Annotated in this window: 47 protein-coding genes and 1 pseudogene; 19 read left to right on the forward strand and 29 right to left on the reverse strand. The window is 70.1% G+C overall.

What is annotated here, in order from left to right; translation table 11 throughout:
* The 8 genes from EPN98_RS22830 to murJ form a co-directional block, all read right to left on the reverse strand.
* On the reverse strand, positions 1–864 hold an 864-nt coding region (locus EPN98_RS22830; RefSeq protein ID WP_293365245.1), incomplete at its 3' end, for a MiaB/RimO family radical SAM methylthiotransferase.
* A 54-nt stretch (positions 865–918) separates the two neighbouring features.
* A complete protein-coding gene (locus EPN98_RS22835) occupies positions 919–1,290 on the reverse strand; it encodes a Fur family transcriptional regulator (RefSeq protein WP_293365288.1) in 372 nt (123 codons plus the stop codon).
* Between the two features lie 71 nt (positions 1,291–1,361).
* Entirely contained in the window at positions 1,362–1,817 is a 456-nt protein-coding gene (locus tag EPN98_RS22840; RefSeq protein ID WP_293365246.1) for a GNAT family N-acetyltransferase, read from the reverse strand.
* Positions 1,814–2,455, reverse strand: coding sequence for a tRNA (adenosine(37)-N6)-threonylcarbamoyltransferase complex dimerization subunit type 1 TsaB (gene tsaB, locus EPN98_RS22845; RefSeq protein WP_293365247.1), 642 nt, complete (start codon positions 2,453–2,455; stop codon positions 1,814–1,816). Before tsaB ends, EPN98_RS22840 begins: the two co-directional genes overlap by 4 nt.
* Positions 2,456–2,485: 30 nt before the next feature.
* A complete protein-coding gene (locus EPN98_RS22850) occupies positions 2,486–3,055 on the reverse strand; it encodes a NifU family protein (RefSeq protein WP_293365248.1) in 570 nt (189 codons plus the stop codon).
* 59 nt (positions 3,056–3,114) lie between these two features.
* Complete coding sequence (locus EPN98_RS22855; protein WP_293365249.1) at positions 3,115–3,591, reverse strand: universal stress protein; 477 nt, start codon at positions 3,589–3,591, stop codon at positions 3,115–3,117.
* 15 nt (positions 3,592–3,606) lie between these two features.
* Entirely contained in the window at positions 3,607–4,641 is a 1,035-nt protein-coding gene (trpS, locus tag EPN98_RS22860) for a tryptophan--tRNA ligase (RefSeq protein WP_293365250.1), read from the reverse strand.
* A gap of 123 nt (positions 4,642–4,764) precedes the next feature.
* Complete coding sequence (gene murJ, locus EPN98_RS22865) at positions 4,765–6,393, reverse strand: murein biosynthesis integral membrane protein MurJ (protein WP_293365251.1); 1,629 nt, start codon at positions 6,391–6,393, stop codon at positions 4,765–4,767.
* Between the two features lie 122 nt (positions 6,394–6,515).
* Here murJ and EPN98_RS22870 point away from each other — a divergent pair, with 122 nt between their 5' ends.
* Together EPN98_RS22870 and EPN98_RS22875 are read left to right on the forward strand one after the other, a co-directional pair.
* Entirely contained in the window at positions 6,516–7,931 is a 1,416-nt protein-coding gene (locus EPN98_RS22870) for a class I adenylate-forming enzyme family protein (RefSeq protein WP_293365252.1), read from the forward strand.
* A 31-nt stretch (positions 7,932–7,962) separates the two neighbouring features.
* Positions 7,963–8,616, forward strand: a complete 654-nt coding sequence (locus EPN98_RS22875; RefSeq protein WP_193975123.1) for a sulfotransferase family protein — start codon at positions 7,963–7,965, stop codon at positions 8,614–8,616.
* Here EPN98_RS22875 and EPN98_RS22880 read toward each other — a convergent pair.
* Entirely contained in the window at positions 8,613–11,432 is a 2,820-nt protein-coding gene (locus tag EPN98_RS22880; protein WP_293365253.1) for a [protein-PII] uridylyltransferase, read from the reverse strand. The two genes, EPN98_RS22875 and EPN98_RS22880, sit on opposite strands and share 4 nt — an antisense overlap.
* A 129-nt stretch (positions 11,433–11,561) precedes the next feature.
* On the opposite strand from EPN98_RS22880, the gene EPN98_RS22885 reads away from it, so the two are divergent.
* Entirely contained in the window at positions 11,562–11,912 is a 351-nt protein-coding gene (locus tag EPN98_RS22885) for a hypothetical protein (protein ID WP_293365254.1), read from the forward strand.
* A gap of 6 nt (positions 11,913–11,918) precedes the next feature.
* Here EPN98_RS22885 and EPN98_RS22890 read toward each other — a convergent pair whose 3' ends face one another.
* From EPN98_RS22890 to mutS, 3 genes are all read right to left on the reverse strand, one after another.
* Positions 11,919–12,467, reverse strand: a complete 549-nt coding sequence (locus EPN98_RS22890; protein WP_293365255.1) for a hypothetical protein — start codon at positions 12,465–12,467, stop codon at positions 11,919–11,921.
* A 28-nt stretch (positions 12,468–12,495) separates the two neighbouring features.
* Complete coding sequence (locus EPN98_RS22895) at positions 12,496–13,092, reverse strand: HAD-IA family hydrolase (protein ID WP_293365256.1); 597 nt, start codon at positions 13,090–13,092, stop codon at positions 12,496–12,498.
* A 318-nt stretch (positions 13,093–13,410) separates the two neighbouring features.
* Positions 13,411–16,101, reverse strand: a complete 2,691-nt coding sequence (gene mutS, locus EPN98_RS22900; RefSeq protein ID WP_293365289.1) for a DNA mismatch repair protein MutS — start codon at positions 16,099–16,101, stop codon at positions 13,411–13,413.
* Positions 16,102–16,295: 194 nt separating this feature from the next.
* Between mutS and EPN98_RS22905 the strand changes: the two genes are divergently transcribed.
* On the forward strand, positions 16,296–16,841 hold the full coding sequence (locus tag EPN98_RS22905; protein ID WP_293365257.1) for a GNAT family N-acetyltransferase: 546 nt from the start codon (positions 16,296–16,298) through the stop codon (positions 16,839–16,841).
* A gap of 47 nt (positions 16,842–16,888) precedes the next feature.
* On the opposite strand, the gene EPN98_RS22910 is transcribed toward EPN98_RS22905, so the two are convergent.
* Positions 16,889–17,839, reverse strand: coding sequence for an ABC transporter ATP-binding protein (locus EPN98_RS22910; protein WP_293365258.1), 951 nt, complete (start codon positions 17,837–17,839; stop codon positions 16,889–16,891).
* A gap of 93 nt (positions 17,840–17,932) precedes the next feature.
* Here EPN98_RS22910 and EPN98_RS22915 point away from each other — a divergent pair, with 93 nt between their 5' ends.
* Positions 17,933–18,223, forward strand: a complete 291-nt coding sequence (locus EPN98_RS22915; RefSeq protein WP_293365259.1) for a zinc-finger domain-containing protein — start codon at positions 17,933–17,935, stop codon at positions 18,221–18,223.
* A 180-nt stretch (positions 18,224–18,403) separates the two neighbouring features.
* Here the strand turns inward: EPN98_RS22915 and EPN98_RS22920 are convergent, their stop codons facing one another.
* From EPN98_RS22920 to hrcA, 4 genes are all read right to left on the reverse strand, one after another.
* Positions 18,404–19,573 carry a PEPxxWA-CTERM sorting domain-containing protein gene (locus EPN98_RS22920; protein ID WP_293365260.1) on the reverse strand — a complete coding sequence of 390 codons (1,170 nt, stop codon included), beginning with the start codon at positions 19,571–19,573 and terminating at the stop codon, positions 18,404–18,406.
* A gap of 199 nt (positions 19,574–19,772) precedes the next feature.
* Positions 19,773–20,891 carry a DNA polymerase III subunit beta gene (gene dnaN, locus EPN98_RS22925; RefSeq protein WP_293365261.1) on the reverse strand — a complete coding sequence of 373 codons (1,119 nt, stop codon included), beginning with the start codon at positions 20,889–20,891 and terminating at the stop codon, positions 19,773–19,775.
* A gap of 278 nt (positions 20,892–21,169) precedes the next feature.
* The gene (gene grpE, locus EPN98_RS22930) at positions 21,170–21,769 is read right to left on the reverse strand and encodes a nucleotide exchange factor GrpE (protein WP_293365262.1); all 600 of its coding nucleotides are present in this window, start codon (positions 21,767–21,769) and stop codon (positions 21,170–21,172) included.
* A 7-nt stretch (positions 21,770–21,776) separates the two neighbouring features.
* Positions 21,777–22,802, reverse strand: coding sequence for a heat-inducible transcriptional repressor HrcA (gene hrcA / locus EPN98_RS22935; RefSeq protein WP_293365263.1), 1,026 nt, complete (start codon positions 22,800–22,802; stop codon positions 21,777–21,779).
* 151 nt (positions 22,803–22,953) lie between these two features.
* Here hrcA and rph point away from each other — a divergent pair, with 151 nt between their 5' ends.
* Complete coding sequence (gene rph, locus EPN98_RS22940; RefSeq protein ID WP_293365264.1) at positions 22,954–23,670, forward strand: ribonuclease PH; 717 nt, start codon at positions 22,954–22,956, stop codon at positions 23,668–23,670.
* A 522-nt stretch (positions 23,671–24,192) separates the two neighbouring features.
* Here the strand turns inward: rph and EPN98_RS22945 are convergent.
* The 3 genes from EPN98_RS22945 to EPN98_RS22955 all read right to left on the reverse strand — a co-directional run bounded on the left by EPN98_RS22945 (position 24,193) and on the right by EPN98_RS22955 (position 25,351).
* Entirely contained in the window at positions 24,193–24,429 is a 237-nt protein-coding gene (locus EPN98_RS22945) for a helix-turn-helix transcriptional regulator (protein WP_293365265.1), read from the reverse strand.
* Positions 24,430–24,441: 12 nt separating this feature from the next.
* Positions 24,442–24,969: a DUF2975 domain-containing protein gene (locus EPN98_RS22950; RefSeq protein WP_293365266.1), complete on the reverse strand. Its 528-nt coding sequence runs from the start codon at positions 24,967–24,969 to the stop codon at positions 24,442–24,444.
* A 124-nt stretch (positions 24,970–25,093) separates the two neighbouring features.
* Positions 25,094–25,351, reverse strand: a complete 258-nt coding sequence (locus tag EPN98_RS22955) for a hypothetical protein (RefSeq protein WP_293365267.1) — start codon at positions 25,349–25,351, stop codon at positions 25,094–25,096.
* A 38-nt stretch (positions 25,352–25,389) separates the two neighbouring features.
* Between EPN98_RS22955 and rdgB the strand changes: the two genes are divergently transcribed.
* From rdgB to EPN98_RS22990, 7 genes are all read left to right on the forward strand, one after another.
* Positions 25,390–25,989, forward strand: coding sequence for an RdgB/HAM1 family non-canonical purine NTP pyrophosphatase (gene rdgB / locus EPN98_RS22960; RefSeq protein WP_293365268.1), 600 nt, complete (start codon positions 25,390–25,392; stop codon positions 25,987–25,989).
* A complete protein-coding gene (hemW, locus tag EPN98_RS22965; protein WP_293365269.1) occupies positions 25,986–27,173 on the forward strand; it encodes a radical SAM family heme chaperone HemW in 1,188 nt (395 codons plus the stop codon). Before rdgB ends, hemW begins: the two co-directional genes overlap by 4 nt.
* An 88-nt stretch (positions 27,174–27,261) precedes the next feature.
* A complete protein-coding gene (gene rsmI, locus EPN98_RS22970; protein ID WP_293365270.1) occupies positions 27,262–28,146 on the forward strand; it encodes a 16S rRNA (cytidine(1402)-2'-O)-methyltransferase in 885 nt (294 codons plus the stop codon).
* Positions 28,143–28,514 (forward strand): YraN family protein, encoded by a 372-nt coding sequence (locus EPN98_RS22975; protein ID WP_293365271.1) that lies wholly within the window; start codon positions 28,143–28,145, stop codon positions 28,512–28,514. Before rsmI ends, EPN98_RS22975 begins: the two co-directional genes overlap by 4 nt.
* Before the next feature lie 21 nt (positions 28,515–28,535).
* Positions 28,536–29,351: a transglutaminase family protein gene (locus EPN98_RS22980; RefSeq protein WP_293365272.1), complete on the forward strand. Its 816-nt coding sequence runs from the start codon at positions 28,536–28,538 to the stop codon at positions 29,349–29,351.
* 72 nt (positions 29,352–29,423) lie between these two features.
* Positions 29,424–30,371 carry a glutathione synthase gene (gshB, locus tag EPN98_RS22985; protein WP_293365273.1) on the forward strand — a complete coding sequence of 316 codons (948 nt, stop codon included), beginning with the start codon at positions 29,424–29,426 and terminating at the stop codon, positions 30,369–30,371.
* A 134-nt stretch (positions 30,372–30,505) separates the two neighbouring features.
* Entirely contained in the window at positions 30,506–32,050 is a 1,545-nt protein-coding gene (locus EPN98_RS22990; protein WP_293365274.1) for a YifB family Mg chelatase-like AAA ATPase, read from the forward strand.
* Here the strand turns inward: EPN98_RS22990 and EPN98_RS22995 are convergent.
* The 4 genes and pseudogenes from EPN98_RS22995 to EPN98_RS24590 form a co-directional block, all read right to left on the reverse strand.
* Positions 31,993–32,439: a hypothetical protein gene (locus tag EPN98_RS22995; RefSeq protein ID WP_293365275.1), complete on the reverse strand. Its 447-nt coding sequence runs from the start codon at positions 32,437–32,439 to the stop codon at positions 31,993–31,995. The two genes, EPN98_RS22990 and EPN98_RS22995, sit on opposite strands and share 58 nt — an antisense overlap.
* 78 nt (positions 32,440–32,517) lie before the next feature.
* On the reverse strand, positions 32,518–32,880 hold the full coding sequence (locus tag EPN98_RS23000; RefSeq protein WP_293365276.1) for a hypothetical protein: 363 nt from the start codon (positions 32,878–32,880) through the stop codon (positions 32,518–32,520).
* Positions 32,881–33,101: 221 nt separating this feature from the next.
* Complete coding sequence (locus EPN98_RS23005; RefSeq protein WP_293365277.1) at positions 33,102–33,470, reverse strand: hypothetical protein; 369 nt, start codon at positions 33,468–33,470, stop codon at positions 33,102–33,104.
* Positions 33,471–33,567: 97 nt separating this feature from the next.
* Positions 33,568–33,747 (reverse strand): annotated as a pseudogene (locus tag EPN98_RS24590) (helix-turn-helix transcriptional regulator); the annotation flags it as partial.
* 150 nt (positions 33,748–33,897) lie between these two features.
* On the opposite strand from EPN98_RS24590, the gene EPN98_RS23010 reads away from it, so the two are divergent.
* Together EPN98_RS23010 and EPN98_RS23015 are read left to right on the forward strand one after the other, a co-directional pair.
* On the forward strand, positions 33,898–35,463 hold the full coding sequence (locus EPN98_RS23010) for a response regulator (RefSeq protein WP_293365278.1): 1,566 nt from the start codon (positions 33,898–33,900) through the stop codon (positions 35,461–35,463).
* A 76-nt stretch (positions 35,464–35,539) separates the two neighbouring features.
* Complete coding sequence (locus tag EPN98_RS23015) at positions 35,540–37,228, forward strand: MFS transporter (RefSeq protein WP_293365279.1); 1,689 nt, start codon at positions 35,540–35,542, stop codon at positions 37,226–37,228.
* Positions 37,229–37,443: 215 nt separating this feature from the next.
* Here the strand turns inward: EPN98_RS23015 and EPN98_RS23020 are convergent, their stop codons facing one another.
* Genes EPN98_RS23020 through rlmN form a run of 3 tightly spaced genes read right to left on the reverse strand, consistent with a single transcriptional unit; the run spans position 37,444 to position 39,917 of the window.
* A complete protein-coding gene (locus EPN98_RS23020; RefSeq protein WP_293365280.1) occupies positions 37,444–38,274 on the reverse strand; it encodes a serine protease in 831 nt (276 codons plus the stop codon).
* A gap of 3 nt (positions 38,275–38,277) precedes the next feature.
* Complete coding sequence (locus tag EPN98_RS23025) at positions 38,278–38,697, reverse strand: DUF350 domain-containing protein (protein ID WP_293365281.1); 420 nt, start codon at positions 38,695–38,697, stop codon at positions 38,278–38,280.
* 50 nt (positions 38,698–38,747) lie between these two features.
* A complete protein-coding gene (gene rlmN, locus EPN98_RS23030) occupies positions 38,748–39,917 on the reverse strand; it encodes a 23S rRNA (adenine(2503)-C(2))-methyltransferase RlmN (RefSeq protein WP_293365282.1) in 1,170 nt (389 codons plus the stop codon).
* 269 nt (positions 39,918–40,186) lie between these two features.
* On the opposite strand from rlmN, the gene EPN98_RS23035 reads away from it, so the two are divergent.
* The 3 genes from EPN98_RS23035 (at position 40,187) to EPN98_RS23045 (ending at position 43,110) form a co-directional block, all read left to right on the forward strand.
* A complete protein-coding gene (locus tag EPN98_RS23035; protein WP_293365283.1) occupies positions 40,187–41,188 on the forward strand; it encodes an NADPH:quinone oxidoreductase family protein in 1,002 nt (333 codons plus the stop codon).
* A 129-nt stretch (positions 41,189–41,317) separates the two neighbouring features.
* Positions 41,318–42,175, forward strand: coding sequence for an SDR family NAD(P)-dependent oxidoreductase (locus tag EPN98_RS23040; RefSeq protein WP_293365284.1), 858 nt, complete (start codon positions 41,318–41,320; stop codon positions 42,173–42,175).
* A gap of 68 nt (positions 42,176–42,243) precedes the next feature.
* Positions 42,244–43,110: a DMT family transporter gene (locus EPN98_RS23045; RefSeq protein WP_293365290.1), complete on the forward strand. Its 867-nt coding sequence runs from the start codon at positions 42,244–42,246 to the stop codon at positions 43,108–43,110.
* On the opposite strand, the gene EPN98_RS23050 is transcribed toward EPN98_RS23045, so the two are convergent.
* On the reverse strand, positions 43,111–43,524 hold the full coding sequence (locus EPN98_RS23050) for a YkvA family protein (RefSeq protein WP_293365285.1): 414 nt from the start codon (positions 43,522–43,524) through the stop codon (positions 43,111–43,113).
* Positions 43,525–43,578: 54 nt separating this feature from the next.
* On the opposite strand from EPN98_RS23050, the gene EPN98_RS23055 reads away from it, so the two are divergent.
* Positions 43,579–44,358 carry an SDR family NAD(P)-dependent oxidoreductase gene (locus tag EPN98_RS23055; protein WP_293365286.1) on the forward strand — a complete coding sequence of 260 codons (780 nt, stop codon included), beginning with the start codon at positions 43,579–43,581 and terminating at the stop codon, positions 44,356–44,358.
* 200 nt (positions 44,359–44,558) lie between these two features.
* On the opposite strand, the gene EPN98_RS23060 is transcribed toward EPN98_RS23055, so the two are convergent.
* A partial coding sequence (locus EPN98_RS23060; protein WP_293365287.1) for a helicase HerA-like domain-containing protein occupies positions 44,559–45,990 on the reverse strand: 1,432 nt, incomplete at its 5' end.

The following is a 45,990-nucleotide window of genomic DNA, read 5'->3' on the forward strand; positions in this document are numbered from 1 at the left end:
CGCGCGGTTCATCGCCTTCAGGATCTTGTCCGATCCAGCCTGCACCGGCAGGTGCAGGTAGGGCATCAGCTCGGGCACCTCTCCGTGGGCGGCGATCAGGGCGTCGTCCATGTCGCGCGGGTGACTGGTGGTGTAGCGGATGCGGTCCAGGCCGGGGATCGCGGCCAAGCGCTTCACCAGCGACGCCAGGCCGCCCTCGCTCCCCTGGTCCTTGCCATAGGCGTTGACGTTCTGCCCCAGCAGGGTGACCTCGCGCACGCCTTTATCGGCCAGGCTGCGAGCCTCGGCTTCGATATCGGCGGCCGGGCGCGACCACTCTCCGCCGCGGGTGTAGGGCACGACGCAGAACGTGCAGAACTTGTCGCAGCCTTCCTGCACGGTGAGGAAGGCGGAGACACCGGTTGGCCGACGCTCGGCGGTCAGGGCATCGAACTTCTCATCCGGCGCGAAGTCGGCCGACAGCCGCTCGCCGCGGGCCCGATGGGTGCGCGCGATCAGTTCGGGCAGCTGGTGATAGGCCTGCGGGCCCACGACCAGGTCCACAGCGGGCTGGCGGCGCATAATCTCCTCGCCCTCGGCCTGGGCCACGCAGCCGGCCACAGCGATGGTCATCCGGGAACCGCCCCCGGCTACGCGCTCGTCGCGCATCTCACGAATCTTGCCGAGTTCGGAATAGACCTTCTCGGTGGCCTTCTCGCGGATGTGGCAGGTGTTGAGCACCACCAGATCGGCCGTCGTGGGATCGTCCGTCATCCCATAACCCAGCGGCGCAAGGACATCGGCCATGCGCTCGCTGTCGTAGACGTTCATCTGACAGCCGTACGTCTTGATATAGAGGCGCTTCTCGGGCGCGGTCTGGGACATTGCGGGGTTATGGGGACGCGGAGCCCCTCGCGCAAGTTTCCCGCCCGCCCAGGGCTACTCCTCGATCGGCACGCCGTAGAGCTCGAGCCGGTGGTCCACCAGCTTGTAGCCCAGCTTGCGGGCGATCTCGACCTGCAGGGCCTCGATCTCCTCGTCGACAAACTCGACGACCTTGCCCGTCTTCATGTCGATCAGGTGATCGTGGTGTTCGTCGGTGTGCTCTTCGTACCGTGAGCGGCCGTCACGGAAGTCCAGGCGATCGATGATGCCCGCTTCCTCGAACAGGCGGACCGTACGGTAGACCGTCGCGATCGAGATGTGGGGGTCGATGGCGTGCGCCCGGCGGTGCAGTTCCTCGACGTCCGGATGGTCGGCGGCCAGCGACAGCACACGCGCGATCACGCGGCGCTGCTCGGTCATGCGCATGTTCTTCTCGAGGCAAAGCTTCTCGATGCGGTCCGACACGGGGGCCTCTCTCGTCTTCCGTAGCGATAGGTCTAGTCAGGTCTGGTTGTCAGGTCGAGCCGCATCACGAGCGCGTCCGCACGTCCGTTGGCGCCGCGGTCATAGTAGGCTTTGCGCAGACCCGCACGCGCGAAACCCAGGCGTTCGTAGAGGGCCACAGCGCCGGCGTTGGCGACATCGACCTCCAGGAACATCTCGCCCGCCCCCGCCTCGCGCGCCACGCCGATAGCGGCGACCATCAGGGCCAGCCCCACGCCACGTCGCCGGGCCCAGGGCGCCACGCCGACGGTGAGGATCTCGGCCTCGCCGGCCACGGTGCGGCAGACCAGGACGCCGGCCGGGTCTTCGTCGCGGGCCACGAACCCGAAGATGCCGGCGCCCTCCAGCAGGTCTTCGAAGTCCATCTCGTCCCAGGGCGTGTCGAAGGCCTGGGCGTGAGCCGAGGCCATGGCGGGGGCGTCGGCGGGGGTGGCAAGCTCCAGCTTCACGGGTCGCGGCCGCCCGGCAGCTTGGCGTCGGGCGCGCGCAGGTAGAGCGGGCGGATGGGGGCTGCGACCTTCCGCGCCGCGAGCCGCGCCACGTGGCGGGCGTCGCAGCCCTCGGGCGTCAGCATGCGCGCGCCGGGCGCGGTCTCGGCCAGCAGCGGCGCGCCCGACCCCACCAGCGTCAGCGCCCGCCCCATGCCCAGCTCGGCCAGCCGCGCCGCGGCCGTCCCGATCGGCAGGACATCGGGCGCCATCAGCGGCTCACCGTCCTCGAAGACCTGCAGGTAGAGCTGGTCGCGGCGCGCATCGATGGCGGCGGCGACCAGGCCCGTGGCCTCGGCCGCGAGCGCTTCCAGGCTGCCGACGCCCACGACCGGAATCGACAGGGCCGATCCGAGGCCCTTGGCGAACGCCACGCCCACGCGCAGACCAGTGAAAGACCCCGGCCCGACCGTCGCGCCGATGCGCTGCAGGCGGCCGAAGGCCACGCCTGCGTCCGCCATCGCGGCCTCAGCCATCGGCGCCAGCCGTTCCTGGTGGCCGCGCGTCATCGCCTCGGACCGATGCGCCAGCACGCGCTCGCCATCCAGGATGGCGACCGAGCAGGCGTTCAGGCAGGTGTCGAGGCCCAGCACGAGCATGTGTGCGGCGTAGCCGGTTCGGTCGCGGGCTTAAAGGGCCTGTTCGACCGCCGTCACTTCGGGGACGTAGTGCTTCAACATGTTCTCGACCCCGGCCTTCAGGGTGGCTGAGGAGGACGGGCAGCCCGAACAGGCGCCGCGCATGTTCAGCCACACGACGCCGGTGTTCACGTCGAAGCGGTTGAAGAGGATGTCGCCGCCGTCCTGGGCCACGGCCGGCCGGATGCGGGTGTCCAGCAGCTCCTTGATCTCGGCCACGATCTGGGCGGTCTCGCCCTCATAGGCCGTGTCGTCGTGGCCGGCGTCTTCGCTGTCGCCCACCAGCAGCGGACGGCCCGATGTGTAGTGGTCCATGATCGCCGCCAGGATCGGCGCCTTGATCAACGGCCAGTCGACCGAGGCGTGCTTGCCGACGGTGATGAAGTCGGGGCCGAAGAAGACGCGGGTCACGCCAGTGATCTCGAACAGTTCTGCCGCCAGCGGCGAGGCGGCGGCTTCCTCGGGCTCGCGGAAGTCGCGCGTGCCTTCGCCGAGGACAGTCTGGCCCGGCAGGAACTTGAGGACTTCCGGATTCGGCGTGGCTTCGGTCTGGATGAACATGGGGCAGATGTGGCGCTGAGAAGGGCAGAGCGCAAGTTCTCCCTCCCCCTCGGGAGGGATTACGCCAGCTCGGCGATCTCGTCGTCCGTCAGGTCGCCGGGAACGATGGTCACCGGCACCTTTCGGCTGCCGAAGCGCGTGCCGTCCTTGCCGATGGCGCTGACCAGCGGACCCGGCCCGCCTCGCCCGGTCGAGGCCGCCAGCACCAGGATCTTGATGTCCGGGTCCTCGCTCAGCACGCGCTTCAGGGCCGCCCGCGTGGAGTCGGCCTCGAGGATCAGGAATTCCGGCGGCAGGCCGGTCTCGGCCTGGACATACTCGGCCGACAGCTGCAGCGCCGTCTCGGCCTCCTGCCGCTGTTGGCGGGCGATCTCCTCGCGGACGCCCGACCAGTGCTCGAAGACCGCCGGCTGGATCACGTGCAGCAGGGCCACGTAACCGCCCGTCGACTTCGCGCGGCGGCACGCGAAACGCAGCGCCGCCTGGTATTCGGGCGTGTCGTCGGCGACCACCAGGAACTTGCGGCGCGTGCTCATGGCGCGGAATCTAGCCTAGCCCGCCCAGTAGCCTACCAGTTTCTTCACCTCGGCCACGGTTGGCGCAGCCAGAGCCCGGGCGCGCCCGGCGCCGTCGGCCAGGACGCGGTCGATCTCGGCCGGATCGGCCAACAGCCGGCGCATCTCGCCGCCGATCGGGCCCATCACCGACACCGCCAGGTCCGCCAGCTTCGGCTTGAACACGCCGAAGCCCTGTCCGGCGTACTCCGCCAGCACGGCGGCTTCGGTCGCGCCGGACAGCGCCGCGTAGATCGCCACCAGGTTCCGGGCCTCGGCGCGGCCTTCCAGCCCCTCGGCCGTCTCCGGCAACGGATCCGGGTCGGTGCGCGCCTTGCGGATCTTCTGCGCGATGGCGTCGGCGTCATCGGTCAGGTTGATCCGCGAGTTGTCCGACGGATCGGACTTGCTCATCTTGGCCGTCCCGTCGCGCAGGCTCATCACCCGGGCTCCGGGGCCCTGGGTCAGAGCCTCGGGCAGCGGGAAGAAGCCCGGCGCGCCGAAGTCGTTGTTGAACTTCTGGGCGATGTCGCGGGTCAGCTCCAGATGCTGCTTCTGGTCGTCGCCAACCGGCACCTTGGTGGCCTTGTAGACCAGGATGTCGGCCGCTTGGAGCACGGGATAGGTGTAGAGCCCGATGCTCTCGCGCTCCTTGTGCTTGCCCGCCTTGTCCTTGAACTGGGTCATCCGGTCCAGCCAGCCCAGCCGGGCGACGCAGTTGAACACCCAGGCCAGCTCGGCGTGCTCGGGCACGGCTGACTGCGCGAAGATGGTGGCGACCTTGGGATCGAGGCCGGTGGCCAGGTAGGCGGCGGCGATCTCCCGAACCTGCTGCTTCAGCTTCGCCGGTTCCTGCCACACCGTGATGGCGTGCATGTCGGCGACGAAGATGAAGGTCGGGATCTCGTGCTGCAGCCGGGCGAACTTCACCAGGGCGCCGAGATAGTTGCCCAGATGCAGGTCGCCGGTGGGCTGGACGCCCGACAGCACGCGTTCAGGGCCCGCGTAGGCGGCAGGAGCTTGTTCGGTCATGGGATGGCTTCTCTAGGGAACAGGCACGTGGGCGCAAGGCCCGGTTTTCACGGGTGCGCGATCAGCGCCATCGCCAAGTGGTGCGTTCGAAAGCCATGGCGGGGAAATAACCCGCCGGGTCGCCTACGACAAGTCGGCCGCTGTCGGCGCCGGGTCGCCGCGACGCCGCCTGAGCGCGGCCTTGAATTCGGCGACGGTGACGCCGCCCGAGGCGAACAGCAGCACCGGATAGAGACCCAGCCCGATCGTGCAGATCAGGACAATCGAGATCTCCTTCACGCCGTGCGACATCACCGTTCCGATCGCGCCCTCGATCTCGGCGCGGAACAGGTTGGCGGCGAACATCACCGCGCCCAGCAGGGCGCTGGCGATGGCCACGCGGGTGATCTTGAAGGCGGCGCGGGCGGACGGCTTCCAGACCCCGGTCCGCGCCAGCGAGAACCACATCTGCAGCACGCTGATCCAGGCAGCCACCGAGGTGGCGATGGCCACGCCCTGGAAGCCGATGGCGAAGAACAGGGCGACGCCGAGGGCGATGTTCACCGCCACCGAGATCAGCGAGAATCGCATCGGCGTCTTAGTGTCCTGTCGCGCGAAGAAGGCGGGCTGGAGGATCCGCAGCAACACGAAGGCCGGCACGCCCCAGCCGTAGTGGAACAACAGCTGGCCGGTCGCCAGCGCATCGGCCGGCGTGAACTGGTCGCGCGTGAACAGGGCGTCGATCAGGTAGACCGGAAGCGCCATCAGGGCCGCCGCCGCCGGCAGGCTGAGCGCCAGAGCGAAGACGATCCCCTGGTCCATGGCGGCCTGGGCGTCGTCGTGATCGTCCTTCTGCAGCGCCTGGCTCAGACGGGGCAGCAGGGCCACGCCGATGGCCACGCCGACCAGGCTCATGGGCAGCTGGTAGAGGCGGTCGGCCACGTTCATCCAGACGCGCATCCCGGCGATCTGCGAGGCGAGGATGCCCGAGATGAAGATGTTGATCTGGGTGGCGCTGTTGGCGATGGCGGCGGGGATGGCCAGGGTGACCAGGGCCTTCATCTCGGGCGTCCACCGGGGCCGGACCGCACCGATGCGCGCGCCGCTCTTGCGGGCGCCCCACCAGCAGATCCAGGCCTGGCCCAGGCCGGCGATCGCCACGCCGCCCGAGGCCCACCAGGCCGCCTGGACCGGGTCCTTCTGCGGCAGGACGATCAGCAGCATCACGATGTTGAGGATCGTGGGATAGGCCGCCGAGATGATGAACTTGCCCCGCGCGTTGAGAACGCCGGAGAACAGGGCCGCCAGCGCCATGCACGGCAGGTAGGGCATGGTCAGCTGGGTCAGCATCCAGGCGAGGCGGAACTTCTCCGGTTCGTCCGCGTAGCCGGGATTGATCAGGTACATCAGCCACGGCATCGCCAGCTGCGCGGCCAGCATCACCCCGACCGTCGCCGCGGCCACGGTCGCCGCCGCATCGGCCGCGAAATGGTCGGCGCCGGCTTCGTCATCGGCCAGCTTGCGCGAATAGGTGGGCACGAAGGCCGCCGCGAAGGCGCCCTCGGCGAAGATGCGCCGGAACAGGTTCGGGAACGCCAGGGCGGTATAGTAGGCGTCGGCGGCGATGGTCTGGCTGGCCCCCAGGCGCGCGGTCACCACCAGGTCGCGCGCAAAGCCCATGAACCGGCTGACCAGGGTCAGGCCCGAGAAGATGGCGCTGGAGCGCAGCAGTCCGCCCGATGTCTTGGCGGGAGTCTTGGCGGTCTCGGTCACAGGGGCCCTTGGAGGCTGCGTCGAAAGCGGCGTCAACCTAGCGACTGGGCGCACCCGGCGCGTGTGGATTCTTGGCGCAGGCGCGGTAGGCTTCCGGAACTCCTCCCGAGGACCCACTCCGGATGTTCGACGCCTACGTCGCGTTCCAGGCCAGGCTGCGGCCCACGGCCTATGCTCTGATCACACCGCAGCGCTGGGCGACCTACGCCGAGCTGGACGCGGACGTCGATCGCTTCGCCGCAGGACTCGCGGATTTGGGGGTCCGACGCGAGCGGGGCGTGGTCTCGATCCGCATCGCCAACGACTACCTGACCCACGTGGTCTTTTTGGCCCTCGCTCGGCTGGGCGTCGTCTCCTCGCCGTTCGACGACCCCTCGCCCGACCTGCAGCTGGTCGTCGGCGAAGCCGGCGAGGCGCGCCAGCTTCCTCTCTCGCCGGCCTGGATAGAAGCGACCTTCCGCGCCGAGCCTCGTCCTGTGACGCCGGTCCGCTGCGATCCGAACGCGCTGGGCCGTGTCATGCTGTCGTCAGGCACTACCCGCACCGCACGGCGTGTGCCGCGCACCTGGCGGATGCTGGAGGACAACACCCGGACCTGTGCGCTGACCTATTGCGCGGGCAAGCCAGGCCGCTGGGTCTGCCTGACCGGCATGGACACCGGGCTCGGACAGGCCATGACGCTGGCCGCGTGGAGCCAGGGCTCCGCCCTGGTCGCCGACTACACCGCCGCCGAGCTGGCGCTCAGCCTCGAGGCGCTGCGGCCATCGATCGTAGGCCTGACGCCGATTTTCCTGCGCCACCTGCTGTCCAGTCTGCCGCCGGGACTGGGCGTGCAGCCCGGCCTGCGGATCGTCAGCACCGGCGGCGTCCTGCCGGCGGCCGTGGCGCGCGAGACCCGGCTGCGGCTCGCGTCCGAGATTCTGATCAGCTATGGCGCGGCCGAGACCGGCAGCGCCACGATGGCCGACGGCGCCTGGCTGGAGGAGCACCCCGGATGCGCCGGCTATGCCGTTCCGGGCGTGCGGGTGGAGGTGGTGGACGACGCAGGCCAACCCGCGCCACCAGGCCAGCAGGGCGAGGTGCGGATCATCAGCGACCGCGAGGCCGTGGGCTACCTCGACGACCCCAAGGCCACCGCAGCCGCGTTCCGTGACGGGGCGTTCTATCCCGGCGACGTCGGCCGTCTGTCCGCCGACGGTCTGCTGATGGTCGATGGCCGTATGGACGACCGGATGGACCTGGGCGGCATGAAATTCCTGCCCGACCTGCTGGAGGAGGTGGCGCTGGCCTACCCCGGTGTCCGCGACGCGGCGGCCTATGCCGCGCCGGACGCCCAGGGCATGGACACGTGCTGGCTGGCTATCGTGGCGGATTCCGGCCTCGATCGACAGGGACTGGCCGAGCATGTCGCCGCCCACCCGGCCATGCCGACGCCTCGCTTCGCGTGGACGGAATCGATCCCGCGCAACGCCATGGGCAAGATCCAGCGGCGGCGGCTGCGCGAAGAGACCGTGGCCGCGCTGGGGATCCACCGCTAGGGTTCAGAACAACAAGGGCGGGGGAAGCGGCATGGCGTTGAAGGTGATCGGATCGGGGCTGGGCCGCACGGGCACGCTCTCGACCAAGCTGGCGCTGGAACAGCTGGGCTTCGCGCCCTGCCACCACATGGTCGAGGTGTTCATGAACCCGGCCCAGGTGCAGCTCTTCGTCGATGCGGGGAACGGCAGGCCCGACTGGGACGCCATCTTCGGCGGCTATGACGCGATGGTCGACCATCCGGGCTGCGCCTACTGGCGGGAGCTGGCGGCGCACTATCCCGACGCCAAGGTGCTGCACACCGTCCGCGACCCGGACAAGTGGTTCGACTCCACCCAGGCCACGATCTTCAACCCGGACCGCCCCGCCCCGCCCGAGGGCACGCCGATGCGGGCCTTCTTCGATCAGATCTATGCCTGGTACGGCGGCGACATGCACGACCGGGGCTTCATGACCGACTTCTTCCGACGCCATACCGAGCGCGTCGTCGCCTCGGTCCCGCCCGAGCGCCTTCTGATCTTCGATGTGAAGGAAGGCTGGGCGCCGCTGTGCGCCTTCCTGGGCGTCGACGTCCCCGCCACCCCCTATCCTCGCGAGAACTCCACCCAGGAGTTCCAGGCGCGGGTGGCGTCGGGCGGATCGGCGATCGACACGGAAAAGGTCCGCGCGAACCTTGAGCGCCGCTAGCGCGCCACGCTGGCGCGGGCGCGCTGCAGGTTGCCGCGCCGGCCGCCGGTGGAATCGGCGTCGCTGTCGCTGAGGGTGGCCAGCAGCGCGGCCTTGAGGGCGTTGCCCTTGCGCGCGTCGGTGACCTTCTGGCCCTCGGCGTCGACCACGTAGAAGCAGTCGACCGCGCGCTCGCCGTAGCCGTCGATGTGGGCCGAGGTGATGAGCAGACCGGCGTCCGACAGGGTGCGGGCCAGGCCCGCCAGCAGGCCGGGGCGGTCGCGCCCCGAGGCCTCGACCACCGTCGACATTTCCGAGGCCTCGTTGTCCAGCATCACCGCAGGGGTGATGGCGAAGGCGGCGGCCCGGCCCAGATCCTGGCGGCGGCGCTCCCGGATCACCGGCTCGCCGCGGGCGGCGCTGGCCAGGGCCTTGGCCAGCCGGTCCAGGGCGCGGTCGTCGTTGGCGCCGAACGGCGCGCCCGTCACGTCCTGCACATAGAACACGTCCAGCGCCTGGCCGCCCCGCGAGGTGAACACCCGGGCGCCCACCACATTGGCGCCGGCGCCGGTGATGGCCTCGGCCAGGTCCACGAACAGGCGCGGGCGGTCGGCGGCGGCGACGACGACTTCGGAGGCGTTGAGGTCGCGCCGCACGCGCCCTTCGGCGGCGCTGCCGGGACCGCCGGACGCGGCCAGGGCCAGGCGGGCGTGGGTCAGCACCTCGTCGTCGGTGAAGGCCGTGAAGTAGGCGTCCTCCATCGCGTCGCCCCAGGGCTCGGCGCCGGCGTCGGCCTTCGCCAGGCGCACGCGGGCGTCGTAGGCGGCGTTCTCCTGGTAGCGGCGTAGCGCCGCCGCGGCGTCCGAGCCCCGGCCGCCGCGGAACACGGCCTCGGTGGCGCTGTACAGCTCGCGCAGCAGCTGTCCCTTCCAGCCGTTCCAGACCCCCGGGCCCACGGCGCGGATGTCGGCCACGGTCAGCACCAGCAGCAGGCGCAGGCGCTCGGGGCTCTGCACGATGCGGGCGAAGTCGGCGACGGTGCGCGGATCCGAGACGTCGCGCTTCTGGGCGTAGTCGCTCATCACCAGGTGGTGCTCGACCAGCCAGGCGACCAGTTCGATCTTCGAGCGCTCGAGGCCCAGGCGCTCGCAGGCCTGCCGCGCCGCGCGCGCGCCGGCCACCTCCTGGCCGCCGGCCCCGCCCTTGCCGGTGTCGTGCAGCAGCATAGCCAGGAACAGCGCCTCGCGATCGGCGATCAGCGGCATGATCTGGGTGGCCAGCGGATGGTCGTCGGGCAGGCGCCCGGCGGCGATGTCGGCGATCACGCCCACGGCCCGCAGCGTGTGCTCGTCCACGGTGTACGAGTGGTACATGTTGAACTGCATCTGGGCCACGATCCGCCCGAACTCGGGCAGGTAGCGGCCCAGGACGCCGGCCTCGGTCATCAGGGTCAGCGTCGTGCGCGGATCGCGCCCGCGGGCCAGGATATCCAGGAACACCTTGGCCGCGTGGCGGTCGCGCCGCACCGCCGAGGTGATCAGGTTCATCGAGCGCGACGCGGCGGTGAAGGCGTCGGGGTGCAGATCCAGGTTCCGCTGGTCTGCGATCCGGAACAGCCGCAGCAGGTTGACCGGGTCGCTCTCGAAGATGTCGGCGTCGACGTCGAGGCGGCCGCCGATCTCGTGGAAGCCCGGCTCGGCCAGCGGCTTGCGCTTCACGCTGCGGCCCGGGATGAACCGGCTGATGCCCTTGGGCGCGATCTTGACGCGGTCGGCTTCCAGCTTGGCGGCGAACACGCGTGTCAGCGCGCCCACGTCCTTGGCGATGAGGAAGTAGCGCCGCATGAACCGCTCGACGGCCGGCGCGTCGCCGCGGTCGCCGTAGCCCATGCGCCGGGCGATCTCAGGCTGCAGGTCGAACGACAGGCGCTCCTCAGGCCGGCCCGTAGCGAAGTGCAGCTGGCAGCGGGTGGCCCACAGGAAGTCGAAGGCCACGATGAACGAGCGGATTTCGCGCCGGTCGAACATCTCGAGCTGCATGACGCGCTCGAGGCTCTCTCCGGGGTGCAGGTACTGGGCGATCCAGAAGAGGGTGTTGAGGTCGCGGAGACCGCCTTTCCCCTCTTTCACGTTCGGCTCGACCATGTAGCGGCTGGCGCCGGCGCGGGCGTGGCGCTCGTCACGCTCCTTGAGCTTGGCGGCCACGAACTCGGCGCCCGTGCCCTTCACCACTTCGCCGCGGAAACGCTTGATCAGCTCGTCCGCCAGCTTCTCGTCGCCGGTCAGGCGCCGGGCCTCGAGGATCGAGGTGCGGATCGTGAAGTCCTCGCGAGAGAGCTTGATGCACTCCTCGATGGTCCGCGAGGCGTGGCCCACTTTGAAGCCCAGGTCCCACAGGGCGTAGAGCATGTACTCGATCACGCTCTCGGCGTGGGCGGTCTGCTTGTAGGGACGCAGGAACAGGAGATCGAGGTCGGAATAGGGGGCAAGCGTGCCGCGGCCGTAGCCGCCCACCGCCATCAGCGCCAGACGCTCGCCCTCGGTGGGGTTGCGGGCGCGGAACACGTGCACGGTGGTGAAATCGTAGAGCGCCGAGACCACCTCGTCGGTGACGCCCGAGAGCAGGCGGGCCGTTTCGATGCCGCCCGCGCCGTTCTCCAGGCGCTCCTTGGCGATCATCCGGCCGCGGAACAGGGCCGCCTTGAGCACATCCAGCGCCGCCTTCCGCTGGGCGGCCTCGTCGCCCAGATTCTCCAACGCGGCGGCCGACAGCTGCGAGCGCAGCTTCACGCCGTCGACGACGTATTCCAGGCGGGTGGGCTTGAGGCGGGCGGACATCGGGCCACGCATATAGGACGGATCGTTAACGGACGCAGGTGGTTCGCGCTTTTCCGGCGCGGATCGTACCGCTAAGGGCTCCGGCCCCGGTAAGTGTTTTGGCCCGGTGTGCGTTCGAGTGGCGTGGTCATGAGCAGAGGATCGTATCGCGGCGGCTCGACCTCTGTCGGCTGGAACGCCAACCGCTATGTCTCGCCCTCGCTCACCGGGCGCACGCGCAAGGGCAAGGCGCTGATCAAGGATCTCACCGCCCGCACCGCCCAGAGCCGCGCCGAGCTGGCCGAGCAGGATGAGCGGGCCAGGAAGCGCCACGGCCTGGCGCCGGCGAAGGCGAAGGCGCCGGTGACCACCGCCACGGCGGCGAGCACGGGACGATCGGGCGTGGCGGATCAGGCCCGCAAGCGGCTCAAGGCCGGCGGGCGTCAGGCGTTCTCGGTGACCGTGGTGAAGCGCAGGCGGCGCAAGGGCCGCCAGCCTTAGGCAGAGCTAGGAGGAGTCGGTCGGCTGGGCCTCTGCCTCGTCCTCGGTCTCGTCGGAATCCGGCGAGCCCCCAGACGGCGGCAGATCGACGAACATCTCGCGCATGCGGACGATGTGCGCCTCGATGGGCTCGTCGAGGAAGCCGTGATCCTGGCTCTCGTCCTCAAGCGTGGCGAGGAGGAAGGTGCGCATGTCGTCGACCTCTTCATCGTCCAGCGCCTCGGCGTGCTCGGCGATCACGCGATCGACGGCGGCATAGACCTCGCGAATGCGCTGATTGATCTGCGATTGCTCGTGGACGGTCCGACCCCCCGGGGCGGCGGCGGCCTCGCGGGCGCCGGCGTCGCGGTCGCGCTTCAGGCGCGACTTGAGCAGGAGCGATTGGCGGTAGCCCCGGGCGACGCGCTCGGACGCGCGGGCGAGATGGCAGGCGGCGTCGACGTCGGGCTCGTCCAGGGCGCGCTCGGACAGGCGGGTGGCGAGGCGCAGCTGCGCCTGCGCGAGGCGCGCGAGGCCCTCGGCTTCCTCATCGGTGATGGCGAGCGGATCGATCATTCGCCCGCGAGGGAAACACGGACCTACGTCAAAAGCGGTCGGAAGAGGCCGAGCGTGACAGCACGTCGGCCAACTGCTGCGTCCCGTCCCACAGCACCCCGCCCCAACCGGCGGCGCGCGCGGCCTCGACGTTGGACGGCTTGTCGTCGATCAGGGTGAGGTCCACGGCGTGGAAGCCGGTGCGGGCTTCAACGGCGGCGAAGAACGCCGGGTCGGGCTTTCCGCAGCCCACGTCGGCGGAATAGTGGATAGCGTCGAACCGGTCGCGCAGGCCCAGGGTGTTCCAGAGGTAGGCGGCGCGCCGGTGCTCCTGGACGGTGGCGAGGTGGAGCTGGACGCCGGTGGCGCGCAGGGCGGCGAGGTCGGCCAGCAGCGTGTCGTCGAGCTGGGCGTCCTTGGCGAACCAGTAGTCCGCGAGGGCCTGGCTGGTCAGGTGCGGCGCGATCTCGGCCAGGACCGGGGCGAGGCGGTCATGCAGGGCGGCGCGGCCGTTGGAGATGTCGTCCCAATGCGGCGCGAAGAAGCGGGCCTGGAGGGTGGCGACGGAGAGGCCGAGGTCGCGCTCCATGTCGACGGCCCAGCCGCCGGGGCGCGGAATCACCACGACGCCGTCGACGTCGACCATGAGGGCTTTCAAGCGAGCACCGTCAGGTGAGGGGCGTCCATGGATCTCATGGGGGGATGCGAGCCTGCCTCTCAAAGTCAGTCAAGGACCGGCCCCCTGCCTTTCCCACGCAGTGGGAGAGGGGGACCGCACGCCGAGGCCGAAGGCCGTAGAGCGGGTGGTGGAGAGGGCGAGCCTCATCCCCTGAATTCAGAGCAGCCCGGTCAAACCACAGAGCTTGTAGCCTGCCCTCTCCACCATCGGCTCTACCCCCGGCTTTCGCCGGGGTCGGCCGACGGTCCCCCTCTCCCACTGCGTGGGAAAGGAAGGGTGCGAACTCTACGCCCCGCCCATCAGCCCCTTGAGCCGATACAGCGCGTCCATCGCCTCGCGGGGGCTCATGCCGTCGACGTCGAGGACCTGCAGCGCCTCCTCGACCTTGCTGGGCCCGAACTTGGCTTCCGGCTCGGCGACGGCGGCGAAGAGGGGGAGGTCGTCGAGGTTGGCGGGGCCGGCGGATTCCTTCTCGAGGCGTTCGAGGACCTGTTTCGCGCGGGCCACCACCGGCATCGGCACGCCGGCCAGCTTGGCCACCTGCACGCCGTAGCTGCGGTCGGCGGGGCCCGGCCCGGCTTCGTGCAGGAAGATCAGCTCGCCGTTCCACTCCTTGGCCTTGAGGCTGAGGTTGGAGACGTAGGGCAGGCGGCCCTCAAGGACCGCGAGCTCATGGTAGTGGGTCGCGAACAGCGCCCGGCAGCGGTTGGTCTCGTGCAGGGCCTCGGCGCAGGCCCAGGCGATGGCGAGGCCGTCGTAGGTGGCGGTGCCGCGGCCGATTTCGTCCAGGATCACCAGGCTGCGGGGCGTAGCCTGGCTGAGGATTGCGGCGGTCTCGACCATCTCCATCATGAAGGTGGAGCGGCCGCGGGCCAGGTCGTCGCCGGCGCCGACGCGGCTGAACAGGCGGTCGACGACGCCGAGGCGCAGGCGTTTCGCCGGCACGAAGCAGCCGGACTGCGCCAGCACGGCCAGCAGCGCGTTCTGGCGCAGGAAGGTGGACTTACCGGCCATGTTCGGGCCGGTCACGAGGCTGAGGCGCGGGCCCCCGACGCCCGCGCCGTCCAGGCGGCAGTCGTTGGGCGTGAAGGCGTCGCCCGCCCGGCGCACGGCGTTCTCGACCACCGGATGTCGCGCGGCCTCGGCCTCGAAGGCGGTGGAGCGGTCGAGGATCGGGCGGGTCGCGCCGACGTCGTCGGCCCATTCGGCGAGGGCCGCGGCGACGTCCAGGGTGGCGGCGGCGTGGGCGGCGGCCTGGATCAGCGGGGCCACCCGGGTCGCGGCCTCGCGCCAGGCTTCGAAGGTGTCGAGCTCGATGGCCAGCGCCCGCTCGGCCGCCTGGGCGATCTTCGCGTCCAGCTCGGCCAGTTCCACGGTGGTGAAGCGCACCTGGTTGGCCATGGTCTGGCGGTGGATGAACGCAGCGTTGAGAGGCGGCTTCAGGAGCGGCTCGGCGGCCTTGGCCGTAGCCTCGACGAAGTAGCCCAGCACGGCGTTGTGGCGGACCTTGAGCGTCACGCCGCTGTCGGCGACCAGCTGGGCCTCCAGGGCGGCGATGACGCGGCGGCTGTCGTCGCGCAGGGCGCGGGCCTGGTCCAGTTCGGGCCGCACGCCGGGGGCCACGAAGCCGCCGTCGCGGGCCAGCGCGGGCAGGTCGGGACCCAGGCCGTCGACCATCAGCTCCAGGAAGCTGGCGAGGTCGGGGACACTCTCAAGGTGGAGGGCCGACAGCGCCTGGGCAGTCTCAGTGGGCAGGGTCACCAGCGGGTCGCGCAGTTCGGCGAACAGGCGGCAGACGGCGCCGCCGGCGGTGAGACCGTCGCGCAGGGCGCCCAGGTCGCGCGGCCCGCCCCTGCCCAGGGCCAGGCGCGACAGGCCGCGCGCCATGTCGGGCAGCCCCTTCAGGGTCTCGCGCAGCTTCTGCCGCTGGGCGCGGTGGCCGACGAACCAGGCGACGGCGTCCAGGCGCACGTCGATCGCCGCCGGGTCCAGCAGCGGCCGCGCCAGACGCGCCGCCAGCATGCGCGCGCCTGGCGCGGTGACCGTGCGGTCGATGGCGGCCAGCAGCGAACCGTCGCGGGTTCCCGACGTCGACTTCTCGATCTCCAGGCTGGCCCGCGTCGCCGGGTCGATGACCATGACGTCGCTCTCGCCGGCCCGGCGCGGCGCCGAGAGGGCGGGCAGCCGCCCGGCCTGGGTGGTCTCCAGGTGGGCCGCGATGAGGCCCAGGGCCGAGATCTCGGCGCCCGACAGCGGGCCGAAGCCGTCGAGGGTGTCGACGCCGTAGAGGCGCTTCAGCCGGGTCTCGGACGCGCCGGGTTCGGCGAGCGCGCTGGGCATCGGCTGGATGAAGCCGCCGGCCTGCTTCAGCGCCGCGCTGACCGCCTCGTCGGCGAACAGGCGGTCGGGGACCAGCACCTCGGAGGGCCCCAGGGCGGCCAGGGTCGAGGCCAGTCCGGACACCGTGACAGCCAGGCACTCGACCTCGCCGGTGGAGAGCTCGACGCTGGCCACAGCCGCGCCGCCCGCGCGGACGGAGACGGCGGCCAGGCGGTTGGCGCCTCTGGCGTCCAGCAGCCCGTCCTCGGTGAGCGTGCCGGGCGTCACCACGCGGGTGACCTCGCGGCGGACCACCGCCTTGTGGCCGCGCTTCTTCGCCTCGGCCGCGTCTTCCAGCTGGTCGCAGACGGCGACCTTGAAGCCCGCCCGGATCAGCTTGGCGAGATAGGCCTCCATGGCGTGCGCCGGGACGCCGGCCATGGGGATCGGCGCGCCGCCGTGCTGGCCGCGTGCGGTCAGCGTGATGCCAAGGGTCGCGGCGGCCTTCTGGGCGTCCTCGAAGAACAGTTCGTAGAAGTCGCCCATGCGGAAGAACACCAGCGCGTCGGGCTGGCGCGCCTTGGCCTCGAAGTACTGGGCCATCACCGGCGTGGCGCCGGCGGCGTCGGGCGTTGGGGCGGAGACCTGGGCGTTCATCGGGCTGTTGAGTGTCATTCGATTCGACAGGGTCAACGCCCCCTCCACCACTTCGTGGTCCCCCTCCCCCGCAAGCGGGTGAGGAACTGGAGCGACATGATGGAGGGGGCGCTGCTCGCGCCACGACGCTAGAGGACGCGACCGAGTCCCGCACCCCCTTGAACCGCGCCGTGCGAGGCCCAAGCTGTGGATAGATGGCTTACGGCAGCGTTGATTCGCGTTTCGTGGTCTTCCCCGCCGGCCCGGCCGACGCCGAGGCCCTGGCGTACGCGCACGTCACATCCTGGCGAGAGACCTACCGCGGCCTCCTTCCCGACGCCTACCTGGCGCGGATGTCCGAGACGGCCCACGCGCGGCGGTTCGCCCATCAGCTGCTGAGGCCCGGTCCCGATGACGTCACCCTGGCCGCGGCCGATCGCTGGGGCATCGTGGGCTACGCCCAGGGCGGGCCGTCGCGGCGGGGCGCGCCAGGCGAGGCCGAGATCGCCACGCTGTACGTTGTGCGCGCCGCGCAGGGCCGCGGCCTGGGCGGCCGGCTGTTGCGGGACGCGGCCCGGGCGCTGGCCGAGCACGGCGCCCGGTCGCTGGTGATCTCGGTGCTGCGCGACAACACGCCCGCGCGGCGGTTCTACGAGCACCTGGGCGGCGAGGCGGAGCCCGCCCGCCAGGAGCCTGGCCCCGGCGGCGGCGCCTATTGGGAAGTGGCGTACAGGTGGCCCGAGATTGAGACGCTGTTCTAGCGATCCTCCCCGACCCCTGGATCCCGGCCCGACCTTCCCCGCCCGGCTTAAGGGAGGGAAGGCTCCGCCGCGTAGGTGAGGCTCACGAAGACGTCCTCGAGGTCGGGGTCTTCGGTGGAGATGTCCTTGATGTGCAGGCCCGCGGCGCGGATGGCGGCCAGCACCTGCTCGACGCTGGACTGGCCCGTGCGGTAGCTCACCGAGAAGCCGCCGGCCTTGATCAGCTTGGTCTCGAAGCCGGGCAGCGCGGGGGCCTCGGTCACGGGCTCTTCCGGCGTCACCAGGACGTGGCGCATGTCCATCCGGCGCAGCAGCGTGGTCGTGGGCTCGCAGGCCACCACCTGGCCGCGGTTGACGATGGCGATCTGGTCGCAGAGCTCCTGGGCCTCTTCCAGGTAGTGGGTGGTGAGCACGATGGTCACGCCCTTGCGGTTCAGCTCCAGCACATAGTTCCAGAGCTGCTTGCGCAGCTCGACGTCGACCCCGGCGGTGGGCTCGTCCAGGATCAGCACCGGCGGATTGTGGACCATGGCCTTGGCCACCATCAGGCGGCGCTTCATGCCCCCCGACAGCTGGCGGACGTAGGCGTTGGCCTTGTCGCCCAGGCCCAGGGCGTTCAGCAGCTCGTCGGACCGGCGCTCGGACTTGGGCACCGCGTACATGCCGGCGGCCACCTCCAGCGACTCCTTCGGCGTAAAGAAGGGGTCGGCGGCGATCTCCTGCGGGACCACGCCGATGGCGGCGCGGGCGTCCCTGGGGTGCGTGTCGATGTCGCGGCCCCAGATCTTCACCTGGCCGCTGGTCTTCTGGCAGAGGCCCGACAGGATGTTGATGAAGGTCGACTTCCCCGCGCCGTTCGGGCCCAGCAGGCCGAAGATCGACCCTCGGGGAATGGCCAGATCGATGCCGCGCAACGCCTTCATCTCGGGCGTCGTCTTGGTGGCGGCGTAGGTCTTGGTCAGGCCCTTGGCCTCAATGGCGTATTCGGGGAGATCCATGGGGTCCTATCGTTGACGCGCCGAGCCGTGGTCGCATACCTAGGGCCACGCTGGCGGTGAGCCAAGCGACCTCCACCAAGGTAGTGACGATCCATGGCCCGCAAAGCCGCTGCTCCGAAGTCCAAGCCCGAACCGGCGCCCGCCAAGGCGGCGCTGATCGTCGATGCGAACCCGCCCGAGGTGATCACCGTGCGCAGCCACCGCGTCGCCTGCGACGGGATCGGCGGCGCGCTGGGCCATCCGCGGGTGTACCTGGAGATGGGCGGGGCCGACTTCGTCGAGTGCCCCTACTGCGATCGCCGCTTCGTGCTGGCGCACGGCAGCGAAGGCAAGGAAGACGGACACCTTGCCCCCGGCGTCTACGAAGGCTCCGGCGGACACTGAGACCGGGTCGCGCGGCCCGTTCGGCCTGGGGCGCGGCGGCGGCGAAAGCTTGCGCTGCGCGCACGCCCCACGCCTTCTCTCCCTCCCTTTCACGACGCCGTAGGACCGGATCGACGCTCGGATGGGACAATGCGACGCGCGACGACTTCGCCAGCGCCTGGTCGCGGCGGAGCCGGGGAGCTAGGCGGCTGCCAGCCGGCGGCGGCGCAGGCAGACCCCGACCAGACCGAAACCCCCGATCATGAGCGCCCAGGTCCCCGGCTCCGGCACGGCGCCACGGAGGCTGAGGTCGTCGAGCGCGAAGTCGTTGCCCGTCCACTCGAGGTTGCTACCCACCAGCCGCAGATGAGCGGTCGTGCTGGCGCCCGAGAACCAGCGCAGCGACGCCGACGTCCAGGCGCCGCTCGCATCGGCGCCAAAGCCCCCGACTTCGACATCGTTGATATAGAGCTTCAGGGCGGCGGGGCTGACCGGATAGGTCGAGGCGATCCAGGCGCCGAAGTCGTAGGGGCGGTTGGCCTGCACGTCGACGCTCTGCGACCAAAGAGTGACGTCAGGATCAAGCGACCCGTTCAGAATCATCATTTTGCCCCGGCCGGACGTGTGATCTCCGAAGCCGGCCCACGCGCTGTGATAATCGTTCGCCCGAAGTCCCACGGCGTAGGTCGCAGGCATTCCGAGGGTCCACGGGCCCGTGGTGTCGACGTAGGCGTACGAGCTTCCAAAGCCGGTGTTGCCCGCCTCAAAGTCGCCGTTGAACAGGAGGTTGGGGGGCAGTTGCACGGCGGCTTGCAGCTCGCCTTCGAAAGAAATGCCTGAGAGGCCAGGGTTCGCGCCGTTCGTCCCCAGCACCGAATAGCGCACATAGCTCGCGTACAGCGGGTCGAGAGTAAGGCTATGGGTGAAGTCGGCGAGGCTCACGGGGCCGGAGGGCACGGAGAAGCTGAACGTCTGCGCCGCGCCGAGGGCCGTCCCGCCGATTCCCGATATCGCCTGAAGCGAAATCTGGGTCGTATAGTCGTAGACGCCGCCGACGAATGCTCCGTTGCCGCCGCCCGACGTAACCCTGTCGACGATGGTGGCGCCGGAGAGCCTGTAGTGGCCGCCCAGCGCCAGATCGATGAAGGACGCCGCGCCCTGGCCTTGCGACGCCCAGTCGGTGTTCGCCGCGTTGCCACCCTGGTCGATGGCGTAGCCTGCTTCATAGCCTCCGTAGGATGAAGACGCCGCCGCCGCCGTCGGGACAACGATAGCGGCCTGGGCCGACGTGGCCAGCGCAACGAGTCCCGCCGCAGCGGACGCCAGTAGCGAGGAACGGGCGGCGAGGGAAAGGCGAACGGCGCGTGACATAGAACATCCTGCGAAGACGATGCCGCAGGGTACGAAAAACCTCGCTTCTTCAACAATCTGATCTGAAAGTCAGGCGGCGATCCTATCGTTCGATATGGCTTCTTCCAGCCTCAGCGCAGTCCTGGCCGCCGGCCCCAAGGCCGGGATGAGGCAGGCGGCCGGAGGGCCGGGGCGCGCCTGTCGACAGGCGCGGGCGCAGTCACACCCTCAGCGGCATCAGGATGTACTGGACGTCCGCGTCGCCCGGGTCGAGGACGAGGGCCGGGTCGTTGGGGCCGCCGAAGCGGAGTTCCATCGAGCCGCCCGAGATCTGGTCGGTGATGTCCAGCAGGTAGCGGGCGTTGAACGACAGCTCGAAGGGCTCGCCGTCGTAGTCGATCTCGAGCTCTTCCACCGCCTGGCCGGCTTCCATGTTGCGGACCGTCAGCACGACGCGGCCGCTCTCGATGGCCATGCGCACGCTGCGGCTCTTCTCGGCCGAGATGGTGGCGACGCGGTCGACGGCCTGGGCGAACAGCTTGGCGTCGACCATGACCGTGCGGTTGTTGTCCTTGGGGATGACGCGCGCGTAGTCGGGGAAGTTGCCGTCGATGACCTTGGAGGTCAGGGCGGCGCCGTTCATCTCCAGCCGCACCTTCTGGGCGCTGATCTGCAGGGCGACGTTCTCGCCGGCGTCGTCCAGCAGGCGGCGCATCTCGCCGATGGTCTTGCGGGGCACGATCACGCCGGGCGCGCCGGCCGAGCCCTCGGGCGCCGGCATGTCGGCCAGGGCCAGCCGCGAGCCGTCGGTGGCCACCGCGCGCAGGCGCGGGCTGCCGTCGACGATCACCGTGTGCACGTAGAGGCCGTTCAGGTAGTAGCGCGTCTCTTCGGCCGAGATGGCGAAGCGGGTCTTGTCGATCAGGCGGATCAGGTCGTTCACGTCGACGTCGACCGAGCCCGAGAACCCTTCGGCCGACATCACCGGGAAGTCGCCGGCCGGCAGGACCGGCAGGTTGAAGCGCGAGCGGCCGGCGGCCACGGTCAGGCGCGGATCCTCGCCCGTGAACGACAGGCTGACGTCGGCGCCTTCGGGCAGCTTGCGGACGATCTCGTACAGCGTGTGGGCCGGCGCGGTGATCTGGCCGGGCTGGTCCACCTGGGCCAGGGCCTCGTCGATGATCTCGAGGTCGAGGTCTGTCGCCGAGAACGTCAGGCGGTCGCGGTCGGCCGACAACAGCACGTTCGACAGGATCGGGATGGTGTTGCGGCGTTCGACGGCGCTTTGCACATGGCCAAGCGCGCGGAGCAGTGCGGCGCGTTCGATCGTCAGCTTCATTCCAGGTCCCGGCTCACCAATCGCGCACGGTCGAATCAACTCGATACGCGCACGCCCCGAAGGGAGGGGACTGCGGACATTAGCGATTTCGCAAGCCCGGAAAAGGGGATCAGGGCCCTACCCACAGCTTTCCCGGCCTGGATGCTCCCCTCCCCCTTGCGGGGAGGGGCTGGGGGTGGGGGTGCGAACCTTCGGACTCGGCGTTGACACCCCCACTCCCAACCCTCTCCCCGCAAGGGGGAGAGGGCTTACCGCGATAGCCCCGGCAGGGAGGGAAGTCAGGCCTTGGTGTCGACGCTGCCGCCGCGGTCGGCGCCGTCGCCCTCACCGCCATAGGGGTTGGCCCCGCCATCGGCCTTGGGCGCCGCGCCCTTGGCCGCGACCACCACCATGGCCGGACGAACCAGCCGGCCCAGCAGTTCGTAGCCCGGCTGCAGCGTCTGGATCACGCCGCCCGGCTCGACGCCGTCGCCGGCGGGCTGCTCCATCATCGCCTGGTGCTTGTGGGGGTCGAACTTCTCGCCCTTGGGCGGGTGGATCTTCTTGAGGCCGTTCTTGTCGAACGCCGACTGCAGCTCCTTGGACGTCATCTCGACGCCGACGACGAAGTTCTTCACGGCGCCTTCGCCCTCGGGGGCGGCGGCCAGCGCGCGGTCGAAGGTGTCGGCCACGCCCAGCAGGTCGCGGGCGAACTTGGTGATCGCATAGGCGCGCGCGTCGTTCATCTCGCGCTCGGCTCTACGCTTGGTGTTCTCGGCCTCGGCGGCGTAGCGGAGCACCTGCTCCTTCAGCGCCTTGATCTCGGCGGCCATCGCTTCGACATCGGCGCCGGCGTCGTCACCGGATTCGAAATCGGCAGGCGTCAGTTCCTCGGACATCAGACCTTCAGCTCTTCATCACCTGGCCCAGCACCCGGGCGGTGTAGTCCACCAACGGGATGATCCGGGCATAGTTCAATCGCGCGGGCCCGATCACGCCGATCGCGCCCACCACCTTTTGGGCGCCCGTCATATAGGGCGCCGCGATGACAGCGGAACCCGAAAGCGAAAAGAGTCGCGTTTCGGCGCCGATGAAGATGCGCACCCCCTGGCCATCGCGCACCCCGTCCAGAAGCTGGATCAGCTGTTCCTTCTGCTCCAGATCCTCGAAGAGCGACCGGACCCGCTCCAGGTCCTCCAGCGCGTCGCGGTCTTCCAGCAGGTTGGCGCGGCCGCGGACGATCAGGGCGCGATCCTCGGCCTCGCCCCCGCCCCAAGCCGCCAAGCCGTCCTCGACCAGGCGGGCCGCGGTGGCGTCCAGCTCCAGCCGCGCACGGTCCAGCTCGACGCGCAGGTCGGCCTTGGCCTCGTTCAGCGTCTTGCCGCGCAGGCGGGCGTTCAGGAAGTTGGAGGCCTCGGTCAGCGCAGACGGCGTTACGCCTTCCGGAAGGCGGATCAGGCGGTTCTCCACCGTGCCGTCGTCGAAGACCATGATCGCCAGCGTCCGGTCGCCCGACAGCGGCACGAACTCCACGTGGGTCACGCCGGCGTCGCGCATCGGCGTGACGACCACCCCCGCCCCGCCCGCCAGGCCCGACAGGATCGCCGAGGCCTCGTTCAGGGCATCCTCGTAGTTGCGGCCATGGGCCAGGAGGCGGGCCTCGATGCTGCGCCGCTCCTCCTCGCCGACGTCGCCCACCTCCATCAGCCCGTCGACGAACAGGCGCAGGCCGGCATGGGTGGGCCGGCGGCCGGCGCTGACGTGCGGCGCGCCCAGCAGGCCCAGGTGCGTCAGGTCCTGCATGGTGTTGCGGATCGAGGCCGGCGACAGCGAGACGCCGCCCTTCGACAGGGTGCGCGAACCCACCGGCTCGCCCGTCTCCAGATAGCTCTCGACGATGCGCCGGAAGATGTCGCGGGCGCGGGCGTCCATGTCGGTGAGACTGGGACCGACGGAAAACGGCGATGGCGTGACAGGGTGCGTCAGGGTTGGCCCATGGACTGTGTACTCCTGATCTAGGATAAGCGCGGCCCGAAGCGGCGCAAGCTCGCGCCCTCAAAGACAACGCCTGAAAGCCGACGTGATGCGACCTTCCGAACGCGCCCCCGACCTCCTGCGCCCGATCGTCCTGGAAACGGCGGTGACGCGCTATGCCGAGGGTTCGTGCCTGATCTCGGCCGGACACACCAAGGTGCTGGTCACCGCCAGCCTGGAAGAAGGCGTTCCGGGCTTCCTGCGCGGCAAGGGCCAGGGCTGGGTCACGGCCGAGTATGGCATGCTGCCCCGCGCCACACACACGCGCGGCCGGCGCGAGGCCGCGGCGGGCAAGCAGAGCGGCCGCACCCAGGAGATTCAGCGCCTGATTGGCCGCTCGATGCGGGCGATCATCGACCTCAAGGCGCTGGGCGAGCGCCAGATCACTATAGACTGCGACGTGCTGCAGGCTGATGGCGGAACGCGCACGGCCTCGATCACCGGCGCCTGGGTCGCCCTGCGGCTGGCGACAAAGTACCTGCTGGAAGAGGGCGTGATCGCCACCGACCCGATCCTGGACCAGGTGGCGGCGGTGAGCTGCGGGATCTTCAACGGCACGCCCGTCCTGGACCTGGACTACGAGGAAGACTCGAACGCCGAGGCCGACGCCAACTTCGTGCTCACCGGCAAGGGCGACATCGTCGAGGTCCAGGCCACCGGCGAGAAGCGCGGCTTCAGCCAGGGCGAGTTCGACGCCCTCTTCTCGCTGGCCCGCAAGGGTATCGGCGAGCTGTGCGAGATGCAGCGGACGGCGACGGCGGGCTGACCGCGCCCTCCCTCCCGCGAGGGGAGGCACAGATCGCGAAGCGATCAGGGTGGGGACGTATGGGCCATAGGGCGGGCGCCGGTGAGGATCGCGGCTTCCCCACCCGTCGCCCCCGGACCAGTTCCGGGGTCGCCACCCTCCCCGGAGGGGAGGGAAAACGAAAACGGCGCCGCCCCTCGCGGGGTCGGCGCCGTGAACGTCCGTGAAGCTGCGGCCTGCTTTCGCGGAACCGCGGCGACGGCGCGTGACTTAGAAGAACACGTTGAAACGCATGGCCTGCGGGGGCACGCGCTCGAGTTCGCGCGCCAGCGGGGCGAACATCGCGTCCAGGAACTTTTCGATCAGGGCGATCATGTCGAACCCTCCATTGTGCAGTGCAACTTGAGCGTGGAGATAGGGGTTCGTCTCGGGAATGGCAAGCATTTCCCGACCTGATGAATAAATATGCGCTGCAATGCCGCATGCGAGATGCCGCAACGCAGCACGCTCGAGGGCCGGCTGACCCTCGGCGGGAGGCGGACTCTAGGCGTCGTCCTCATCGAAGCTGTCGTCGGGCCCGGGTTCGTAGACCAGGAGGTCGCCCGGCTGGCAGTCCAGCTCGCGGCAGAGGGCCGACAGGGTCGAGAAGCGCACCGCGCGGGCCTTGCCGGTCTTGAGGATCGACAGGTTGGCGATGGTCACGCCGACGCGGTCGGCCAGCTCGGTCAGCGACATGCGTCGGTCGAGCAGCACCCGGTCGAGGCTAACGCGGATCGGCATCTGACGGGGCCCCTAGATCGTAAGCTCGGCTTCGCGGCGCAGGCGGGCGCCTTCGCGGAACACTTCCGCGAGCACGAAGACCACAAGGACGGAGAACCAGGCGGTGAGGCCCATGGTGGGCTGGTTGCGTTCGACGCCGGGCAGCAGCGTGCCCACCGCCCAGACCGCGTAGCGGCCCAGCTCCAGGCCGGCCAGCATCAGGCCGATCAGGCGCAGGCGGGCGACATTGTCGGGATGGAAGGGGTCGCCCGCGGTGAGCGTCGTGAAGATGCGGCGCAGCGAGCCCACGATGACGAGGATGCCGGCGAGGTAGAGCGCCGCGGCGGCGAGTCCGGCGGTCAGGACGGGACCGCGCTCCAGCAGCTCGGCGGCTTCGCCGTTGAATTTGACGCCCGACAGGAGGTCGGGATTGAAGCTCAGCAGCAGCGCCGCGAGCGTGATCAGGGAAAGGACGGCGACGCCGATCCACAGGGCCGCAAAAACCACATCGAGGATGATCTTCAGGAAGCTCGAAACCGAGCCCGGACCCAAGGCGCGCATGTCTCTGGTAGCTCCCCCTTCTTTGGTTTCGTCGTGATCCGCGCCGGCGGCGGGTGGTCGTTCAGACCGGGGCCAGCGCCGGGGCGGATCGTTGGACGAACCTCATGCTCTCGGACTTCGGAGCTTAGAGGAAGGCGGCTTGGGCGACGATGCTCAGGATCGGCGCGGCGGCCAGGAGAACGATGAAGCTCATCGCGGTGCGGTCGAGGACGTTCATGGCGTTGGCGAACATTTTGGAACTCCGTTTTGTTTGCTGCGCTGCGGCAGCGGGGTGGGTGAAGCGCTGTGCTTCGATGTGATTATCAATACGCCCGCATCGTTTCTCGATCACGTGAATATCGATTAACAATGTTAAACTTTCGCAATGCAGCGAACCGCGCACGGCGGTAGGTTTCGCCCCCGAAGACACGGAGCGTGCGCATGACCCTCAAACTCGAGCCGGGGACGCGGCTGGTGGTGGCGACCCACAACCCGGGCAAGGCGCGCGAACTGGCCGAGATCCTGGAGGGCCGCTTCCAGCTGGTGGCGGCCGGCGAGCTGGGCCTGCCCGAACCGGAAGAGACCGAGCAGACGTTCCAGGGCAACGCCCTGCTGAAGGCCCGCGCCGCCGCAGAGGCCTCGGGCCTCATCGCCCTGGCCGACGATTCCGGCCTGTCGGTCAAGGCGCTGGACGGGGCGCCCGGCATCTACTCGGCCCGGTGGGCGGGGCCGTCGAAGGATTTCGGCCTGGCCATGAAAAAGGTGGAGGAGCGGCTGGAGGAGGTGGGCGCCGAGGACGTCTCGGCCTGGTTCACCTCGTCGCTGGCCGTGGCATGGCCCGGCGGCCCGGCCGTGGTGGTCGAGGGCCGGGTCGACGGCGTTCTCACCTTCCCGCCGCGCGGCGACAAGGGCTTCGGCTACGACCCCATCTTCATCCCCGAGGGCTTCACCCAGACCTTCGGAGAGATGGAACCCGCCGCAAAGGACGGCATGAGCCACCGCGCCCGGGCCTTCGTGAAGCTGAAGGCCGCGCTGCTGTGACGACTTCCGGCCCCTCCCCGCCCGGGGGAGAGGCGCGCGCGAAACTCGGCGTCTATGTCCACTGGCCGTACTGTGCGCGGATCTGCCCCTACTGCGATTTCAACGTCTTCAGGGCGCGGGGGCGCGAGGCCGAGGCGGCGGAGCTGGCGCGCGCGATCGTGAGCGACCTCGAGGCGCAGCGCGCCATCACCGGTCCGCGCGAGCTGGTGTCGGTGTTTTTCGGCGGCGGCACGCCGTCGCTGATGGATCCCGCCTGGGTCGCGGACATCGTGGGCGCCGCGACAAGGCTCTGGACGCCCGCGCCCGATCTCGAAGTCAGCCTGGAGGCCAACCCCACCGACGTCGAGGCCGGCCGGTTCGCGGGACTCGTCGATGCGGGGGTGAATCGCCTGTCGCTGGGGCTGCAGTCGCTGGACGACGCCGCGCTCAGGTTCCTGGGTCGCAATCACGACGCCGCCGAGGGCCGCCGCGCGGCCGAGACCGCGGCGCGGCTGTTTCCCCGTCTGTCGCTGGACCTGATCTACGCCCTGCCCGACCAGACGCCCCAGGCCTGGGCCGAGGCGCTCAGGACCGCCGTCGCCCTCGGCGCCGAACACGTCTCGCCCTATCAGCTGACCATCGAGGAAGGCACCGCCTTCGATCGCGCGGTGCGGCGCGGCCTGTTCGTCCCGCCCGGCGACGAGGCCGGCGCCGACCTCTACGACGCGACCCAGGCCGTGCTGGAGGCCGAGGGGTTCGAGGCCTACGAGGTGTCGAACCACGCCCGGGGCGAGGCCGCGCGATCGCGGCACAACCTCGTGTACTGGACGGGGGTCGACTACGTCGGCGTCGGACCCGGCGCGCACGGTCGGATCACGGTGGATGGCGCGCGCGTGGCGACGGAGGCCGCGGACCGGCCTGCGGACTACATCGCCCGTGTCGCCACGGCGGGAACCGGCTTCGCGGCGCGCGAGACGCTGACCGCGGTCCAGGCGGCCGAGGAGCGCCTGCTCAGCGGCCTGCGCATCCGAAACGGGGTGGGGTTTGGCGATGTGTCGGCGCTCGGCCTGTCGCCGGAGGCGCCGGTGGTGCGGCGGCTGATCGAGATGGGCCTGCTGGCTGACGACACCCAACGCCTGCGGGCGACCAAGGACGGGCGGCGGCTGCTGAACGCGGTGACGTCCGAACTGGTGCTCGGCGCCTGAACGGGACCTCGCCTCTCGGCAGATCGCGGTTGCGCGTTACGTGTGCAGGCTTGCGTTTGGAGGGGTGACGGGAGAACCCTCCCCGCCCATGGCCCGCACCCTGCCCCCGCCGATGCTCGACGACGCCCCGCTCGCGCCCGGGCTCTATGTGGTGGCGACGCCCATCGGGAACCTGCGCGACATCACCCTGCGCGCGCTGGACGTGCTGAAGCAGGCCGACCTGGTGCTGGCCGAGGACACCCGGGTGACCGGCAAGCTGCTGCAGGCGTTCGGGCTGAAGGCGACGCTGGAGCGCCACGACGAGCACGCCGCCGAGCGGGCGCGGCCCAAGGCGATGGCGCTGCTGGAGCGCGGCGGCCGGGTGGCGCTGGTGAGCGATGCGGGCACGCCGCTGATCTCGGATCCCGGCTATCGGCTGGTGCGCGAGGCCGCGGCGGCCGGCCACAACGTGGTTCCGATTCCCGGTGCGTCGGCGCTGCTGGCGGGGCTGTCGGCGGCGGGGCTGCCGACCGACCGGTTCCTGTTCGTGGGCTTCCCGCCGCCGAAGAGCGCGGCGCGCCGGACATTCCTGACCGAGTTCGCCGGGTTGCGCGCCACGCTGGTGTTCTTCGAGGGCGGCTCGCGCCTGGCCGACACCCTGGCGGACATGGCCGTCGTGCTGGGCCCCGAGCGCGAGGCGGTGGTCGCCCGCGAGATCACCAAGCTCTACGAGACCTTCTACCGTGGCCCGCTGGGGGAGTTGGCGATCGATCCCAAGCTGGACGCGCCCAAGGGCGAGATCGTCATCCTGGTCGCCCCGGGCCGCGAGATCGAGGCCACCGCCGCCGACGCCGACACGGCGCTGCGCGACGCGCTGACCCGCCTGAAGCCGGCCGACGCCGCCGGCGAGGTGGCCAAGGCGCTGGGGCTGCCGCGGCGCGATCTCTACCGCCGGGCCCTTGAACTCAAGGACCTTGGGGAGCCGAAGTCGTGAACGTGCGTGTCGCCCGCGGCGGCGCCGCGCGCCGATCCGGCCGCCGCGCCGAGGTGGTGGCGGTCGCCTGGCTGATGGCCAAGGGCTATCGGATCCTGGGCTTCCGGCTGAAGACGCCGCAGGCCGAAATCGACGTGCTGGCGAAACGAGGCGCCGTCCTGGCGGTTGTGGAGGTGAAGAGCCGCACGAGCCTGGAGGTGGCGCTGGACACCGTGACCTTCGACCAGCGCGACCGCCTGCGCCGCGCGGGCGCCCAGCTGGCCGCGAACCGGCCGGGGCTCTCGGCCTGTGCGGTGCGCCTGGACCTCATGGCCCTCGCGCCCGGCAAGCTTCCCCGGCATATTCCGGACGCCTGGAAGGGCGCGTAAGCGGGGATGCAACGGACCCTGATGAACCGCGACGAAGCCGAAACCATCCTCTCGGAGGCCGGGGGCGCGCCGGAGGGCGAATTTCCCCTGCTGGAGGCCGCCATCGCGTGCGCGATCCACGAGGACCCCACGCGCGACCCGGTGCTGGCGCGCGAAGCCGCCGCCATCGGCGTCGAGCGGCTGGCCGAGCGGCTGAAGCGCGAGAGCCCTGAGGAGGCGATCGCCGAGACCATCGCGGGCGACCTGGGGATCACCGGCGACCTGTTCACTCTGGAAGACCCCGAGAACGCCGACGTCATCGCCGTGGCGTCCCGCAAGAAGGGTCTCGCGGTCACGATCGGGCTCTACTACCTGCACGCCGCGCGCAAGTGCGGCCTGACGGTGCAGGGCGTGGACTTCCCGGGCCACTTCCTGCTGCGCATCGAGACCGAGGAGGGGCCGCTCGCCCTGGACCCGTTCTCGGAAGGCAGGGTGGTGCTGCCGTCCGAGCTGACGCGGCGCGCCCTGCATGCGGGCCTGACGCCCAACGTGGCCGATCGGCTCGACCGGTTGATGACGCCCGTAAGCGACCGGGCCGTGCTGCTGCGCCTGCAGAACATCATCTTCGCCAACGCCAGCGCCCACGGCGATTTCGCCCGCGCCGAGCGGGCGGCCCTGCGGCGCGCACTCCTCGACCCCGCCGACCACCGCCCCTGGCTGGACGTCGCGTCCGCCCGCGAGGGCCAGGGAGCCCTGGCCGGGGCGCTGGAGGCGCTGCAGCGGGCGACGGCGCTCGATGGCGGGGCCGCGCTGGCGGCGCGGGCGCAGCGGGAGCGGGTCAGGCTGCGGCTGAACTGATCGGTTCGAGAACTGGCGCTTACGACGACGACCCCCTATGTCGGCTGAGCTTTACCGCCTGAGGAATTCCGCATGTCCCTGAAGGTCGCCGTCCAGATGGATCCCATCGAGGGCATCAACATCGAGGGCGACACCTCGTTCCTGATGATGGAATCGGCGCAGGCGCGCGGGCACTCGATCTTTGTCTACCTGACCGACTCGCTGGCGATGGAGGACGGCCGGGTGTTCGTGCGCGGCCGCGACATCCAGGTGCAGCGGGTGAAGGGCGACCACTTCAAGGCCGGCCCCGTGCGGCGCGCGGAACTCACTGAGTTCGACGTGGTGCTGATGCGCCAGGACCCGCCGTTCGACATGCACTACATCGACGCCACCTTCTTCCTGGAGAAGGTGCACCCCAAGGTGCTGGTGGTGAACAACCCGGCCGAGGTGCGCAGCGCGCCCGAGAAGCTGTTCGTGACCCAGTTCCCCGGCCTGCAGCCGCCCACGCTGATCACCTGGGACCGCGAGGCGATCCGCGACTTCCGCGAGCGGCACGGCGACATCGTGCTGAAGCCGCTGAACGGCCGCGGCGGCTCGGGCGTGACCCGGCACCTGAAGGACGACCCCAACCTGGACTCGCTGCTGGAGATCCACGCCGAGCTGGGGCGCGAGCCGGTGATCGTGCAGAAGTTCCTGCCGTCGGTGACCAAGGGCGACAAGCGCATCCTGCTGGTCGACGGCGAGCCGGTGGGGGCCATCAACCGCGTGCCGGCCAAGGGCCAGATCCGCTCGAACCTGGCGGTGGGCGGCGAGGCCCAGCCGGTGGAGCTGACCGCCCGCGACCGCGAGATCTGCGCCACCATCGGCCCCGAGCTGAAAACGCGCGGCCTGATCTTCGTCGGGATCGACGTGATCGGGGACTACCTGACCGAGATCAACGTCACCTCGCCGACCGGCGCCGTGGCCCTGAAGCGCTTCACCGGAATCGATGCCACGGACGTGATGTGGCGCCGGATTGAAGCCCTGCGGGCAAACGCTTAGGTTGTTGTCGAAGAGACGCGCCGAAGTCACGGAAACGTCTCACTTTCTCCCTAGGTTCCTTTTTTGTTCTTGATCTGAGCCCGACTGTATGCTCGGTTGTGGATAACTTTCGAGCGACTACAAGGGGTTGAGGCATGGCGGCGCGGGTGGTGACCCTGGCGTTCGACGGCGTGAACGCCGTGCGGGTCGACGTCCAGGTCCAGTTCACCATGGGCGACTCGAAATTCTTCATCGTCGGCATGGGCGACAAGGCCGTGCAGGAGAGCCGCGAGCGGGTGCGCGGGGCGTTCCAGGGCATGGGCCTGGCGCTGCCGTCGCGGCGCATCATCGCCAACCTGGCCCCGGCAGACCTGCCCAAGGAGGGCAGCCACTACGACCTGCCGATCGCGCTGGCGATCATGGCCGCAATGGGGATCATCCCGCCCGACGCGCTGGAGGGCTGGGCCGCCATGGGCGAGCTGGCGCTGGACGGGCGGATCACGGCGGTGGCGGGGGCGCTGCCCGCCGCGGTGGCCGCGGGCGGCATGGACCTGGGGCTGATCTGTCCCGAGGCGTGCGGGCCCGAGGCGGCGTGGGCGGGCGAGACGCGGGTGCTGGCGGCGCCGTCGCTGGTGGCGCTGGTGAACCACTTCCGCGGCACCCAGGTGCTGTCGCCGCCCCGGCCGGGCGACATGCTGGACGCCGAGCGGGTCCCCGACCTGCGCGACGTGAAGGGCCAGGAGAACGCGAAGCGGGCGCTGGAGATCGCCGCGGCCGGGGGCCACAACCTCTCCTTCATCGGCCCGCCGGGATCGGGCAAGTCGATGATGGCGGCGCGCCTGCCCGGCCTGCTGCCGCCGCTGACGCCGGCCGAGCTGCTCGAGACCTCGATGGTGCATTCGGTGGCGGGCCTGATCGCCAAGGGCCAGCTCAGCCGCGCCCGGCCGTTCCGCAGCCCCCACCACTCGGCCAGCATGGCGGCTCTGACCGGCGGCGGCCATCGCGCCAAGCCGGGCGAGGTCAGCCTGGCGCACAACGGGGTGCTGTTCCTGGACGAGCTGCCCGAGTTCGGGGCCCAGGCGCTGGACAGCCTGCGCCAGCCCCTGGAGACCGGCGAGGTGGTGGTGGCGCGCGCCAACGCCCACGTGCGCTATCCGGCCCGCTTCCAGCTGGTGGCGGCGATGAATCCCTGTCGCTGCGGCCACGGGGGCCCCGGGCGCGGCGCGTGCGGCCGGGCGCCCCGCTGCCAGACCGACTACCAGGGCAAGATCTCGGGCCCGCTGATGGACCGCATCGACCTGCAGGTCGAGGTTCCGCCGGTGACCGCCGCCGACCTCGCCCTGCCCGCCCCCGCCGAAGGCACCGCCGAGGCCTCGGCCCGGGTGCTGGCCGCCCGCACGCTGCAGATCGACCGCTGGAAGGGGCGCGATGGCCCGCCGGTGCTGAACGCCCAGGCCGAGGGCGACTTCCTGGAGGCGATCGTCGACCTGGACCCACCGGCCCGCGCCCTGCTGGCCCGGGCGGCCGAGGCGGGCGGCCTGTCGGCGCGCGGCTGGACCCGCACCCTGCGCCTGGCGCGCACCATCGCCGACCTCGAAGGCTCGGGCCCGGTGCGCCGGGTGCACGTCGCCGAGGCGCTGATCTATCGCCGCATCGCCCCGGCCATGGCCGGCGGCCCCAGCGCGTCGATCTCGGCGTAACGCCGGGGCGCCGTGATCGCGCCGTAGCCGATGGCGAAAAGGGTCATGTAGTTCCAGATCAGTGCGGCGGTCTGATACGCCCAGCCGCTCACGAGCGCGTCTGTGGCGTGGGCGAGATGTGTCGCGACGGCAAGAAGCTGGAAGCCCGCCGCAAAGAGTGGCCAGTAGCGCGGGCTGCGAAGCGCGATCCAGGCCAGGACCACAAGAAGCGACACGTCGATGAGCAGCACCGCCCACTGCGTGCTTTCGCTGCGCGACTTGAAAACGAGCAGCGAGAGCGCCCAGGTCGCCAACTCGCTTGCGGCGGCCAGGCGCTCCAGATCGCGGCCACGCAGGACCGCAATCGCGCAGACCCCCATAAGCACGGTTGGCCAGACCCAGATCGGCAACTGATAGGACAAAGAAAGACGACCCCCGGCGGTTCCCGAGGGTCGTCATCATACGCATGATGCGTGATGTTGGTACCGCTACGAGGCGACGCGGAGTGAGCGCATGCGCACGCGGTGAGTCTCGACGCCCTGCGGCGGCGGCTTTTCGCCCGCGTCCCCGTTCATCGTCACCGCCCCCAGCCCGATCTGGCCCTGGACGATGCTGAGCTCCTTGTGGGTTTCGACGATCGCGCGGCGCGCCTCGGCGAGGGCCATGATGGCCTCGCTGGCGCGCTCGACAGCGTCCTGGCCAATCAGGGCCGAGGCTCCGGCCATCTTGCGCAGACTGGGCATCACGCCTGTCAGCTGGGCGGTCTTGGCGAGGGCCGCGTCAATCGCGGCCTCGGCTTCGAAAAGGGCGCCGGCAACTTGCTCGGCCGCCAGGCGGCGTTCTTTGAGCATGAGTTCTCTCCGTGCGCGGCGCCTGGTAACGCCGCGTTTACAGTTTCGGGAAAGGGGGTTTCTTGGCCGTGGAGGCTTTGCGTTAATTTACGCGGGGCCTCAGGCCTTCAGCAGGTTAGACGCCAGGTCGTTGAGCGCGTGGAGCCCCGCCAGCATGCCCCCGAAGGCGAGGGCCGTGACGACGGCGATCACGACGATCGCACCGAGCCTGGCGAGCGGGCTCAGCTCATTCCGGAGACCCCAAGGTCGGGTTCGCCCTTGAAGTTCTCGTCGAGCAGCACCCAGGTCAGGCACAAAATCTCGCGAAGCACCATTTCCGGCGGCTTGAAGGGCGCCAGCTTGCGGGTGGCTGAAACCAGGTGCCTGGCCATATCCGCCTGCGCCGGCGTCGCCGAAAGGTCCACGAGCTGCCGCTCCAGCTGGGTCCAGGAGAAGCTCGGAAGAACTTCCTCCCGCTTCGCCAGAGCCGGCCAGCGGGCCTCGAAGTCGTCGATTTCCCGGCGGAGGCGAAGCGCCCTGCCGATCACCGCTCTGTTCTCGAAGTTCGGCCACTCGCCCATTTGACGCTCCTCGATCCGTTGCGAGCCCATCGGGCCAGCTTCGGGATGAGGTGTCTGTCCTGATCGTGTCGTGTCCTGATTCAGTCAGGACAGAGCCGACGTCGAGCTCGCGCAGGATGCGGGCGGCCTGGAAGCGGTCGTCCACGCCCAGCTTGCGTCGCGCGCGATCGCAATAGGTGTCGACCGACGTCTTCGACATGCCGAGTTCGCGGGCGATCTGCTTTGAGCTGAGATGCTGGTCGACCAGCCGCAGGCAATCACGCTCCCGCGGCGTCAATACGTCGACAGCGTTCGTGATGTCAGCCAACGCCCACTCCAGTCCTTAAACCGCAGTAAACGACGGCTTTCGCGTCTCGTCTACTTTGACGAGAGGATTCACCCGCCGCGCGTTGTTTTATTGCGCATCGCCCTGGCGCTTGACCTGCCGTTAAGCCCTGACGCCTAAGCCTTGCGCCCCATGCGCAGACCGACCCGCCCCCTGTCCGAGCGTCGCCCGTCCCGTGCCCAGATCAGCGCGGAACAGCTCGCCTCACTGAGCCACGAATTCCGCACCCCGTTGAACGGTGTGCTGGGGATGGCGCGCCTTCTCGAGGGCACGAAGCTCACGGCCGAGCAGAAGTCCTATGTGTCCGCGCTCCACGACAGTGGCCAGCACCTCCTGACTCTGGTCAACGACGTGCTGGATTTCGCCAAGCTGGGCGCCGGCGGCGTCGAGCTGCACCCGGCGCCGATGGAACTGGAAGGCCTGCTGCGGGGCGTGGCGGAGCTGCTCTCGCCCCGCGCCCGCGAGAAGGGTCTGGAGATCGCCTGGGCCGCGCCCGCGTCGCCGGCCCAGATCCACGCCGACGAGGGCCGCCTGCGCCAGATCCTGCTCAACTTCGCCGGCAACGCCGTGAAGTTCACCGAACGCGGCGGCGTCCTGATCACGGCCACCGTGCCGGAGCCCGGACGCGTGCGGCTGGCCGTGGAAGACACCGGGCCCGGCGTGTCGAAGTCCGACCGCGACCGCATCTTCGAAGCGTTCGCCCAGGCTGACGCCGCCCACGCCGACCTGGGCGGCGCGGGCCTTGGCCTCGCCATCGCCCGCCGCCTCGCCCACGCGATGGGCGGCGAAGTGGGCGTGGACGCCGCAAGAGGCGGCGGCGCCTGCTTCTGGTTCGAGGCGGCCTTGCCGGCCCTGCCCGGCCTGGCGCCGACGCGTCCGCTGGACGGCCGCACCGTCGGCGTCGCCTCGCCCAACCCGATCGTGCGCGACGCCGCGCGGCTGCAGATCGAGGCCAGCGGCGGCAAGGCCGTGGTCACGGAGGCGCTGGCCGAAGCCATCGCCCGCACAAAGCCGGGCGACGTCATCCTGGTCGACGCCAGCCTGGCGGCCGACGGCGGCCCGCTGAAGCCGCCGCTGCAACGCCCCGCCATCGTGCTGCTGGCGCCCGACGAACGGGACCGGATCGCCCGCTATCGCCGCGCCGGGTTCGCCGGCTACCTCATCAAGCCGCTGCGCCGCGCCTCGATCGCCGAGCGCGTCCTGATCGCCGCCGGGGTCGCCGCCCCCGCGGGCCAGAGCGCGCGCGAGGACGAGCGGATCGCCACCGCCGCGGCCCCCGGGGCGCGTGTGCTGCTGGTCGAGGACAACCCCATCAACGCGCTGCTGGCCCGCGCCCTGCTCAGCCGCGAAGGCTGCGAGGTCGAGCATGCCGTGGGCGGCGCGGAGGCCCTGGCGGCCTGCGAGACCGGCGCCTACGACCTGATCTTCATGGACATGCGGATGCCCGGCCTGTCGGGCCAGGAGACGGCGCAACGCCTGCGGGCCGACGGCGTCGAGACTCCGATCGTGGCCCTGACCGCCAACGCGTTCGAGGACGACCGCCACGCCTGCCTGGCCGCGGGCATGGATGACTTCCTGGTGAAGCCGCTGTCGCCCGACGCGCTGCGCGGCGCGCTGACCCGCTGGACCGGCCCCCGCGCCCAGGCGCGCACGCCGATCTCGAAGGGCGAGCGCACGAAGGTCCGCGCCTCGAAGTAGCCCGCCTTTACGGCGCCTGCGGCGCGCGCCAAGGTCCGCGGTCTGGGGCAGGGGGCCCTGAGGCGCGGAGACCCGAGTGAGCGTTGAACCCGCGGAGCCCAAGCGCGGCGCGCTGAGCGCGCTGGCCGTCTTTGTCGAGCGCCGGGCGCTGGTGATGCTGGCGCTGGGGTTCGCCTCGGGCCTGCCCAACCTGCTGATCTTCGACACCCTGTCGCTCTGGCTGCGCGAGGCCGGCCTGTCGCTGAAGGTCATCTCGATCTTCGCGCTGGCGACCCTCAGCTATTCGCTGAAGTTCCTCTGGGCGCCCCTGATCGACCGCACCCAGGTGCCGGGCCTCACGCGCCTGCTGGGTCACCGGCGCAGCTGGATGATCGTTCTGCAGGTGCTGCTGATGATTGGCCTGTGGATGATCTCGGGCGTCGATCCCGCGCGCGACCTGGCGCTGATGGCCGCCTTCGCGGCGCTGGTGGCGTTTGTGTCGGCCACCCAGGACATCGTCATCGACGCCTGGCGGATCGAGGCCGCGCCGACCGAGAAACAGGGCGCGATGGCCGCCGCGTACCAGTGGGGCTATCGGATCGCGATGATCGTCGCGGGCGCCGCGCCGTTGCTGATCGCCGAGAGCTACGGCTGGAGCGCCTCGTACGCGGTAATGGCCGGCCTCATGCTGGCCGGGGTCGCAGGGGTGCTGGGCGCGCCACGTGAGAAGGAACATGTGATCCGGCCGATCCACGCCGAGGGCGTGCCCAGTCGCCCGGCGCTGGAACTGCCCGAGTGGATCGCGCGGCTGGCGGTGTTCGTCTTCGGGGCGCTGCTGCTGGGCTCGGGTCTCGCCGCCGACGCCTCGCTGCTGGCCGCCGGCCTGAACAGCCTGGGCCTGCCCGCCGCCGCCGAGGCCGTGAAGGCGGCATGGGAGATGAAGCCTCAGGGCGTCTACTTCCAGCTGCTGTCGGTCGCCGCGGGCCTCGGGATCATCGTCGTGGCCATCCTGCCCATCCCGGGCCTGAAGACGCGGCCCGGCGTCTACCTGTTCGCGGCGCTGGGCGACCCGCTGGTCGATTTCCTCAAGCGCTACAAAGGTGTCGCCGCCCTGATCCTGGCGCTGATCTGCCTCTACCGCCTGTCGGACTTCGTCCTGAACATCATGAACCCGTTCTACGCCGACCTGGGCTTCAGCAAGATCGAGATCGCCGAGGTGCGGAAAGTGTTCGGGGTGGTGGCCACCGTGATCGGCGTCGGCCTGGGCGGCTTCCTGGTCGCGCGGCTGGGGATGATGCGGGCGCTGGTGATCGGCGCCTTCGCAGGCCCGATCAGCAACCTGGCGTTCGGCTGGCTGGCGCTGCAGGGGCCGCAGCTGTGGGCCCTGTTCGTGGCCATCGGCGTGGACAACATCGCCGGCGGCGTCTCGGGCACCTGCCTGATCGCCTACATGTCCAGCCTGACCTCGGCGGGATTCACCGCCACCCAGTACGCGCTGTTCTCCTCGCTCTACGCGCTGCCCGGCAAGCTGATCGCCTCGCAGTCCGGGCGGATCGTGGAGTCCTCGGCCGCCGCGGCCGATGTCGGCGGGCCGATGGCGGGACTCAAGGCGATGTTCGGACGCCTGCCGCCCGAGGCGTTCGCCGGGGCGATGGAGAAATCGCAGGTGAGTCCGGCCGCGCTGGGGGCGGGCTATCTCGTCTTCTTCATCTACTCGTCGCTGATCGGCGTCGTGGCCATCGTGCTGGCGTTCATGGTTGCGCGGCGGCAGCCGGGCCCGGAGTAGCTGCCCTTCCCACGCAGTGGGAAGGGGGGACCGCCCGCCGAAGAGCGGGTGGTGGGAAGGGCGCGCGGCCCACAAGGCGGATTGCTCCTCTACCTCAGGCTCAGTCGTTCAGCTTCACCGACCGCTGATGAGGCATGCCCTCTCCACCACCCGCTCTACGGCCTGCGGCCTCGGCGTGCGGTCCCCCTCTCCCACTTCGTGGGAAAGGCAGTAACTCAGCGATCCAGGCAGATCACCTGGGCCACCTGCAGCTCGCGGCGCAGGTCGTCCGAGACGATGAAGTAGTTCTGCGGGGTGATGGGCTCGCCGGTGGCGGTGACGTCGGCGCGGCGGCCGTTGGCGGCCAGGGTGGCGCGGACGATCTCGGGCGCCGTCGTGTAGATCCGGCCGCGTCGCGGGCTCTCGGCGATGGTGACGCCCAGCACCCGGCCCTGGGCGTCCAGCGCCGGCGCGCCGGAGAGGCCGCCGAGCGTGCCCTGCAGGCCTTCGGTCCGGCCGGTCTCGGCCCATACCAGCACCGGCTCGCTGCGGGCGCCATGGCCCCGCACCACCAAGGTCTCGCGGCCCAGCAGGCGGGAGCTGGCCTCGCCGGGTTCGCCCTGCGGGAATCCGGGGTGGAAGGCGCGTTGGCCGCGGCGCAGGGGCTCGACCAGGCCCAGCGGCAAAGGCGCGGCCCCACCCTCGGTGAAGAGCAGCGCCGCCTCGCTGTTGGGATCGACCTTGACGCTGACGGCGACGCCGGTCCCCGGCCCCACGACGATCACCGGCTTGGCGCAGCCGTCGACGACGTGGCGCGCGGTCAGCCAGACGCCGGCGCGCCCGATGGAGAAGGCGGTGCCGGCGGCAGGACCGGTCTTCTCGGGGACATCGACCACCACCGCCGGATCGAACGGCGAGGCCGGCCCCACCACCTCGCCCAGCGGCTCGGCGCTCTTGGGCGGCGGCGGCGGCGCGTCGGTGCGCTCGTCGCGGCCACGCGCGGCGAAGAGCACCGCCACGACGATCGCGGCGTAGACCACCCAGTCCGGCAGCCGCGGGAAGCGCATGTGCTAGCTGCGCGCCGCCGCGATGACGATGGCGGTGGCGAGCTTGGCCCCGACCAGCAGCGCGGCGGCCGAGAGCTCGCCCTCCTGGATGCGCTTGGGCAGGCCGCGCAGGATCATGTCCACCAGCCGGAAGACCAGCAGCTGGACCACCACGGTCACCGCGCCCCAGAGGCCGATCTCGATAACGTTGGTCGACGCCTTCAACGACGCGGAGAGCGGGATCGCCAGGCCCACCAGAACCCCCGACAGCGACAGCGCCGCGGCGGTGTTGCCCTCGCGGATGAGGGTGATTTCCTTGTGCGGCGTCAGCAGGACGTAGAGCGCCGCGGCCGCGACCAGGATGATGACCGTGACGCCCGCGTGGGCCAGGAAGACCGGGAAGCCGGCGGCGAAGGCCTGGATCTCAGGTGATGGTGTCGGCATGCGAAAGCTCGTCCCCGAATGGCGGGCGAAGTCCTATCACGACGGCCAAGCTATTCCGAAGGGGCCTCGCCCGACGCTACCTTCCGTCGCGCCGACGCCCGCATCTTCTCGCTCTCGCTCTTCAGCTGGCCGCAGGCGGCAAGGATGTCGCGGCCACGGGGCGTGCGGATCGGCGAGGCGTAGCCGCCGCGGTTCAGGATCGCGGCGAACTGCTCGATCGTCGACCAGGACGAGCACTCGTACTCGGTCCCAGGCCATGGATTGAACGGGATCAGATTGATCTTGGCGGGGATGCCCTTGAGTAGCTGAACCAGGGCCTTGGCCTCGGCCGGGCTGTCGTTGACGCCCTTCAGCATCACGTACTCGAAGGTCACCCGCTTGGCGTTGCCCAGGCCCGGATAGGCGCGGATGCCGGCCATCAGCTCCTTCAGCGGGTACTTCTTGTTGAGCGGCACCAGCTTCTCGCGCAGCTCGTCGTTGGTGGCGTGCAGCGAGATGGCCAGCATCGCCTGGGTCTTCTCGCCCAGCGGCTGCAACTGCGGGACCACGCCCGAGGTCGACACCGTGATCCGGCGGCGCGAGATCGCGATGCCCTCGTTGTCGGCGATGATGTCGATGGCCTGGGCCACGTTGTCGAGATTGTAGAGCGGCTCGCCCATGCCCATGAACACGATGTTCGTGAGCTTGCGGTCCTCCTTGGGCGAGGGCCATTCCTCCAGGTCGTCGCGGGCCACCTGCACCTGGGCCACGATCTCGGCGGCGGTCAGGTTGCGGACCAGGGCCTGGGTGCCCGTGTGGCAGAACGTGCAGTTCAGGGTGCAGCCGACCTGGCTGGAAACGCACAGCGCGCCGGCGCGGCCGACGTCGGGGATGTAGACGGTCTCGACCTCGATGCCCGGGCCCATCCGGATCAGCCACTTGCGGGTGCCGTCCTTGGACACCTGGCGCTCGACCACTTCCGGGCGCGCGAGGCTGAAGGACTCGACCAGCTTGGCCCGCTGCTCCTTGGCGATGTCCGTCATCCTGTCGAAGTCGGTGACGCCGTAGTGGTGCAGCCAACGCCAGACCTGGCTGGCCCGCATCTTGGCCTTCTCGGGCGGCACGGCCCCGGCCTCGACCAGCGCAGCCGCCAGCTCCTGGCGGGAGAGGCCCGTCAGGTTCGGCGCCTTCGGCGCAAGCTGTGTGGCCGGCGCCCGGCTGAGATCGAGGGTCACGCCCAAGGGGTCAGGTCCTTCTGGAAGGGGCGGAATATAGGTGAGGCGGCGGTTCGCGCCAAATCTCCCTCCCTTAATGGGGAGGGACAGACCGCCGCAGGCGGTCAGGGTGGGGCGGTGTCGATCCTCCCCGACCTCTGCACTCCGACCCAAACCTCCCCACCCTGGCCGCTTCGCGGCCTGTCCCTCCCCATTAAGGGAGGGAGGTCTTCAAACATCTGTTCGAACCCGCTAGGGTCGCCGCTAAACTCGAAATCGACGCGGGAGATACGTCCATGAAAGCTCTGCTCAGCAAGGCGGTCGGCGGTCCGGAGACCCTGGTGCTGGAGGACGTGGCGTCGCCCGAGGCCAAGCCGGGCTGGGCCGTCGTGTCGGTGAAGGCCGTGGGCGTGAACTTCCCCGACGTGCTGATCATCGAGGACAAGTACCAGTTCAAGCCGTCCCGCCCCTTCGCGCCGGGCGGCGAGATTTCGGGCGTGGTGAAGTCGGTCGGCGAGGGCGTCACCCACATCAAGCCGGGCGACCGGGTGCTGGGCAACACCGGCTGGGGCGGCATGGCCGAGGAGCTGGCGCTGGAAGCGCACCGGCTGGTGAAGATCCCCGACGCCATGCCCTATGACGAGGCGGCCGCCTTCATCATGACCTACGGCACCAGCTGGCATGCGCTGGACGCGCGGGCGAACCTCAAGCCGGGCCAGACCCTGCTGGTGCTGGGCGCGGCCGGCGGCGTGGGCCTGGCGGCGGTCGAGCTGGGCAAGGCGATGGGCGCGCGCGTGATCGCGGCCTGCTCCAGCCAGGAGAAGGTCGACCTGTGCATCAAGCACGGCGCCGACGCCGGCGTGGTCTATCCGAAGGGGCCGTTCGACCGCGACGGACAGAAGGCGCTGGCGGGCCTGTTCAAGGACGCCTGCGGCCCGAACGGCGCGGACGTCATCTACGACCCGATCGGCGACGCCTATGCCGAGCCCGCGCTGCGCTCCATCGCCTGGGAAGGCACCTACCTGGTGGTGGGCTTCGCCGCCGGCGAGATCCCGAAGGTGCCGCTGAACCTGGCGCTGCTGAAGGGCTGCCAGATCGTCGGCGTGTTCTGGGGCGGCTGGGTGGCCAAGAACCCCGAGAAGCACCAGAAGAACGTGGCCGAGCTGCTGGAAATGTATGCGCAGGGCAAGATCAAGCCGTTCGTCTCCGAGCGCTTCCCCCTGGCCCGCGCCGGCGACGCCATCGCCCACCTCGCCAGCCGCAGGGCCCTGGGCAAGGTGGTCGTCACCGTCGACTAAGGACTCCCCTCTGCAGCCTGCCGGAGCGCGCGCCATCGGCTGATCTCGGCTGGCATGGGAGGAACGTCGTTGCGGCCACTCGGCGACGCTCTTACTGATCGCCGATAACCTGGAACCGAGGGGATGCGCATGGCGGGGCGGCTGGACGGCAAGGTGGCGGTGATCACCGGCGGGGCCTCGGGGATCGGGCTGGGAACGCTTGAGCTGTTCGTTGCCGAGGGCGCCCGCGTCGTCGCCGCCGACATCCAGGACGAGAAGGGGGCGATGCTGGAGCAGCGCTTCCCCGGCCGCGTCCGCTACGCCCACTGCGACGTGACGAAGGAGGCCGAGATCGCCGCGGCGCTGAAGCTGGCGGCGGACGAGTTCGGCGGCCTGGACATTCTCTTCAACAACGCCGGCATCTCGGACGGCATGCGCGAACTGGCCTCGATCGAGGCCGAGACCTGGAGCTGGATCTACGACGTCCTGGTGCGCGGCCCCGCCCTGGGGATGAAGCACGCGATCCCGCTGATGCTGGCGCGCGGCGGCGGCTCGATCGTCAACACCGCCTCGATCGCGGGCCTGCAGGCCGGCTGGGGCCCGATCGCCTATTCGTCGGCCAAGGCCGCCGTGATCCACATGAGCCGCGTGGCCGCCGCCCAGCTGGGCACGCAGCGGATCCGGGTGAACGCGATCTGCCCCGGCCTGATCGCCACCTCGATCTTTGGCGCCTCGCTGGGCCTGCCCCGCGCCGTGGCCGACCAGATGGCCGCCCGCGTCGCCGGGAACGCCGCCAAGGTGCAGCCGGTGCCCAAGGCCGGCCTCCCCGACGACATCGCCCAGGCCGCGCTCTACCTGGCCTCGGACGCTTCGGCCTTCGTGACCGGCACGCATCTGGTGGTGGACGGCGGCATTACCGTGGGCTCACGCCATAGCTGGGACCAGAGCGGCCTCTCGCCGTTCGCAGAGCTGTTCGGGGACGCCTTCTCCCAGCCGCAAGACTCGTGACCGAGCCGGACGCGCCCTCCCAAGGCCGCTTCTCGGGCCTGTCGCACAATACCCAGGGCGCGCTCTGGATGCTGCTGTCGGCCGTGACCTTCTCGGCGATGGCCACGCTCATCAAGTTCCTGGGCGACGACTATCCGGCCGCCCTGCAGACCTTCTACCGCCAGCTGGCCGGCGTGGTGATCCTGCTGCCGGTCATCCTGCGCCATCGCGGCGCGGCGTTCGCCACCAGTCGCCCGGGCATCCTGATCTTCCGGGCCAGCGCCGGGACGATCGGAGTGATCCTGTCGTTCTACGGCTTCCAGCACATGCCCCTGGCCGACGCCAACGCGCTGTCGTTCACGCGCACGCTGTGGCTGGTTCCGTTGGCGATCTTCGTCGTGAAGGAAGATGTCGGCGCCCTTCGGATCGGCGCCGCCCTGGTGGGGTTCGCCGGCGTGCTCCTGATGGTGCGGCCGGGCGCGGGCGGAGCGTTCGCCGTGGGCGTCCCCGCCCTGGCCATGCTGGCCTCGTCGTTCCTCTTCGCCTTGACCGTCACCGGCATGAAGGTGCTGACCCGCGATCACGCGCCGCGGGTGATCCTGGTCTGGTCGGCGTTTCTGGGCCTGGTCTTCTCGCTGCCCGGCGCGATCCTCACCTGGCGCATCCCTGAACCCGTCGACCTGGCCCTGCTCTGCGCCATGGGCGCCATCGGGGTGATCAACCAGGCCTGCTACATCAAGGGCATGAGCCTGGGCGACGCCGCCGCCATGGCCCCCATCGACTACACCCGGCTGATCTTCACCGCCGCGATCGGCTTCTTCCTGTTCAGCGAGATCCCGACCATCTGGACGATCGCCGGGGCCCTGGTGGTGGCGGGGTCGACCCTGTTCATCACGCTCCGCGAACAGCGGCTGGCGCGGTCAGCCAAGCTGAGCGCCGAGGCCGACGCGCCGTAGCTACTCCCCGCGGAGCCGCTCGATGTCGGCCTTGGCGGCCTGCCTGTGCTTGGGCTTCAGGTTGCGGCCGACGATGGCCATCAGGGCGGTGAACACCGCCGCGTCATCGGTGTAGCCCAGGCCCACGATGACATCGGGGATCGCGTCGACCGGCAGGACGAAATAGGCCAGCGCGGCCAGCATCATCCCCTTGGCGGCCAGCGGGGTGTCGTCGTCCTTGGCGCAGTACCAGACCGACAAGGCCTCCTTGGCGAAGGGGACCTTGGCCGCGACCCGGCGGATCTTGGGCCAGAAACCTTGGTCCACCCGCTGTTCGTTCAGCTTCATCACCGCGGGCACGAGCGCGCGGTCCGGCGCGATCTCACGCTCCGGATCGAAGGTGACGTCAGGTGACGCTTTTTCCCGGGCGCTCATAGCGCTAAGCCTTCGCCGAAATTTCTCACGCCATCATATGGGAGCTCGGCGTCCATGGAACTCAATTCATCCGTCGCGGCGGTGGTTACGGGCGGCGCCTCGGGCCTGGGCGAAGCGACTGCGCGCTCGCTTGCGGCCAAGGGCGTGAAGGTCGCCATCTTCGACATGAACGAACAAAAGGGCGAAGCGGTCGCATCGGAAATCGGTGGCGTCTTCTGCAAATGCAACGTCACGTCGGATGAAGAAGTCGATGCGGCCTTCGCCAAGGCCCGCGCGGCGCACGGCCAGGAGCGGATCCTGGTGAATTGCGCCGGCACCGGCAACGCCATCAAGACCGCCAGCCGCGACAAGGCCACCGGCGAGACGAAGCACTTCCCGCTCGACGCCTTCAACTGGATCATCCAGATCAACCTGGTCGGCACGTTCCGCTGCATCGCCAAGTCGGCGAAGGGCATGCTGGACCTGGAGCCGATCAACGGCGAGCGCGGCGCGATCGTGAACACGGCGTCGGTGGCGGCCGAGGACGGCCAGATGGGCCAGGCGGCCTACTCGGCGTCGAAGGGCGGCGTGGTCGGCATGACCCTGCCCATCGCCCGCGACCTGGCCGGCGACGGTATCCGGGTGAACTGCATCCTGCCGGGCATCTTCAACACCCCGCTGATGAACGCCGCCCCGCCGCAGGTGAAGGAGGCGCTGGCCGCCTCGGTGCCGTTCCCGAAGCGTCTCGGCAACGCCGAGGACTACGCCTCGCTGGCCCTGGAAATGATCACCAACGGCTACTTCAACGGCGAAGACGTCCGCCTCGACGGCGCCATCCGCATGGCTCCGCGCTAAGCCGCGCGACATCGCTGAATGATTGGAGCCCCTGCGCAAGCGGGGGCTCTTTTCGTTTCCCTCCCTTAATGGGGAGGGTGGCGAGCGAAGCGAGACGGGTGGGGAAGCGTCGATCCTCCCCGAAGTCGGCGCTCGGACCCACACTTCCCCACCCTGATCGCTTCGCGATCTGTCCCTCCCCATTAAGGGAGGGAGGGCGATCAGCGCCGCCGACGCGCCGGGCGGCTGGAGCCCATGAGGCCCCCCAGGACGCCGCGGATCAGTTCGCGGCCCACCTGGCTGCCGATGGTGCGCAGCATCGACTTGGCGAAGGCCTCGCCCATGCCCTGGCGGTTCGAAGGCCGGGCGGCCGGACGACGCTCGGGCTCACCGCGCTGGTTTTCCCAGCGCTCGTCGCGGCCGCGAGGGTCAGGCTGCTCGGCCTCGGCGACGGCCGCCTCGGCGGCCTTGGCGCGGGCCTGAAGCATCTCGAAGGCGCTCTCGCGGTCCTTGGTCTCGTCGTAGAGGCCGCGCACCGGGCTCTGGCCGATGACCCCCGTGCGCTCGGCCGGCGTGATCGGCCCCAGGCGCGAGACCGGCGGGCGGATCAGGGTCTTCTGCACCACCGTCGGCGCGCCCTTCTCGTCCAGCACCGAGACCAGCGCCTCGCCGACGCCCAGGCCCTGGATCGCCTCGGCGGTGTCGAAGGCCGGGTTGGGCCGGAAGCTCTCGGACGCCGCCTTCAGGCCGCGCTGTTCGGCCGGCGTGTAGGCGCGCAGCGCGTGCTGGATGCGGTTGCCCAGCTGGCCCAGCACGGTGTCGGGGATGTCGGCCGGGTTCTGGGTGACGAAATAGACGCCCACGCCCTTCGAACGGATCAGGCGGACCACCTGCTCCACCTTCTCCAGCAGCGAGCTGGGCGCGTCGCGGAACAGGAGGTGCGCCTCGTCGAAGAAGAACACCAGACGCGGCTTCTCGGGGTCGCCCACCTCGGGCAGCTCCTCGAACATCTCGCTCATCAACCACAGCAGGAAGGTGGCGTAGAGGCGGGGCGTCGAGATCAGCTTGTTGGCCGCCAGCACGCTGACGAAGCCGCGGCCCGAGCCGTCGACGCGCATCAGGTCCGACAGCTGCAGCGCGGGCTCGCCGAAGATGTTGGCGCCGCCCTGGTCCTCCAGCACCAGCAGCTTGCGCTGGATGGTGGCGATGGTGGTCGGCGACATGTTGCCATACTGGGCCGACAGTTCCTTGGCGTGATCGACCGCGTAGGTGAGCGCCGCGCGCAGGTCCTTGAGGTCGAGGAGCAGCAGCCCTTCCTCGTCAGCGGCGCGGAACACCACCGAAAGCACGCCCTCCTGCACATCGTTGAGTTCGAGGATCCGCGAGAGCAGCAGCGGGCCCATCTCCGACACCGTGGCGCGGATCGGGTGGCCCTGCTCGCCGAACAGGTCCCAGAACACGGTTGGCGCGGCCATCGGGTTGAGGGTCAGACCCATCGACTGGGCGCGGGCCAGCATCTTCTCGTTGGGCGCGCCGGGGGCGGCGATGCCCGACAGATCGCCCTTCACGTCGGCGCAGAACACCGGGACGCCAGCGTCCGAAAGGCCCTGGGCCAGGATCTGCAGCGTCACGGTCTTGCCAGATCGGAAGAGC

This window comes from Phenylobacterium sp. (assembly GCF_004299445.1).
GTDB lineage: Bacteria > Pseudomonadota > Alphaproteobacteria > Caulobacterales > Caulobacteraceae > Phenylobacterium.

What these genes read in the sequence shown, in the direction of transcription:
- EPN98_RS22835 (WP_293365288.1), bottom strand. Translation starts at nt 1,290, where the DNA reads ATGCGCATGACCGAGCAGCGCCGCGTGATCGCGCGTGTGCTGTCGCTG.
- tsaB (WP_293365247.1), bottom strand. Translation starts at nt 2,455, where the DNA reads ATGCTCGTGCTGGGCCTCGACACCTGCCTGAACGCCTGCTCGGTCGCC.
- EPN98_RS22850 (WP_293365248.1), bottom strand. Translation starts at nt 3,055, where the DNA reads ATGTTCATCCAGACCGAAGCCACGCCGAATCCGGAAGTCCTCAAGTTC.
- EPN98_RS22855 (WP_293365249.1), bottom strand. Translation starts at nt 3,591, where the DNA reads ATGAGCACGCGCCGCAAGTTCCTGGTGGTCGCCGACGACACGCCCGAA.
- trpS (WP_293365250.1), bottom strand. Translation starts at nt 4,641, where the DNA reads ATGACCGAACAAGCTCCTGCCGCCTACGCGGGCCCTGAACGCGTGCTG.
- EPN98_RS22870 (WP_293365252.1), top strand. Translation starts at nt 6,516, where the DNA reads ATGTTCGACGCCTACGTCGCGTTCCAGGCCAGGCTGCGGCCCACGGCC.
- EPN98_RS22875 (WP_193975123.1), top strand. Translation starts at nt 7,963, where the DNA reads ATGGCGTTGAAGGTGATCGGATCGGGGCTGGGCCGCACGGGCACGCTC.
- EPN98_RS22880 (WP_293365253.1), bottom strand. Translation starts at nt 11,432, where the DNA reads ATGTCCGCCCGCCTCAAGCCCACCCGCCTGGAATACGTCGTCGACGGC.
- EPN98_RS22885 (WP_293365254.1), top strand. Translation starts at nt 11,562, where the DNA reads ATGAGCAGAGGATCGTATCGCGGCGGCTCGACCTCTGTCGGCTGGAAC.
- EPN98_RS22890 (WP_293365255.1), bottom strand. Translation starts at nt 12,467, where the DNA reads ATGATCGATCCGCTCGCCATCACCGATGAGGAAGCCGAGGGCCTCGCG.
- EPN98_RS22895 (WP_293365256.1), bottom strand. Translation starts at nt 13,092, where the DNA reads ATGGTCGACGTCGACGGCGTCGTGGTGATTCCGCGCCCCGGCGGCTGG.
- mutS (WP_293365289.1), bottom strand. Translation starts at nt 16,101, where the DNA reads ATGAACGCCCAGGTCTCCGCCCCAACGCCCGACGCCGCCGGCGCCACG.
- EPN98_RS22905 (WP_293365257.1), top strand. Translation starts at nt 16,296, where the DNA reads ATGGCTTACGGCAGCGTTGATTCGCGTTTCGTGGTCTTCCCCGCCGGC.
- EPN98_RS22910 (WP_293365258.1), bottom strand. Translation starts at nt 17,839, where the DNA reads ATGGATCTCCCCGAATACGCCATTGAGGCCAAGGGCCTGACCAAGACC.
- EPN98_RS22915 (WP_293365259.1), top strand. Translation starts at nt 17,933, where the DNA reads ATGGCCCGCAAAGCCGCTGCTCCGAAGTCCAAGCCCGAACCGGCGCCC.
- EPN98_RS22920 (WP_293365260.1), bottom strand. Translation starts at nt 19,573, where the DNA reads ATGTCACGCGCCGTTCGCCTTTCCCTCGCCGCCCGTTCCTCGCTACTG.
- dnaN (WP_293365261.1), bottom strand. Translation starts at nt 20,891, where the DNA reads ATGAAGCTGACGATCGAACGCGCCGCACTGCTCCGCGCGCTTGGCCAT.
- grpE (WP_293365262.1), bottom strand. Translation starts at nt 21,769, where the DNA reads ATGTCCGAGGAACTGACGCCTGCCGATTTCGAATCCGGTGACGACGCC.
- hrcA (WP_293365263.1), bottom strand. Translation starts at nt 22,802, where the DNA reads ATGGACGCCCGCGCCCGCGACATCTTCCGGCGCATCGTCGAGAGCTAT.
- rph (WP_293365264.1), top strand. Translation starts at nt 22,954, where the DNA reads ATGCGACCTTCCGAACGCGCCCCCGACCTCCTGCGCCCGATCGTCCTG.
- EPN98_RS22945 (WP_293365265.1), bottom strand. Translation starts at nt 24,429, where the DNA reads ATGCCGATCCGCGTTAGCCTCGACCGGGTGCTGCTCGACCGACGCATG.
- EPN98_RS22950 (WP_293365266.1), bottom strand. Translation starts at nt 24,969, where the DNA reads ATGCGCGCCTTGGGTCCGGGCTCGGTTTCGAGCTTCCTGAAGATCATC.
- rdgB (WP_293365268.1), top strand. Translation starts at nt 25,390, where the DNA reads ATGACCCTCAAACTCGAGCCGGGGACGCGGCTGGTGGTGGCGACCCAC.
- rsmI (WP_293365270.1), top strand. Translation starts at nt 27,262, where the DNA reads ATGGCCCGCACCCTGCCCCCGCCGATGCTCGACGACGCCCCGCTCGCG.
- EPN98_RS22980 (WP_293365272.1), top strand. Translation starts at nt 28,536, where the DNA reads ATGAACCGCGACGAAGCCGAAACCATCCTCTCGGAGGCCGGGGGCGCG.
- gshB (WP_293365273.1), top strand. Translation starts at nt 29,424, where the DNA reads ATGTCCCTGAAGGTCGCCGTCCAGATGGATCCCATCGAGGGCATCAAC.
- EPN98_RS22990 (WP_293365274.1), top strand. Translation starts at nt 30,506, where the DNA reads ATGGCGGCGCGGGTGGTGACCCTGGCGTTCGACGGCGTGAACGCCGTG.
- EPN98_RS23000 (WP_293365276.1), bottom strand. Translation starts at nt 32,880, where the DNA reads ATGCTCAAAGAACGCCGCCTGGCGGCCGAGCAAGTTGCCGGCGCCCTT.
- EPN98_RS23005 (WP_293365277.1), bottom strand. Translation starts at nt 33,470, where the DNA reads ATGGGCTCGCAACGGATCGAGGAGCGTCAAATGGGCGAGTGGCCGAAC.
- EPN98_RS23010 (WP_293365278.1), top strand. Translation starts at nt 33,898, where the DNA reads ATGCGCAGACCGACCCGCCCCCTGTCCGAGCGTCGCCCGTCCCGTGCC.
- EPN98_RS23020 (WP_293365280.1), bottom strand. Translation starts at nt 38,274, where the DNA reads ATGCGCTTCCCGCGGCTGCCGGACTGGGTGGTCTACGCCGCGATCGTC.
- EPN98_RS23025 (WP_293365281.1), bottom strand. Translation starts at nt 38,697, where the DNA reads ATGCCGACACCATCACCTGAGATCCAGGCCTTCGCCGCCGGCTTCCCG.
- EPN98_RS23035 (WP_293365283.1), top strand. Translation starts at nt 40,187, where the DNA reads ATGAAAGCTCTGCTCAGCAAGGCGGTCGGCGGTCCGGAGACCCTGGTG.
- EPN98_RS23040 (WP_293365284.1), top strand. Translation starts at nt 41,318, where the DNA reads ATGGCGGGGCGGCTGGACGGCAAGGTGGCGGTGATCACCGGCGGGGCC.
- EPN98_RS23045 (WP_293365290.1), top strand. Translation starts at nt 42,244, where the DNA reads ATGCTGCTGTCGGCCGTGACCTTCTCGGCGATGGCCACGCTCATCAAG.
- EPN98_RS23050 (WP_293365285.1), bottom strand. Translation starts at nt 43,524, where the DNA reads ATGAGCGCCCGGGAAAAAGCGTCACCTGACGTCACCTTCGATCCGGAG.
- EPN98_RS23055 (WP_293365286.1), top strand. Translation starts at nt 43,579, where the DNA reads ATGGAACTCAATTCATCCGTCGCGGCGGTGGTTACGGGCGGCGCCTCG.